This window comes from Actinacidiphila polyblastidii (assembly GCF_036353415.1).
Taxonomy (GTDB): Bacteria; Actinomycetota; Actinomycetes; order Streptomycetales; family Streptomycetaceae; genus Actinacidiphila; species Actinacidiphila polyblastidii.
Genome location: NZ_JAZEWV010000050.1, coordinates 1 through 49098 on the forward strand (window position 1 = coordinate 1; position 49098 = coordinate 49098).

The 49098-nt window shown below is 73.9% G+C and carries 46 protein-coding genes and 1 pseudogene; 26 read left to right on the forward strand and 21 right to left on the reverse strand.

The window, feature by feature from the left end:
* Window positions 1-328 precede the first annotated feature (328 nt).
* Window positions 329-1249, forward strand: coding sequence for a lysozyme (locus V2S66_RS32310; RefSeq protein WP_330800359.1), 921 nt, complete (start codon window positions 329-331; stop codon window positions 1247-1249).
* A gap of 159 nt (window positions 1250-1408) precedes the next feature.
* A complete protein-coding gene (locus V2S66_RS32315) occupies window positions 1409-1741 on the forward strand; it encodes a hypothetical protein (RefSeq protein ID WP_330800360.1) in 333 nt (110 codons plus the stop codon).
* A gap of 42 nt (window positions 1742-1783) precedes the next feature.
* Here V2S66_RS32315 and V2S66_RS32320 read toward each other — a convergent pair whose 3' ends face one another.
* Complete coding sequence (locus V2S66_RS32320) at window positions 1784-3262, reverse strand: hypothetical protein (protein ID WP_413966529.1); 1479 nt, start codon at window positions 3260-3262, stop codon at window positions 1784-1786.
* A 166-nt stretch (window positions 3263-3428) separates the two neighbouring features.
* Here V2S66_RS32320 and V2S66_RS32325 point away from each other — a divergent pair, with 166 nt between their 5' ends.
* The 6 genes from V2S66_RS32325 to V2S66_RS32350 all read left to right on the forward strand — a co-directional run bounded on the left by V2S66_RS32325 (window position 3429) and on the right by V2S66_RS32350 (window position 8571).
* The gene (locus tag V2S66_RS32325) at window positions 3429-4733 is read left to right on the forward strand and encodes a molybdopterin-dependent oxidoreductase (RefSeq protein WP_330800361.1); all 1305 of its coding nucleotides are present in this window, start codon (window positions 3429-3431) and stop codon (window positions 4731-4733) included.
* Window positions 4730-5332, forward strand: a complete 603-nt coding sequence (locus tag V2S66_RS32330) for a hypothetical protein (RefSeq protein ID WP_330800362.1) — start codon at window positions 4730-4732, stop codon at window positions 5330-5332. The genes V2S66_RS32325 and V2S66_RS32330 overlap by 4 nt, the downstream gene beginning before the upstream one ends.
* A gap of 71 nt (window positions 5333-5403) precedes the next feature.
* Entirely contained in the window at window positions 5404-6522 is a 1119-nt protein-coding gene (locus V2S66_RS32335) for an NAD-dependent epimerase/dehydratase family protein (protein WP_330800363.1), read from the forward strand.
* A gap of 77 nt (window positions 6523-6599) precedes the next feature.
* Window positions 6600-7268, forward strand: coding sequence for a glycosyltransferase family 2 protein (locus tag V2S66_RS32340; protein ID WP_330800402.1), 669 nt, complete (start codon window positions 6600-6602; stop codon window positions 7266-7268).
* Between the two features lie 5 nt (window positions 7269-7273).
* Window positions 7274-7897: a TIGR04282 family arsenosugar biosynthesis glycosyltransferase gene (locus V2S66_RS32345; RefSeq protein WP_330800403.1), complete on the forward strand. Its 624-nt coding sequence runs from the start codon at window positions 7274-7276 to the stop codon at window positions 7895-7897.
* Window positions 7894-8571: a methyltransferase domain-containing protein gene (locus tag V2S66_RS32350; RefSeq protein WP_330800364.1), complete on the forward strand. Its 678-nt coding sequence runs from the start codon at window positions 7894-7896 to the stop codon at window positions 8569-8571. Before V2S66_RS32345 ends, V2S66_RS32350 begins: the two co-directional genes overlap by 4 nt.
* Window positions 8572-9667: 1096 nt before the next feature.
* Here V2S66_RS32350 and V2S66_RS32355 read toward each other — a convergent pair.
* Window positions 9668-10783 (reverse strand): annotated as a pseudogene (locus V2S66_RS32355) (permease); the annotation flags it as partial.
* A 427-nt stretch (window positions 10784-11210) separates the two neighbouring features.
* Between V2S66_RS32355 and V2S66_RS32360 the strand changes: the two are divergent.
* The 3 genes from V2S66_RS32360 (at window position 11211) to V2S66_RS32370 (ending at window position 15099) form a co-directional block, all read left to right on the forward strand.
* Window positions 11211-13229 (forward strand): S53 family peptidase, encoded by a 2019-nt coding sequence (locus V2S66_RS32360; protein ID WP_330800365.1) that lies wholly within the window; start codon window positions 11211-11213, stop codon window positions 13227-13229.
* A gap of 259 nt (window positions 13230-13488) precedes the next feature.
* Window positions 13489-14211 carry a WXG100-like domain-containing protein gene (locus V2S66_RS32365; protein WP_330800366.1) on the forward strand — a complete coding sequence of 241 codons (723 nt, stop codon included), beginning with the start codon at window positions 13489-13491 and terminating at the stop codon, window positions 14209-14211.
* A gap of 144 nt (window positions 14212-14355) precedes the next feature.
* Entirely contained in the window at window positions 14356-15099 is a 744-nt protein-coding gene (locus tag V2S66_RS32370; RefSeq protein ID WP_330800367.1) for a hypothetical protein, read from the forward strand.
* A 27-nt stretch (window positions 15100-15126) separates the two neighbouring features.
* On the opposite strand, the gene V2S66_RS32375 is transcribed toward V2S66_RS32370, so the two are convergent.
* The 5 genes from V2S66_RS32375 to V2S66_RS32395 form a co-directional block, all read right to left on the reverse strand.
* Window positions 15127-15582: a type II toxin-antitoxin system PemK/MazF family toxin gene (locus tag V2S66_RS32375; RefSeq protein WP_330800368.1), complete on the reverse strand. Its 456-nt coding sequence runs from the start codon at window positions 15580-15582 to the stop codon at window positions 15127-15129.
* A 102-nt stretch (window positions 15583-15684) separates the two neighbouring features.
* Window positions 15685-16668 (reverse strand): aldo/keto reductase, encoded by a 984-nt coding sequence (locus V2S66_RS32380; protein ID WP_330800369.1) that lies wholly within the window; start codon window positions 16666-16668, stop codon window positions 15685-15687.
* Between the two features lie 9 nt (window positions 16669-16677).
* A complete protein-coding gene (locus tag V2S66_RS32385) occupies window positions 16678-17697 on the reverse strand; it encodes an acetamidase/formamidase family protein (protein ID WP_330800370.1) in 1020 nt (339 codons plus the stop codon).
* A 107-nt stretch (window positions 17698-17804) separates the two neighbouring features.
* Entirely contained in the window at window positions 17805-18272 is a 468-nt protein-coding gene (locus tag V2S66_RS32390; RefSeq protein WP_330800371.1) for a DUF3618 domain-containing protein, read from the reverse strand.
* Window positions 18269-18682, reverse strand: a complete 414-nt coding sequence (locus V2S66_RS32395) for a phage holin family protein (protein ID WP_330800372.1) — start codon at window positions 18680-18682, stop codon at window positions 18269-18271. Before V2S66_RS32395 ends, V2S66_RS32390 begins: the two co-directional genes overlap by 4 nt.
* A gap of 197 nt (window positions 18683-18879) precedes the next feature.
* Between V2S66_RS32395 and V2S66_RS32400 the strand changes: the two genes are divergently transcribed.
* From V2S66_RS32400 to V2S66_RS32410, 3 genes are all read left to right on the forward strand, one after another.
* The gene (locus tag V2S66_RS32400) at window positions 18880-19650 is read left to right on the forward strand and encodes a hypothetical protein (protein WP_330800373.1); all 771 of its coding nucleotides are present in this window, start codon (window positions 18880-18882) and stop codon (window positions 19648-19650) included.
* A gap of 98 nt (window positions 19651-19748) precedes the next feature.
* On the forward strand, window positions 19749-20192 hold the full coding sequence (locus tag V2S66_RS32405; protein ID WP_330800374.1) for a hypothetical protein: 444 nt from the start codon (window positions 19749-19751) through the stop codon (window positions 20190-20192).
* Between the two features lie 50 nt (window positions 20193-20242).
* Window positions 20243-21253, forward strand: coding sequence for an aldo/keto reductase (locus V2S66_RS32410; protein WP_330800375.1), 1011 nt, complete (start codon window positions 20243-20245; stop codon window positions 21251-21253).
* 42 nt (window positions 21254-21295) lie between these two features.
* On the opposite strand, the gene V2S66_RS32415 is transcribed toward V2S66_RS32410, so the two are convergent.
* Window positions 21296-21997, reverse strand: a complete 702-nt coding sequence (locus tag V2S66_RS32415; RefSeq protein ID WP_330800376.1) for a hypothetical protein — start codon at window positions 21995-21997, stop codon at window positions 21296-21298.
* A gap of 305 nt (window positions 21998-22302) precedes the next feature.
* Between V2S66_RS32415 and V2S66_RS32420 the strand changes: the two genes are divergently transcribed.
* From V2S66_RS32420 to V2S66_RS32450, 7 genes are all read left to right on the forward strand, one after another.
* Window positions 22303-23658: an efflux RND transporter periplasmic adaptor subunit gene (locus tag V2S66_RS32420; protein WP_330800377.1), complete on the forward strand. Its 1356-nt coding sequence runs from the start codon at window positions 22303-22305 to the stop codon at window positions 23656-23658.
* A complete protein-coding gene (locus V2S66_RS32425; RefSeq protein ID WP_330800378.1) occupies window positions 23655-24668 on the forward strand; it encodes an ABC transporter ATP-binding protein in 1014 nt (337 codons plus the stop codon). The genes V2S66_RS32420 and V2S66_RS32425 overlap by 4 nt, the downstream gene beginning before the upstream one ends.
* Entirely contained in the window at window positions 24665-25876 is a 1212-nt protein-coding gene (locus tag V2S66_RS32430) for an ABC transporter permease (protein ID WP_330800379.1), read from the forward strand. Before V2S66_RS32425 ends, V2S66_RS32430 begins: the two co-directional genes overlap by 4 nt.
* Before the next feature lie 71 nt (window positions 25877-25947).
* Window positions 25948-26799, forward strand: a complete 852-nt coding sequence (locus tag V2S66_RS32435) for a hypothetical protein (protein WP_330800380.1) — start codon at window positions 25948-25950, stop codon at window positions 26797-26799.
* A gap of 151 nt (window positions 26800-26950) precedes the next feature.
* Entirely contained in the window at window positions 26951-27697 is a 747-nt protein-coding gene (locus tag V2S66_RS32440; protein WP_330800381.1) for a response regulator transcription factor, read from the forward strand.
* 5 nt (window positions 27698-27702) lie between these two features.
* A complete protein-coding gene (locus V2S66_RS32445; RefSeq protein ID WP_330800382.1) occupies window positions 27703-29286 on the forward strand; it encodes a sensor histidine kinase in 1584 nt (527 codons plus the stop codon).
* 97 nt (window positions 29287-29383) lie between these two features.
* Complete coding sequence (locus tag V2S66_RS32450) at window positions 29384-30271, forward strand: helix-turn-helix domain-containing protein (RefSeq protein WP_330800383.1); 888 nt, start codon at window positions 29384-29386, stop codon at window positions 30269-30271.
* Between the two features lie 14 nt (window positions 30272-30285).
* Here the strand turns inward: V2S66_RS32450 and V2S66_RS32455 are convergent, their stop codons facing one another.
* The 3 genes from V2S66_RS32455 to V2S66_RS32465 form a co-directional block, all read right to left on the reverse strand.
* Entirely contained in the window at window positions 30286-31044 is a 759-nt protein-coding gene (locus V2S66_RS32455) for an SDR family NAD(P)-dependent oxidoreductase (RefSeq protein WP_330800384.1), read from the reverse strand.
* 101 nt (window positions 31045-31145) lie between these two features.
* Window positions 31146-31511: a hypothetical protein gene (locus V2S66_RS32460; RefSeq protein WP_330800385.1), complete on the reverse strand. Its 366-nt coding sequence runs from the start codon at window positions 31509-31511 to the stop codon at window positions 31146-31148.
* Window positions 31512-31617: 106 nt separating this feature from the next.
* Window positions 31618-32532 carry a chitosanase gene (locus V2S66_RS32465; protein ID WP_330800386.1) on the reverse strand — a complete coding sequence of 305 codons (915 nt, stop codon included), beginning with the start codon at window positions 32530-32532 and terminating at the stop codon, window positions 31618-31620.
* A gap of 155 nt (window positions 32533-32687) precedes the next feature.
* Between V2S66_RS32465 and V2S66_RS32470 the strand changes: the two genes are divergently transcribed.
* Complete coding sequence (locus V2S66_RS32470) at window positions 32688-32912, forward strand: DUF2277 domain-containing protein (protein WP_330800387.1); 225 nt, start codon at window positions 32688-32690, stop codon at window positions 32910-32912.
* Here V2S66_RS32470 and V2S66_RS32475 read toward each other — a convergent pair.
* The 3 genes from V2S66_RS32475 to V2S66_RS32485 all read right to left on the reverse strand — a co-directional run bounded on the left by V2S66_RS32475 (window position 32903) and on the right by V2S66_RS32485 (window position 36039).
* Complete coding sequence (locus V2S66_RS32475; protein WP_330800388.1) at window positions 32903-34357, reverse strand: LCP family protein; 1455 nt, start codon at window positions 34355-34357, stop codon at window positions 32903-32905. The two genes, V2S66_RS32470 and V2S66_RS32475, sit on opposite strands and share 10 nt — an antisense overlap.
* A 241-nt stretch (window positions 34358-34598) precedes the next feature.
* Window positions 34599-35054, reverse strand: a complete 456-nt coding sequence (locus V2S66_RS32480) for an anti-sigma factor antagonist (protein WP_330800389.1) — start codon at window positions 35052-35054, stop codon at window positions 34599-34601.
* Window positions 35055-35172: 118 nt separating this feature from the next.
* Window positions 35173-36039: a helix-turn-helix domain-containing protein gene (locus V2S66_RS32485; protein WP_330800390.1), complete on the reverse strand. Its 867-nt coding sequence runs from the start codon at window positions 36037-36039 to the stop codon at window positions 35173-35175.
* Between the two features lie 202 nt (window positions 36040-36241).
* Between V2S66_RS32485 and V2S66_RS32490 the strand changes: the two genes are divergently transcribed.
* Window positions 36242-36697, forward strand: coding sequence for an ATP-binding protein (locus V2S66_RS32490; protein ID WP_330800391.1), 456 nt, complete (start codon window positions 36242-36244; stop codon window positions 36695-36697).
* 43 nt (window positions 36698-36740) lie between these two features.
* On the opposite strand, the gene V2S66_RS32495 is transcribed toward V2S66_RS32490, so the two are convergent.
* Window positions 36741-36977 carry a DUF397 domain-containing protein gene (locus V2S66_RS32495; RefSeq protein ID WP_330800392.1) on the reverse strand — a complete coding sequence of 79 codons (237 nt, stop codon included), beginning with the start codon at window positions 36975-36977 and terminating at the stop codon, window positions 36741-36743.
* Window positions 36978-37213: 236 nt separating this feature from the next.
* On the opposite strand from V2S66_RS32495, the gene metG reads away from it, so the two are divergent.
* A complete protein-coding gene (metG, locus tag V2S66_RS32500; protein WP_330800393.1) occupies window positions 37214-38947 on the forward strand; it encodes a methionine--tRNA ligase in 1734 nt (577 codons plus the stop codon).
* Window positions 38948-38984: 37 nt separating this feature from the next.
* Here the strand turns inward: metG and V2S66_RS32505 are convergent, their stop codons facing one another.
* The 4 genes from V2S66_RS32505 to aspS all read right to left on the reverse strand — a co-directional run bounded on the left by V2S66_RS32505 (window position 38985) and on the right by aspS (window position 43167).
* Window positions 38985-39785, reverse strand: a complete 801-nt coding sequence (locus V2S66_RS32505; protein ID WP_330800394.1) for a L,D-transpeptidase family protein — start codon at window positions 39783-39785, stop codon at window positions 38985-38987.
* A 128-nt stretch (window positions 39786-39913) separates the two neighbouring features.
* Window positions 39914-40735: a hypothetical protein gene (locus V2S66_RS32510; RefSeq protein WP_330800395.1), complete on the reverse strand. Its 822-nt coding sequence runs from the start codon at window positions 40733-40735 to the stop codon at window positions 39914-39916.
* Window positions 40728-41237 carry a SigE family RNA polymerase sigma factor gene (locus tag V2S66_RS32515; RefSeq protein WP_330800396.1) on the reverse strand — a complete coding sequence of 170 codons (510 nt, stop codon included), beginning with the start codon at window positions 41235-41237 and terminating at the stop codon, window positions 40728-40730. The genes V2S66_RS32510 and V2S66_RS32515 overlap by 8 nt, the downstream gene beginning before the upstream one ends.
* 154 nt (window positions 41238-41391) lie before the next feature.
* Complete coding sequence (aspS, locus tag V2S66_RS32520) at window positions 41392-43167, reverse strand: aspartate--tRNA ligase (RefSeq protein ID WP_330800405.1); 1776 nt, start codon at window positions 43165-43167, stop codon at window positions 41392-41394.
* A 123-nt stretch (window positions 43168-43290) separates the two neighbouring features.
* On the opposite strand from aspS, the gene V2S66_RS32525 reads away from it, so the two are divergent.
* Entirely contained in the window at window positions 43291-45348 is a 2058-nt protein-coding gene (locus V2S66_RS32525) for an ATP-binding SpoIIE family protein phosphatase (RefSeq protein ID WP_330800397.1), read from the forward strand.
* Between the two features lie 34 nt (window positions 45349-45382).
* Here V2S66_RS32525 and V2S66_RS32530 read toward each other — a convergent pair whose 3' ends face one another.
* Window positions 45383-46384, reverse strand: coding sequence for a pirin family protein (locus V2S66_RS32530; RefSeq protein WP_330800398.1), 1002 nt, complete (start codon window positions 46382-46384; stop codon window positions 45383-45385).
* A gap of 181 nt (window positions 46385-46565) precedes the next feature.
* Window positions 46566-47042, reverse strand: a complete 477-nt coding sequence (locus V2S66_RS32535; RefSeq protein WP_330800399.1) for an SseB family protein — start codon at window positions 47040-47042, stop codon at window positions 46566-46568.
* Window positions 47043-47191: 149 nt separating this feature from the next.
* On the opposite strand from V2S66_RS32535, the gene V2S66_RS32540 reads away from it, so the two are divergent.
* Complete coding sequence (locus V2S66_RS32540) at window positions 47192-49018, forward strand: acyl-CoA dehydrogenase (protein ID WP_330800400.1); 1827 nt, start codon at window positions 47192-47194, stop codon at window positions 49016-49018.
* Window positions 49019-49098 lie beyond the last annotated feature (80 nt).

Sequence of the window (49098 nt, forward strand, 5' to 3'; positions counted from 1 at the left end):
CACCGGCCGCCGGCCGGTGATCCGGTCTGCGACCGCAACAGCCCGTCCGGGCCGGTGACGACGCACACCCCTCGCGGTGGCTGGCCGCGCCGTTCCTCGCGCCCCCGAAAGGCCCCCGGGCCGCGCCCGGACCGCAGGGGCTCGTGCCCCCGCAGAAGCGGCCGCGCGCCGAGCGCTGGGCGGGACTCCGCGTGTCCCGCGAGGGATACGCGGCCCGCACTGATCAAATAGGACAAACTGGGCCAACCGCCCCGCGAAAAACTCCGCGCACGATGACAGCTATGACATGCGCACGCCAAAGCTTCACCCCGTCCCCTGGGAGGCACCCATGCACCTGCACCACACCCGTTCCGGCCCCCGCACCCGGCTCGGTCTGCGCCGACCACTGGTCGGCCTCAGCGCCGTCGTGGCCGCGGTGACCGCGCTGCTGGCCGCCTCGACCCAGGCCCCGGCGGCCACGCCGGCCGGCCCCGCGGCCGCGGCCGCGCCCGCCTCGCAGCACGCGCCGCACCTCACCCCGGCCGCCCCCGCGCACCCCGAGCGCGACTGGCTGGGCTCGACCGTGGCCGCCCACGAAGGCCGCAAGACCGGGAGCGGCGCGACGATCTCCACGTCGAGCATCCCGCGCACGCCCGGGTTCGACGTCAGCAACTGGCAGGGCACCGTCGACTGGAAGACCGCCTACAAGAACGGCGCCCGGTTCGCGTACATCAAGGCCACCGAGGGCACCACGTACAAGGACCCGAAGTTCAACTCGAACTACACCGACGCCTACTACGCCGGCTTCATCCGCGGCGCCTACCACTTCGCCCGCCCGGACAACTCCGGCGGCAAGGCGCAGGCCGACTACTTCGTCAGCCACGGCGGCGGCTGGTCCAAGGACAACCAGACGCTGCCGCCGCTGCTGGACATCGAGTACCCGGAGGGCGCGGCCTGCTACGGCCTGAGCCAGAGCGCGATGCGCAGCTGGATCAGCGCGTTCGTCAACGAGGTGCACGCCAAGACCACCCGCTGGGCGACGATCTACACCACCACCGCCTGGTGGACCATGTGCACCGGCAACACCTCGCTCTACGCCTCCAAGCACCCGCTGTTCGTCGCCCGCTACGCCTCCACCGTCGGCACGCTGCCGGCCGGCTGGCCCTTCTACACCTTCTGGCAGCACGCCGACTCCGGCACCTTCCCGGGCGACCAGGACTACTTCAACGGTCCGCTGTCCGGCCTCAAGAACCTCGCCAACAACACCTGACCCGCGCCGGGGCCGCGGACTGCCGATCCGCGGCCCCGGCCGGAATGTCCCGGAAGCTCAGAACCTCATCAAGTGGCGTGACACCCGCCCGGCCGTGCCGAAGACTCGGCCTCGGGGCCCGGTCCGACGGGTCGTCACGAACGGGACACGGGGGGCGCTGTGCAGACGGATTCTGGCGCGACGGACATCGTGCGGCTGCTGGCCGTCGGGGTCTTCCTGATGGCGCTGCTGCTGGTGCTGGCCGCGATACGCGGCCGCCGGCGGCGCGGCGGTCCCGGCTCGGGCGGCCTCGGCCGAGGGCCCCGTCGCGGGCCGGACCTGGACGGCTTCCCCGGGGCCGGCGATGCCGGCGCCCCGTCCTCCGGCTCGCACCATCACCACCATGGGCACGCCCCCGACCACGGTCACAGCCACGGTCACGGCGGCCACGACGCCGGCGGCCACGGCATGGGCCACGGTGGTTTCGACGGCGGCGGCGGCCACCACGGCTGACCCCGGCCCCGTCCCCCGCGGCGGGGACGGGTCCTCAGCCGGTCACCAGCCGGTCAGCAGCAGGTGGTTGACGAGCAGCGCGGTGACCGCCTGCGCGGCCAGCCAGCCCCGGTGGTCGCGGCGCGGCAGCAGCGCGGCGGTCGCCGGCAGCCAGAGCGTGAACGGCAGCCAGATGCGCTCGGTCTCCGCCTTGCTCATGCCGGACAGGTCGGCGGCGAGCATCGCGAGCAGCAGCGCGCAGGGCAGCAGCACCGCGGCCGTCGCGCGCCCGCTCGCCGGGTCCGCGCCGCTCCCCCGGCGCCAGGCGTGCCGCAGACCCCGCAGCGCGACCGGCGCCCCGGCGAGCGTGCGGCGCAGCCCGGCCACGGACGCGAGCCCGGCCGCCGCCACCACCGTCCCGAGGTCGCCCCAGAACCAGTACGCGTACGGGCGGATGCCCCCGTACCCCTCGAAGTACCGGGTGCGCAGCAGGCCGTACGCCTGCCACCAGTCGAAGCCCGCCGCGCTGAACGCGGCGACCACCACGGCCGCGCCGAGCACCACGTACGGCAGCGGCCGCATCGTCCGCGCGCACACCAGCAGCACCAGCACCGGGATCACGAGCAGCACCAGGCCGTACGAGAGGTAGGCCGCGGCGCCGAGCAGCAGGCCGCAGCCGAACGCGGCGGCCGCGGCGGACGTCCGTGGCGCCGTCGCGGAGGGGCGGCGGGTCACGGCGATCGCGAGCAGCGCCAGCGACCACGCGGCGACACCGGCGAAGTAGCCGTCCGCGGAGACGCCCGTCCAGACCGCGCCGGGGGCGAGCGCGAGGAAGGGCGCGGCGCGGCGGGCCGTCTCCGCGCCGGCGAGCAGCCGCAGCGTCACCACCGCCGCCGCGGCGGCCGAACCGCCCGTCGTGATGCAGAAGACGGCGCCCCACACGCCGCCGCCCAGCCCGATCCGGTCGAGACCGACGAAGGTGAGCACCGCGCCCGCCGGGTGGCCGGCGATGTGGGTGCCCCAGTGGTCCGGCGAGTGGAGCAGGATGTGCCGGGTGAAGTCGCGCAGCGTCGCGCCGACGCCGTCGTCCTCGAACCGGCCGACGCCGCGCAGGTACTCGCCCGAGTCGGTGAGCCGTCCCGCCACGCCGCGCTGCCACCCGTCGACCAGCGCGAGCGACCACGTCCACGCCATCGCGGCCCCCCACACCGCCCAGGGCAGCGCCCTCGACGGCAGCCGTGCGGCGAAACCCGGGCCGTAGCCGACGACGGCCGCGGCCACCACGAGCGCGGCGGGCGTGCCGGGACCGGCGTGCGGACCCCACCACGCCTCAAGCGGCGGCCATGGCGAGCGCAGCACCGGGCTGTCGCGCTGGAGGTACGCGCCGATCGCGGCGACGGCCGCGAAGAGCAGCAGGCCGCAGCCGGCGGCCGCCAGGTCGCGACGCCGGCCCCGGTCCTTGGCGGCGCCCGTCGGCGAGGACGTCGGCGAGGACGCGGCCGCGGGCGGTACGGGCTCCGGCGGGCGGGCGGCGGACGGCACGTCCGGCAGTTTCGGCACGGGGTTCGGCGGCGGCGGGGGCGTGGGGGTCACCCGCCCACCGTAGGGAGCGGCGGCCGCGCCGCGCGCGGACGCGGCCCCGACGTCAGACTTTCGTCATGAGTCGGTGCGACGGAATCGCCCGCGCCCCGGCTTAGGGTCGCCAGCCATGAACGCTCCTCGCCGGACCGCCCGGCCCCGCCTCCCCGCAGGGCCGTGGCGCAGCCCGCTGCGCGGCCCCTGGCTGACGTCGGTCTTCGGGGCGGTGCTGCTGGCCGGCCTGCCGGTGCTGTTCCTCACCGGCCTGCTCTCCTACGCCGCCTACAACCCCGACCTGTCGCCGCTCAACGACAAGACCCCGGCCAAGGGCCTGCTCGGCTTCTACCTGTTCTCCTGGCCGACCCACCCGGCCTGGCTGTACCGGCTCAACCAGGGCGTGCACGTCACCCTCGGCGTGGTGCTGGTGCCGGTGCTGCTCGCCAAGCTCTGGTCGGTGGTGCCGAAGCTCTTCACGATGCCGCCGGTGCGGTCCCTCGCGCACGCGCTGGACCGGCTCTCGCTGCTGCTGCTGGTCGGCGGCGCGCTCTTCGAGTTCGTCACCGGGCTGCTCAACGCGCAGCTCGACTACCTCTTCCCCGGCTCGTTCTACCCGCTGCACTTCTACGGCGCGTGGGTGTTCACCGGGGCGCTCGCCGCCCATGTGGCGCTGCGCCTGCCGCGGACCGTGCGGGCGCTGCGCAGCCGCGACTTCCGCGCCGAACTGCGCACCCCGACCGCGCGCACCCGGCCCGAGCCGCAGGACGACAGCGGCCTGGTGTCCTCGCACCCGGCCGAGCCGACGATGTCGCGGCGCGGCGCGCTCGGCATGGTGGGGCTCGGCTCGCTGGCGCTGTTCGCGGTCACCGCGGGGCAGAGCCTGGGCGGGCCGCTGCGCGAGACGGCGCTGCTGGCCCCGCACGGACGCGATCCCGGGAGCGGGCCGAACGGCTTCCCGGTCAACAAGACCGCGGCCATCGCGCACATCAGGCCGCAGGACCTCGGCGAGCGGTGGCGGCTGGTGGTGCGCGGCCCCGGCGGCCGCGCCGCCACCCTGACCCTGGCCGACCTGCACGCGCTCGCCCAGTACCGCGCGGCGCTGCCGATCGCCTGCGTGGAGGGGTGGTCCACGGAGAACCAGCACTGGGAGGGCGTACGGCTGCGCGACCTGGCCCGGCTGGTGGGCTACCCGAGCGACCCGCCGGGGGTGTTCGTGGAGTCCGTCCAGCCGGCCGGCTCCTTCCGGGCGGTCGCGCTGCGCGCCAACCAGGTCCGCGACGGGCGCTCGCTGCTGGCGCTGCGCGTCAACGGCGCGGTGCTCTCGTACGACCACGGCTATCCCGCGCGGATCATCGTGCCGGCCGCGCCCGGCGTGATGAACACCAAGTGGGTGCGGCAACTCACCTTCGGCGCGAGCGATTTCGGGGAGCCGGCATGAGCGACGTCAGGAAGCGGCCGCAGCGGCGCGGTCCCGCCCGGCTGTTCAGAACCGTCTACGGGCAGCCGCCGCTGCACCTGCTGATCCTGCTCGCGTCGTTCGCGCTGTGCGGATACGCGGCCGCCAAGCTCCTCGACGGCGACTGGCGCGGGATCGCCGAGTGGTTCGTCGGCGCGGCGCTCATCCACGACCTGGTGCTGGTGCCGCTGTACGGCGGGACGGACTGGCTGCTGCACCGGGTGCTGCGGGTGCGCGGCGGCAGCACGGACGCCGCGGCCGCCGCAGCGGCCGAGCCGGACGTGCGCACGGCATGGCTGCGGCTCGCGGTGCTGAACCACGTCCGCGTCCCGGCGTTCGTGTCGCTGCTCCTGCTGCTCGTCTACTGGCCGCTGATCTCGCAGGACGCCGGCCCGCACTACCAGGCGGCGACGCTCCTGACGCCCGGTGTGTTCCTCGGCCGCTGGCTGCTGATCACCGCGGCGCTCTTCGCGGCCTCCGCCGCGCTGCTGGGCGTCCGCTGGTGGCGCGTCCGCGGTCACCGGCGGCCACCGCGCCCACCGGTCGTACGGTCACACCGGCCCCAGCCGCCGCAGCCGTGAATTCCTTACGAACCTGTGGTGTCCGGGCCGTCGACAGCTCACACAGGGTCATCGGACCCTAGGGTCGCGGCATGCGCGTACTCGTCACCGGCGGCGCCGGGTTCATCGGCTCCCACATCGTCGCGGCGCTCACCGCGGGCGGCCACGAGCCGGTCGTCCTCGACGCCCTGCTGCCCTCCGCCCACCCCGTGCCGCCGCCCCGCCCGGCGCCGGGCGCGCGGTGGTTCCACGCCGACGTCCGCGACGCGGCCGCTCTCGCGCCGGCGCTGCGCGGCGTCGACGCGGTGTGCCACCAGGCCGCGATGGTCGGCCTCGGCAAGGACGTCGCCGACACCCCGGCGTACGTCTCCTGCAACGACCTCGGCACCGCGACGCTGCTGGCCGCGATGGCCGAGGCGGGCGTACCGGACCTGCTGCTCGCCGGGTCGATGGTCGTCTACGGGGAGGGGCGCTACGACTGCGGCGCGCACGGGCGGGTCGTCCCGGGGCCGCGCGACCCCGCGGACCTCGCGGCCGGGCGCTTCGAGCCGCGCTGCCCGCGGTGCGGCGACGCGTTGGCGCCCGGCCTGGTCGGCGAGGACGCGCCGGCCGACCCGCGCAACGTCTACGCGGCGACGAAGCTCGCGCAGGAGCACCTCGCCGCAGCCTGGGCGCGCGCCACCGGCGGCCGGGCGGTGTCGCTGCGCTACCACAACGTCTACGGGCCCGGCATGCCGCGGGACACCCCGTACGCCGGGGTGGCGTCCTTCTTCCGCTCCTCGCTGGCCCGCGGCGAGGCCCCCCGGGTCTTCGAGGACGGCCGCCAGCGGCGCGACTTCGTCCACGTACGGGACGTGGCCGCGGCCAACGTGCTGGCCCTCGCCGCGCTCCCGGGCCGGCCGCCCGGCTCCTTCCGCGCCTACAACACCGGCAGCGGCACCCCGCACACCATCGCCGAGGCGGCGACCGCGCTCGCCACCGCGCACGGCGGCCCCGACCCCGTCGTCACCGGCGACTACCGGCTCGGCGACGTCCGCCACATCACCGCCTCCAGCGCGCGCCTGCGGGCCGAACTCGGCTGGCGCCCCGAAGTCGACTTCGCCGCCGGCATGGCGGACTTCGCCCACGCCCCGCAACGGGCCACCGCCGCCGACGTGTCCGCCGATGTGTCCGGCGACGCCGCCCTGGCCGCGGGGGGTGGCCGCCGGTGACCGCCTCCGCCGAGCCGGCGGCCGCGCCCGGCGCGCGTCCCGCCGGGGCCGGCGCCGCGCGGACGCCCGTCGCCGACGTGGTGCTGCCGTGCCTGGACGAGGCGGCGGCGCTGCCCTGGGTGCTGGGCCGGATTCCGCGGGGGTGGCGGGCGATCGTCGTGGACAACGGGTCGAGCGACGGGTCGGCGCGGATCGCCGAGGCCGCGGGGGCGCTGGTGGTGCGCGAGCCGCGGCGCGGGTTCGGGGCGGCGTGCCACGCCGGGCTGCTCGCGGCGCAGGCGGAGTTCGTGTGCTTCTGCGACTGCGACGCCTCGATGGACCCGGGGCTGCTGCCCGCCTTCGTCCAGGAGATCGCGGACGGCGGCGCCGACCTCGTGCTGGGGCGGCGGCGGCCGGTCGGGCGGGGCGCCTGGCCGCCGCACGCACGCGTCGGCAACCTCGCCGTCGCGCGGCTGCTGCGGCGCAGGACCGGCCTGCGGCTGCACGACATCGGCCCGCTGCGGGCCGCCCGCCGCGAGGCGCTGCTCGCGCTCGCGCCGACCGACCGCCGCAGCGGCTACCCCCTGGAGACCGTGGTCCGCGCCGCCGAGGCGGGCTGGCGGGTCACCGAGCACCCGGTGCCGTACCACCCGCGCACCGGCGCGTCCAAGGTCACCGGGACTTGGCGCGGCACCTGGCAGGCGGTCCACGACATGGCGAAGGTCCTCGCGGACCTGCCGGGCGGAGAAGGAGGGCGGTCGCGGTGATCATCATGGTGGTGGCGAAGGCGCCGGTGCCGGGGCGCGTCAAGACCCGGCTCACCACGGTGTACTCGGCGCGGCAGGCCGCCCTGCTGGCGGAGGCGTCGCTGCGCGACACGCTGGAGGCGGTGGCCGCGATGCCGGCCCGGCGGCGCGTCGTGGTGCTCGACGGGGCGGCAGGGCCGTGGCTGCCCGCCGGCTTCGAGGTGGTGCCGCAGGTCGCGGGCGGCCTCGACGAGCGGCTGGCGGCCGCCTTCGGGCAGTGCGCGGGCCCCGCCCTCCTGATCGGCATGGACACGCCGCAGGTGAGCGCGCAGGCGCTGCGGCAGGTCCTCGCGCCGGACGCGTGGGCGCACGCCGACGCGTGGTTCGGGCCGGCGGACGACGGCGGATTCTGGGCGCTGGGCCTCGCCCGGCCGGAGCCCGCCCTGCTGCGCGGCGTCCCGATGTCGCGGCCCGACACCGGGCGGCTCCAGCGCGAACGGCTCACCGCCGCCGGGCTGACCGTGCGGGACCTGCCGCTGCTGCGGGACGTCGACACCCCGTACGACGCGGATGTGGTCGCCGCGGCCGCCCCGCACACCCGGTTCGCGGCCGAACTCGCCCGCGTCAAGCACCCGGTGGCGGCCGGATGAGCGTCCTCGCACACTCCGCGCCCGGCGCCTCGGCGCCCCACGTCTGGGGCAGCGCCGACCCGTGGACGCACGCGCTGCGGACCGGCCGCGGTCCGCTGTTCCTGCACCGCCGCGACGGCTGGCTGCTGCCGCTGGACGTCGAGCGCTGGTGCGCGGAGCCGGACGAGGCCGACCGCACCGTGCTGGGCCGATGTCGCGGCAGCGTTCTCGACATCGGGTGCGGACCCGGGCGGCTGGTCGGCTCGCTGGCCGCGCGCGGCGTCCCGGTGCTCGGCATCGACGTCAGCGCGGAGGCCGTACGGCGTACGGAGCGGGCCGGCGGGCCCGCGCTGGTCCGTTCGGTCTTCGAGACGCTGCCGGGGGAGGGGCGCTGGGACACGGTCCTGCTCATGGACGGCAACATCGGCATCGGCGGCGACCCGGCCGCCCTGCTCGGCCGGGTCGCCGAGATCGCCGGGCCGCGCGGCACGGTCATCGTCGAGGCGGCGCAGGACGAGGAGTTGGACGAGCTCGTGGAGGTGCGGCTCCATGACGGGCGGCGCGCGCACGGCGGCGCGTTCCCCTGGGCCCGCGTCGGGCTCGCGGCGCTCCTCCGCCATGCCCGCGCGGCGGGCTGGGCTCCCCGCCTCACGTGGGCGGCTGACGCTCGCCATTTCGCCGCCCTCCACCGGTGAACGTGCCGGTGCCCCGGCAACGTCCCCCCGAACCCGGCCCGCGCCCGGCCTGCGCCCGGCCTGCGCCCGGCCTGCGCTGGGCGCCGGGCCCCTCCAGGGGCGCGAGGAACGGCGCGAGCAACCACCCACCGGCCGATGGCCCGATCCGCGACCGCAACAGCCCCACCGGGACGGTGACGACGTACAGCCGTCCCGGTGGCTGGCCGCGCAGTTCCCCGCGCCCCTCAAAGACCCCGGCCCGCGCCCGGAATGCGCCGCGCCCCTCCAGGGGCGCGGGGAACGGCGCGAGCAACCACCCACCGGCCGGTGGCCCGGCCACGACCGCAACAGCCCCACCGGGCCGGTGACGACGTACAGCCCTCGCGGCGGCCGGCCGCGCAGTTCCCCGCGCCCCTCAAAGACCCCGGCCCGCGCCCGGACCGCGCCGCGCCCCTCCAGGGGCGCGGGGAACGGCGCGAGCAACCACCCACCGGCCGGTGGCCCGGCCACGACCGCAACAGCCCCACCGGGCCGGTGACGACAAAAGCCCCGGGCTGCGCCCGGACCGCGGCGCGCCCCTCCAGGGGCGCGAGGAACTGCGCGAGCAACCACCCACCGGCCGATGGCCCGATCCGCGACCGCAACAGCCCCACCGGGCCGGTGACGACGTACAGCCGTCGCGGTGACTGGCCGCGCAGTTCCCCGCGCCCCTCAAAGACCCCGGCCCGCGCCCGGAAGGCTCGCCCCTCCAGGGGCGCGGGGAACGGCGCGGGCGACCACCCACCGGCCGGTGGCCCGGTGGCGACGGCAATTGCCCCTCCGGGCCGGTGACGACGTACAGCCGTCGCGGTGGCTGGCCGCGCAGTTCCCCGCGCCCCTCAAAGCCCCCGGACCGCGGCGCGCCCCTCCAGGGGCGCGGGGAACGGCGCGGGCGACCACCCACCGGCCGGTGGCCCGGTCCGCGGCCGCAACAGCCCCTCCGGGCCGGTGACGACAAAAGCCCCGGGCTGCGCCCGGACCGCGCCGCGCCCCTCCAGGGGCGCGGCGGGCAACCGGCCACCGGCCGGTGGTCCACCGGGCCGGTGGCGACCCGCGGGCGACGCCCGGGAGGGCGTCACATCATGCGGAGCATGGCCGCGCCGCCGGTGCGGAGGAAGCGGAGGAGGAGCGCCCCTCCGGCGAGGAGAAAGGCGATGTTGAGCCACGTGGTGTAGTCCCAGCGAACGCCCTCCGCGGGGAGCCCCGCCGCCGCCTGGTCGGGGACCCAGCCGAGCCCGCCGAAGAGGAGCTCGACGGCGTAGCCGGCGACGACGGCGGCGGCGTAGAGGGTGAGGAGCAGCAGCACCGCGGTCCTCGCACCGTAGTAGCGGCGGTAGATGTTGAGGATCGGCAGGATCACCAGGTCGGCGAAGATGAAGGCGATGACGCCGCCGAAGCTGATGCCGCCCTTCCAGAGGACCACCGCGAGCGGCACGTTGCCGATCGAGCAGACGAAGGAGGCGAGGGCGACGAGCGGCCCGACCAGCGGGCCCCAGACCTTGGCCGCGGTGGGGTGGCCGGTGATGAAGAACGCCTGCCAGAAGGAGTCCGGCACCCACGCCGCGATCGCCCCGGCGATGAGCAGGCCGATCACGAGGTCGCGCAGGATCGCCGCCCACTCCATGACGAAGACGTGGGCCACGGAGGTGAACCCCTCGGGGGAGCCGAGCCGCCGGGCGAAGGACCCCTCGCGCCGTACCGACATGTCCATCGCGGCGTGGCCCTCCATCGACCCGGCCAGGCCCCGCTCGGCCTGGGCGCGGGCGGCGTGCAGCAGGTCCGGCTTGAGGAGCACCCGGAAGAGCAGTGCGACGGCGACGATCATGACGGGTCCGCCGGTGAACTCCGCGGCGGTGAACTGCCAGCCCATCAGCAGCGCCAGGATGACGCCGAGTTCGATGACGAGGTTGGTCGAGGCGATCTCGAAGGCCATCGCGGCGGTGAAGTCCGCGCCCTTGCGGAAGAGGGAACGCGCCAGCGCCACCGCGGCGTAGGAGCAGGAGGAGGACGCCGCGCCGAGGCCCGCGGCGACGGCGAGCGTGCGCGGCCGGTGGTCGCCGAGCAGCGAGACCACGGTCGACTTGCGCACCACCGCCTGCACCACCGCCGACAGCCCGAAGCCCAGGATCAGCGCCCAGGTGATCTCCCAGGTCATCGAACCGGTGATCGACAGCGCGTGCAGGATGGCGTGGATCATGCGGTCACCATACCCCCCTGGGGTATCACCGGCCGTCGTGCGAGCGGGCCGCGAGCACGCCCCCGAACGCCGCCTCGGACCCGGCGGCGGTGGCCGGTTCGGGGCCCCGCCGACCGGAGAGCGGACACCTGCGTCCCCCATTCGTACCCACGCGGCCCCACTTGTGCCCGCCGCGGGGCGAACTCGTACGGGTCGCCCACATCTGAGGTGATGTAAGGGCACCGGGTATCGCGCCGGTGGTTAAAGGGCCAGCCAAGGAGCGGTGATCAGCATTCCCAGCATCAATGAGTGGCGTGCACACTACAGCCGAGCGCTGACCTTCCGGCGCAGCGCAGTTGGCCTGAAACGTCCATCGAACCTTCACGTTGGAGTCGTCATTACCGACATACTCAAGAACCCCCGCGCTCTGCGGGCCCGTGCAGGCGTGGTCGCGGCGGCCTCGCTGGCCGTGGTGGCCGGGTCGCTGGTGCTCGCCGGCCCCTCGCAGGCCTCGGACCCCGCCGCCACGGCGAAGACCATCACGGGCAGCCACCCGTCCTGGGCCACCGCCTCCTCCGACGCGGGCGCGGTGCCCGCCGCCGCCGAGATCACCGGAACGGTCTATCTCGCCGGGCAGGATGCGGCCGGTCTGACCCGCTACGCCACCGAGGTCTCCGACCCGGCGAGCGCGAGCTACGGAAAGTTCCTCAGCCCGGCGGCGTACAGGGCCCGCTTCGGCGCCACCGCCGCGCAGGTCTCCGCCGTCCAGAAGTGGGCGAAGGACTCCGGGCTGACCGTGGTCGGCACCACCGACCACGCCGTCCAGGTGCGCGGCACCAACGCCGCGATCACCAAGGCGTTCGGCACCGGCGTGCGCAACTACCGCGTCCGGGGCAAGCTCCTGCACGCGCCGTCGCACGACGTGGTCGTGCCGGCCTCGGTGTCCCGCGCGATCCTCGGCGTCACCGGCCTGACCTCGGCCGGCACGAACCTCGCGAAGCCGGACTCGGTCAAGGTCAGCAGCTCCGCCGACCCGTCGGGCGCGACCGCCAAGGGCGCCAGGGCGGCGACCGCCGCGCCGGCCGACGGCCTGCCCACCGTGGCGACCTGCTCGGACTACTGGGGCCAGAAGCTGGCCAAGGGCGCGCCGGCCGGCTACACGGACAAGGCCGTGCCGTTCGACCAGTGCTCCTTCTACCCGTCGCAGCTGCGCAAGGCGTACGGCATCACCGCCTCCGGCCTGACCGGCAAGGGCGCGACCGTCGCCATCGTGGACGCGTACGGCAGCTCCACCATGGAGGCGGACGCGAACCAGTACGCCACCAACCACGGCGACAAGGCGTTCAAGCCGGGCCAGTACCGCGAGGTCGTCGACCCGACGCAGTGGACGAACCAGGACCTGTGCGGCGGGCCCGAGGGCTGGGCGCCCGAGGAGGCGCTGGACGTCGAGATGGCGCACGGGCTGGCCCCGGACGCCGGTGTCGTCTACGTCGGCGCGAACTCCTGCGACGACACCGACCTGCTCGCCGCGATCACCACGATCGTGGACAACCACCTGGCGGACGTCGTGTCCAACTCGTGGGGCGAGATCATGCACACCACGGACGGCGCCGACGTCACCGCGTCGGAGATCGCCGCCTACGAGCAGGTCTTCAAGCAGGCCGCGGTCGAGGGCATCGGCATCGGCTTCTCCGCCGGCGACTGCGGCGACAGCAGCCCGCTCGCGGCGGCCACCGGCGTGAACTGCCAGGCCGACACCTCGCGCGCGCAGGCCAACTGGCCCGACTCCGACCCGTGGGCGACCTCGGTCGGCGGCACCGCGCTCGGCGTCGACAGCAAGAGCGGCTCGTACGGCTTCGAGACCGACATGGGCACCCTGCGCTCCAACCTGTCGGCCGACGGCAAGAGCTGGACGCCGGCGCCCCCGGCCCCGTTCTACTTCGGCGGCGGCGGCGGTCAGAGCGAGGACTTCGGGCAGCCGTGGTACCAGCGCGGCGTCGTCCCGCAGTCGGTCTCGCACACGCTGATGACCGGCGCGCACAGCCGCACCGCGCAGCGCGTGACGCCCGACATCTCGATGAACGGCGACCTCTACACCTCGGTGCTGGTCGGCATCTCCGACGGCGCCGACTACAGCGAGGGCGGCTACGGCGGCACCAGCGTCTCCTCCCCGGAGTTCGCCGCGGTGCAGGCCGACGTGAAGCAGGCGCTGCACCACGCGGTCGGCTTCGCCAACCCGTCGATCTACGCCCGCTCGCGGGTGGTCACCGACGTCGTCGACCGGCAGGCCCAGCACAGCAGCACCCCGCTGAGCAGCATCGCCGACTTCGGCCTGGTCAACGGCACGCTGGCGGCGCGCCTCGTCGCCTTCGGCGAGGACACCTCGCTGAACGCGGTGAGCGGCTACGACGTCGCCACCGGCGTCGGCTCGCCGAACCTGTCCTACTTCCGGTCCTTCCGGTGAGCGGACGCCTGAGGCGCGGCTGAGCGGCACGACGGCACGCCGAACGGCCGCGGGGCCCGGCGGGGAGCGATCCCCCCGGGCCCCGCGGCCGTTGCCGCGCCGCCCGCGGTGGACGGCCGGGGGGACGGCCGCGGGCACGGCCGGGGGGCGGACCGCGCCGGGAACCGCCGCCTTCTGGCGGCACGTCCCGCCTCATAGGATGAAGTGCTGAGAGTCCGCGCGCACCCGGGGGGTGCGCCCGCACGGGGGAGGCCGGTTCATGTCCATCAACCTGCCGCACTGGCTCGCCGAGGTCGTCAACATCCTCGGCTTCAACTGGCCCGAGATCGACGAGGACCAGCTGCGCGACGCCGCCAAGGGCCTGCGCCGGTACGCCGACTCCTGCCAGGCGTCGCACGACGTGACCCACGGCGTGGTCACCGGCGGCCTGCAGGAGTCCTACGCCGCCCAGTCGTACACCGCGCTCGCCGAGGTGTGGGGCTCGCAGACGCAGGGCCACATGAAGACCCTGATCACCGGCTGCCATGTGCTGGCCGACGCGCTGGACGTCGCCGCGATCGGAGTCGAGGCGATGAAGGACGAGTGCATCGTCCAGCTCGGCATCGCCGCCGCCGAGCTGATCGGCGACCAGGCCGCCGCGGTGTTCACGCTCGGGCTCTCCGAGGCGGCCGCCGTCGCCGAGATCGAGCTCCAGAACAAGCTGATGGACGGCATCCTCAAGCGGTTCGAGCAGGAGGTCATCGGCATCCTGGTGAACAAGACGATCGGCCCGCTCAAGGAGCAGATCGAGCACGCCGTCTCCCAGCTGCTGCTGGAGGAGGTCGCCCACGTCGCGGTCGGCGCCCCGCCGCCCGGCCTGAAGCTCGACACCGCGATGATGCGCACGCACGCCGGCACCATCTCCTCGGAGGCCGAGGCGAACCTCACCCACGGCCACTCCTTCTACTCCGAGGTCGGCGGGCTCACCTTCACCACCGGCTGACGCCCGGCGGGCGCGGCCCCGATACCCCGGCCGGGTACACGGACCGGGCCGGGGCGGGCGGGAAACATCGCAAGTCGGCCACGAACCGGCCGTTGGCCCGGGCCGGGCCTTGCCGGCACAGGATCGTCCGCCATACTGCTGGCCGTGGAGCAGCCCATAGGTCCGAAGGTCCCGCCGACGCACGCTGCCGGAGTCGATCCGGCCTACGTTCCCGGCCTCCTGCCACCGCGCCCGCCCGCCGATGCGGCGCCGGCGCGGGAGGCGGTCGCCGATGAGGTCAAGGACGCCCCGGAGGCGGCGCCCGCCGCCGACGCCGGGACGGCCCCCGACGAGCCGGCCGACGCGCGGCCCGCCGCCGACGCCGAACCGGCCGACGGCGACGCCGCGCCCGCGGCTGACGCCGTGGACGGCGCCCTGGCCGGGCAGCCGGCGGAAGAGGCCGAGGAGGAGCCGGAGGACGACGGCAAGCCGGTCTTCGAGGTCTCCGACCGCCGGGGGGCGATCGTCGCGGACCGCGACGGCGTCACCTTCCGCCTCGACGGCGAGGTCGCCGAGTTCGGCTGGGACGAGATCCAGGCCGTCGAGATCGACACGCCGCGCTTCGGCCGCCGCTTCGGCGTCACCGTCTACACGTCCACCCGCCGCTGGTTCCAGTCCGACGTGGAGGCGCCCTCGCGCGCCGAACTCAAGGCGTGGACCGCGCGGTTGGACGAGGTCCTGGACGCCCGCTTCGAGGAGGGCGGCGAGCCGGAGCAGGCCGAGGACACGGATCAGGTCGAGGACGCCGAGGCCGGCCCGGAGAGCGCCGCCACGGACGACGCCACGGACGCCGCGACGGATGACGCCACCGAAGCCGCCGCGTCGAAGGGCGCCCAGGCCAAGGCCTGAGCGCCCCGCGGCGGGCCCTTCGCGGCGTCACTTCCAGCCGTACAGCTCCCTGAGCCGGTTCACCACCAGGTTGAACCGGCCGCGGTCCAGCGCGCACGCCTCGCGGCGCATGCCCCGCTCGTGCAGCCGCATCACGCGGTCGAGGGCGATCCAGGAGTCGCGGCCCTCACGGTCCCAGGGGCCGGCGCCGATGGCGACCCACTCGCGGTCCTCGTCGTGGCGCTTGCTGGAGAGCTGGACGGCGAGCAGGGTGCCGCCGCTCTCACGGGCGACGACCAGCACCGGGCGGTCCTTGCCGCGGCCGTCGTTCTCCTCGAAGGGCACCCAGGTCCACACGATCTCGCCCGGGTCGGGGTCGCCGTCGTGGTCCGGCGCGTACGCGGTGCGGATCAGGCCGACCGCGGCCGGATCGGCCTCCGTGGTGGCGTAGGGGCCGCTCGCGCCCGGGAGTTCGGCGTGGCCGTCATCAGTGAAGGTCGTCACGCCGACGACGGTAGCCCCCCGCCCCCGGCGCGAGGACGCGGGGCCGGTGGGCGCGGGGCCGGTACGCGCGACAGGCCTGCGTACCGGCGGCCGAGCAGGCGGTCACCAGCGGTCGTGGACCTGCGCCCGGATGCGGCGGTCGTACAGCTCACGCACCGCGTCGAGCGTCGCGTCGGGCAGCGGCGGCAGCGCGGCCGCGGCGGCGTTCGCGCGGGCCTGCCCGACGTTGCGCGCTCCGGGGATCACCGCGCTCACGCCCGGCTGCTGGATGATCCAGCGCAGCGCCGTCTGCGCGGCCGTGGCCCCTTCGGGGGCGAGCGCGGCGAACTCGACGGCGGCCTCCACACCGGTGGCGTAGTCGACGCCGGAGAAGGTCTCGCCCTGGTCGAACGCCTCGCCGTGCCGGTTGTAGGTGCGGTGGTCGTCCGCGGCGAAGACGGTGTCGCGGGTGTACTTGCCGCTGAGCAGACCGGACGCGAGCGGCACCCGCGCGATGATGCCGACGCCCGCCGCGGCGGCGGCGGGCAGCACCCGCTCCAGCGGCTTCAGCCGGAACGGGTTGAGGATGATCTGCACGCTCGCGACGCCCGGCCTGGCGATCGCGGCCAGCGCCTCCTCGCAGGTCTCCACGCTCACCGCGTAGTGCGCGATGCGCTTCTCCGCGACCAGCGTGTCGAGCGCGTCGAAGAGCTCGTCGGAGGAGTAGACGGCGGTGGGCGGGCAGTGCAGCTGCACCAGGTCGAGGGTGTCCACGCCGAGATTCGCCCGCGAACGGTCGTTCCAGGCGCGGAAGTTGTCCAGGACGTAGTTCTCCGGGAGCTGCTCGGCGCGACGGCCCATCTTCGTCGCGACGAACACCGCGGCGTCCGGACGGTCCTTGAGGTAGCGCCCGATCAACTGCTCGCTGCGGCCGTCGCCGTAGACGTCCGCGGTGTCGAAGAACGTCACCCCGGACTCCACCGCGGCGTCCAGCACGGCGATCGCGTCCTGCTCGCGGACGTCGCCCCAGTCCGCGCCCAGCTGCCACGTCCCCAGGCCCACGACGGACACGTCACGGCCGGTACGGCCCAACACTCGCTGTTCCATGCGGCGATCCTATGCAACGCGCAGCGCGCGGGCGGCGTCGCGCAGCGTGCGGTGGAGGTCGCGGTGCGCGGTGCCGGGCGGCAGCCACGCCTTGCGGATCTTGGCCACCGCCGTGTAGTTCGTGTCGCAGACGTTCGCCAGCGGTGACTCGCCCGCCTGGCTGAGGAACTGGTAGGCGTCCAACTCCGCCAGCCCGTAGTCGCGTTGCAGCCAGCGGACCATGTCGAGCTGGGCGATGCGGAAGGCGTCCTCCAGCGGACGGGCCGAGCCGGTGGAGATGATGTGGGTGTCGGACTCCAGCCGCGGCCACGGGGTGGCGACGCCCTTCAGCAGCTCGACGATCACCACGGTGTTCATCGCGCACTCCACCGCGACGCCGCACGTCTCGCCCTCGCCCTGCCGCGCGTGGCCGTCGCCGAGGCTGAGCAGCGCGCCCTCGACGTTCACCCCGAGGTAGCAGGTGGTGCCCGCGCGCATCTCCGGGGTGTCCATGTTGCCGCCGTGCGCGTCCGGCACGAGCGCGGAGCGCACCTCCAGGTTGGCCGGCGCCACCCCGACGGTGCCGTGCATCGGGTCCATCGGCAGCTCGATCCTGACGCCGCCCTCGCGCGTGGTGAACGCGCAGGTCCGCCGGTCCCGGTCCAGCTCCCACATCCACACCACCTCGGGCAGCGGCGGCTGCAGCGTCGCTGTCGTGTGCGTCGAGGTCAGCGCGCCGAACAGCGGCACGGTGGTGGACGCCGCCCAGTCCCTGGCCGGCTCCACCGACACGAAGTGCACCGCGACGGTGTCCCCCGGCTCGGCGCCCTCGATGTGGAAGGGCCCGGTCTGCGGGTTCAGGTACGGGAAGTCGCACACCTGCGAGACGAGGTCGCTCGCGGAGCGGACCCGGCCGCCGAAGCAGTCCTCGGTGAACAGGTCGAGTACGGTCCCCGGTGCGATCCTCGCGATCGGCGGCGCCCCGCCGAACGTCCACGCGTACGCGCCCGGCTCCGGGCGCACCGTCACGATGCTGCGTCCCACGCTCATGCCGGCCCACCCTACGGGTGCCGCTCCCCCGCCGCGCCCGCGCGTCGGCCCTTTTCCGCGTCAGGGGAGCGCCCCGCGGGGCCGGTCGCGGGGGTCGGTCGTGAGGGTCACTCGTGGCGGGCGGCCCAGACGGCGGCGCCGGCGGTCGCGGCGGTCAGCCCGATCGCCGCGGCCCCGTACGCCCGGCGGGCGGAGTCCTCCGAGGGATGGGCGAGCCGCTCGCCGACGCCGTGCACCGCACCGGCCAGGTGCGCCCCGGACCGGGCGGGATCGACGCCGGAGCCGCGGCCCGCGTCACGGCCGGGGTCGAGGCCGGCGTCACGGCCGGGGTCGAGGCCGGCATCCGCGGCGCCGCCGGTCCCGGAGTGGCGCCCACGCCACTCCACCCGGTGCGCGGACCCGCGGACCCGCGCGGCCGCCTCGGCCGCCTTCGCCTTGGCGCGCGCCGGTACGTCCGCCTTGGCCGCCAGCTCCTCGACGGTCCGTCCCAGCTGCTCGCGGGTCTCCGCGATCTGCTCCTCGAGCTGCGCCAGAGCGGGGTCCGCGCGGCGCGGGGTGGGGTCGCTGCCAGTCATCGCTTCGCCCTTTCCTTGATCGTCTCCAGGTCGTGCCGCATGCTGCCGACCGCCTCGTCCGGAACCGGCGGCACCGCCTTCTTCACCTCGTGCCGTCCGGCCAGGGCGAGCAGGCCGGCCAGCGCCAGCAGGCCGCCGCCGATGATGAGGGCCGCCGCCCACAGCGGCAGTTTCAGGTCGACCGCGACGATCGCCGCGGTGATCAGGGCGGCCAGCCCGAAGAAGCCGAGCAGCGCGGCCGCGCCGAACAGCCCGCCGCCGATGCCCGCCCGCTTGCCCTTCTGCGTCAGCTCGGCCTGCGCCAGCTTGAACTCCTGCCGCATGAGCTGGGAGAGCTGTTCCGTCCCCTGCTTGACCAGCGTGCCGACCGAGCGGCCCGCACCGTTGCCGTTGCCGTTGACGTGCGCCACGGTCACTCACCTCCGTCTCTCGCACGGACGACCGCGGGTGCCCGACACCGTGCGGCGGGCGGCCGCGACGTACTGCGCGAATGCGTCATAACGCACGAATAACCCGTGAGGCCGATCGGAAACGCGCCACTCCGGCGCGGCGCGCGGTGACCTTATGACCGGATTGTTATATCTACGGAATGAGGCGAATCAGGCGATTGGGTGGAATTCTGGCGGGTGCGCTCGCGGTGTCGGGCCCGGGACTGGGCGTCCCGGCCGCGAACGCCGCCACGACCGGCAGCACGGCGGAAACCGCGACCGGAGCCCCGAGCGGCGCCACGTCCGGCGCCGTGTCCGGAGCACCGACCGGCACCGCGGCGTCCACCACCGGCGACGTACAGGTCCACGACGAGTCCACGCCCGTGGACGTCCGCGGCGACGCGGCGCAGACGTGCGACTTCTACCTCGACGCCGTCGGCTTCGCCCCCGCGGACCAGGTGGCCTGGACCATCGCCGCCCAGCGCCAGGGCGGCGACGCGACGGCCGCCCAGCGGTCCGACACGATCACCGTGGGCGCGACCGGGCAGGGCATCACGGAGAACATGACGCTGCCCGACGGCCGCTACCGGCTCGGCTGGACCGTCGGGGCGCACGCGGCCGCCCTCGGCAGCAAGTCCTTCTCCGTGAGCTGCGCCCCCGCGACCCCCGCCGCGGGCGACGCCCCGGCCCAGGCCCGGACCCCGGCGGACGTACAGGCCCAGGCGCAGGCCCAGGCGCAGGCCCAGGCGCGCGCCCTCGCGGCCGGCGCGGCGGCCTCCGTGGCGGGCGCCGCGCAGCGCGGTCCCGCACCGACGTCCGAGCCGCCGGCGCGAGCCGGGCTCAGCGGCCGGCTCGCCGACGCCGGGAGCGGCATGCGCGGCCTCGCCGCCCTGGCCGCCATCCTGATCCTCGCCGGCTGCGGCCTCGTCCTGCGCCGCCGCACGCCGTAGGCCGCCAGGGGGCGTTTGCGCGGCGCATCTCCGGGCGTACGCTCGATCCTGGAGCATGAAACACCGCAAAAGCGACACGAGGGATCGAGGTGTCCGCGATGGCGATTTCCGGCCGGATGCGGCACGAGCACGACGGCAGAGGTGTGGCGACGACGGCCGGTACGGCGGCGTCGCGCGAGCAGGCGGCGCAGACGCGGCACCGCAGGGCGCTGGTGCTCAGCGAGGTCGCCGCGGAGGGCCCGCCCGGGCTCTGCCGGGTGCTGCGACGGGCGGCGGCGGGCGACGGCGACGCGGCGGCGATCCCGGTCACCGCGCTGGTGCACGCCACCCCGGGCATGACGGCGCTCGACGGCCACCAGCTGCTGCGCAGGGCGCACATCCGCGAGAGCGAGCTGGCCGGCGAGATCTCCCCGGGCCAGCGGGTGGCGCTGGTCGAACTCGTCGACCGCACCGACCGGTTGCGCCGCGCCGTCGCCGCGCGGCCGGACCTCGAACGGCCGCACCTCGAACGGCCGGATGTCGAGCGGCCGGAGTCCGGCTGACCCGGGCAGCCCTTGCCATCGAGTGCACTTCAAGGTGTTGGCTGGCCCGCATGGAGTACACGCAGCTCGGAAGGACCGGACTCAAGGTCGGCCGGATCGTCCTCGGCACCATGAACTTCGGCTCCCACACCGGCGAGGCAGACAGCCACGCGATCATGGACGCGGCGCTCGCCGCGGGCGTCAACTTCTTCGACACCGCCAACATCTACGGGCGCGACGAGCACAAGGGCCTCACCGAGGAGATCCTCGGCAGCTGGTTCGCCGCGGACGGCGGCCGGCGCGACAAGGTCGTGCTGGCCACCAAGCTCCACGGCAACGTCACCAACGACGGCAGGCCGTGGCACGAGCAGTCCTGGCCCAACCACGACAAGCTCAGCGCGCTGAACATCCGCCGCGAGGTCGAGGCGAGCCTGCGGCGGCTGCGGACCGACCGCATCGACGTCTACCAGTTCCACCACATCGACCGGGCGACGCCCTGGGAGGAGATCTGGCAGGCGGTCGACGTCCTGATCCGCCAGGGCAAGATCCTCTACGCCGCCTCCAGCAACTTCGCCGGCTGGCACCTCGCCCGCACGAACGAGGCCGCCGCCCGCGCCGGGATGCTCGGCCTGGTCAGCGAGCAGTGCCTCTACAACCTCGCGGAGCGCCGCGCCGAGATGGACGTGCTCCCCGCCGCGCAGGCGTACGGGCTCGGCGTGATCCCCTGGTCGCCGCTGCACCAGGGGCTGCTGGGCGGCGCGCTGCGCAAGGAACGCGAGGGCGGCGGCGCGCGCACCTCGGCCGGGCGTGCCGCCTCGGGACTCGCGGACCCGGCGGTCCGTGCGCGGGTCGAGGCGTACGAGGAGGCCGTGGCGAAGTACGGGTTCGAGCCGGGTGAGGTGGCGCTGGCCTGGCTGCTCGCGCGGCCCGGCGTGACCGGGCCGATCGTCGGCCCCCGCACCGCCGCCCACCTCGACTCGGCCCTGCGCGCCGTGGAGCTGACGCTCCCGGACGAGCTGCTGGCCGAGCTCGACACGATCTTCCCCGGCCCCGGCCCGTCCCCCGAGGCCTTCGCCTGGTAGTCCCGTGCCCCGGACGGCGCGGGCGGCGCCCAGGGCTCTCGGTCAGGTGGCGGACGGGGACGCCGCACCCGAGGGGCGCTGCGGCAGCAGCACCTTGCAGGTGTCGTACGCCTTCGCCGTCTTGGGGTCCGTGGTGTCGAGCGCGCGGAGCCCGCCGAAACCGCGTCCGCCGGCGGTCCCGTTCGTCCCGTTCGTTCCGTTCGACCCCGGCGACGCGGTCGGCAGCGTGACGCCATGGTCCTTGAGGCAGCTGCTGAACGCCTGGAACGCGCTGCTGTCCGCGCCCCCTGCGCCGCCCGCCCCGCCCCGCCCGCTGAACTGCGGCCGCAGCGACTTGCACGCGTCGAGCGCCTTCTGGGTGGCCGCGTCCGGTGAGGCGCCGCCCATGCCGGGGAAGCCGCCTCCGCCGAAGCCGCGGCCGTAACCGCCCCCGCCGCTCGGCCGGCCGCTGGGCCGCCCGCCGGGCCGGGCCGAACCGGAGGGACGGTTGAAGGTGGGGAGGTTCAGCCCGTGCTGCGACAGGCACGTGCGGTACGCCTCCATCGCCTGCCCGTTGGCTCCGCCCCGCGCGGACGAGGAGGCCGCGGGCGACACCGAACCCGAGGGCTTGCCGTCCGCCGCGGACCCGGAGCCGCCGGAGGACGACGAGCACGCGCTGAGCATCAGCGCCCCGGAGGCGGCGAGCGCGGCGACGGCCGCTCCGGCGCGCAGGGCGGCGGACGGCCGGGTGGGGGTCCAGGTCATGTCCGTGGGTCTCCTCGGCTAGGCGGACGGCCGCCGCCGCGCCCGCACTCGCACGCGCGCGCAGCAGCAGTGAGGGCTGCGAACCGGACTGAACCGCACCCAGGTGGGGACTGTCCGGGACCGACCTGTGAGTTCCCGGGGAAACCCGGGACCCGCCGGGCCGCGGACGCCGGGATTCCGGCACCTTTCGTCCGTATCGGCCGGTGATGTCCGCCCCGCGGCGACCACCGCACCGGTCGCCGTTCCCAGCGAACTCCCAGGGTTCTCCCAGGGGTTCAAAGGCGTCGGCGACCAGGATGCGCGCCATGAAGGTGCTCCCACGGCGGCGCAGGGCCGTCCTGATCAACTCGGTGCTCGGCGTGGTGGTCCTCGCGGGCGCCGGCGGCGCGTACGCGGCGGTGCACGACGACGGCAGCACGTCCTCGGGCAGCGGCACCGCGCGGGTGGCGACCGTCACCAGGGCCACCGTGCTGGCCACCGTGTCCGGCTCCGGCACGCTCGCCTCGCCGAGCGACGCGGGGCTGGACTTCACCACCGGCGGCACCCTCACCGAGGTCGACGTCAAGCCGGGCGACACGGTGAAGAAGGGCCAGGTGCTGGCGAGGGTCGACCCGACCTCGGCGAACGAGACGCTCCAGGAGGACCAGGCGTCGCTGACCGCGGCGCAGGCGAACCTGACGAAGGTCCAGGAGGGCGAACTGCCGGCCTCCACCGGCAGCCAGGGCTCCTCCGGTTCCTCGGGCCGCTCCGCCGACGCGACGCCGACCCCCACCCCCACCCCGACCGTCGACCCGGCGCAGCTCGCGCAGGCCGAGGCGCAGCTCACCCAGGCGCAGGACAAGGTCGACGCCGACCAGCGCGCGATCGACGGCTGCGTGCTGAAGGCCCCGGTGGCCGGCACGGTCGCCTCGGTCGGCGGCGCCAAGGGCGACACGGTCTCCGGCAGCGGCAGCGGCTCCGGCACGGGCTCCGGCAGCGGCTCCGGCGCGTCCGGCTCCGCGGGCTCCTCCTCGTCGTCCTCCTCTTCTTCGTCGAGCACACCGACCGGTTTCGTCGTGCTGACCAACCCCCGCGGCATGCAGGTCACCGCGGACTTCTCGGAGTCCGACGCGCTGAAGATCAAGGCCGGCCAGGCGGCCACCGTCACGCTCAACGCGGAGGCCGGCACGGTCCTCAACGCCAAGGTCCTGTCGATCAGTTCGCTCCCGGCGAGCAGCGGCTCCTCCGGCGGCGGCTCGTCGAGCGGCAGCGCGGTGCAGTACCCGGCGACGCTCCAGATCACCAGCGACACCGCGAACCTGCGGACCGGCCTGAGCGCGAGCATCCAGGTCGTGACCGGCTCCGCCGCCGGCGCGCTCAGCGTGCCGACCGCCGCGGTCTCCGGCACCGGCGCCAACCGCACCGTGCTGGTCGTCGGCAAGGACGGCTCCACCACCCGCACCGAGGTCACCGTGGGCGTCGAGGGCGACTCGACCGACCAGATCACCAGCGGGCTGACCGAGGGCCAGCAGGTGCAGATCCCGACCGTCGCCTCGTCCGGCAACGGCGGCTTCCCGAGCGGCGCCTTCCCCGGCGGCGCGGGCGGCGGCGGCCGGTTCGGCACCGCGGGCGGCGGCGGCTTCCGCACCGGGGGCTTCAGCGGCGGAGGTGGCCGGCAGTGAGGCAGCCGCTGCACAGGCGGCTCGGCCTGCACCGTGCGGCCGGCGGGTGGTCCGGCGGGTGGTCCGGCCGCTGGTCCGGCGGCGCCGCACCGGGCGACGCGCGCTCCGACGACCAGGGCGAGGAGTCCCCGTGGGGCCCGGCCCCGGTGATCGAGGTCCGCTCGCTGGTGAAGTCGTACGGGCACGGCGACGCCGCCGTCCGCGCGCTCGGCGGTGCGCCGCAGCCCGCCACGGGGGAACCGGCCGGCGTCGACCTGCTGGTCGAACAGGGCGACATGGTCGCCGTGATGGGCTCCTCCGGCTCCGGCAAGTCGACGCTGATGAACATCCTCGGCTGCCTCGACGTCCCCACCGCGGGCCGCTACCTGCTGGACGGCATCGACGTCGGCGGCCTCGACGAGCACCAGCTCTCGCTGGTCCGCAACCGCAAGATCGGCTTCGTCTTCCAGTCGTTCAACCTGGTGCCGCGCACCCCCGCGCTCGCCCAGGTCGAACTGCCCCTGGCCTACGCCGGGGTGAAGGCCGCCGAGCGGCGCCGCAGGGCGCTGGCCGCGCTCACCCTGGTCGGCCTCGCCGACCGGGTCGAGCACCGGCCGAACGAGCTGTCCGGCGGCCAGCAGCAGCGCGTCGCGGTGGCCCGCGCGCTGGTCACCGCGCCCGCCATGCTGCTGGCCGACGAGCCGACCGGCAACCTGGACAGCCAGAGCACCGAGGACGTCCTCGGCGTCATCGACCGGCTCAACGCCTCCGGCCGCACGGTCGTGCTGATCACCCACGAGGACGAGGTGGCCCGGCACGCCAAACGGGTGCTGCGGCTGGTCGACGGGCAGATCGTGTCCGACGTCCGGCAGGCGCCCGTCGACGGACCGCCGCCCGCGCTGCGCGACCCCGCGGCCTTCGCCGCGGCCCACCCGCACGCCGACCCGGCCGGCGCGGCCGGCGGCCCGCACACCGGCCCCCGGCTCCCGCAGCCCCCGTCCCCGCACGCCCTGACAGGGGGAACCCGGTGAATCCTGCCCAGACGCTGCGGTTCGCCCTCGGCGGGCTGGCGGCCAACAAGGTCCGCTCCGGGCTGACCATGCTCGGCGTGCTGATCGGCGTCGCCGCGGTCATCATCCTGCTCGCGGTCGGCAACGGCTCCTCGCAGGCCGTCAAGGACTCGATCGAGAAGCTCGGCACCAACGCGCTGACCGTCTCCTCCGGCGGCGGCTTCGGCGGCACCTCGGCGGCGACCAGCACCAAGCCGCTCACCGTGGCCGACGCGCGGGCGCTGGCGGACCCCTCGGCGGCCCCCGACGTGGAGTCGGTCGCCCCCGAGGCGACCACCTCGCAGACCGCGGTGTACGAGGGCACCTCGCACACCGTCGGCCAGATCGTCGGCACCTACCCGGCGTACTTCAAGGCGTCCAACAGCAAGGTCGCCAAGGGCGACTACTTCAGTGCCGACGACGTGCTCAACTCCCGCAAGGTGGCGGTGATCGGCTCGACGACGGCGACCGACCTGTTCGGCACCGCGAGCCCGATCGGCCGGAAGTTCGTCGTCGGCGGCACCCCGTTCACCGTGGTGGGCGTGCTGGAGACCAAGGGCGGCACCGGCTTCCAGGACCCGGACGACACGGTGATCGCACCGCTGCCGACCGTGCAGAACGCCTTCACCGGCTTCGGTCCGATCAGCCAGATCCTGGTCGAGGCGAAGTCCGCCGGCGCCACCACCCCGGCGCAGAACGAGATCACCAGCGTGCTGATGGCCCAGCACGGCATCAAGGACTCCAGCGCGCTGGACTTCCGGGTGAGCAGCCAGGAGTCGCTGCTGACCACGCAGTCGGACACCAACAAGACGTTCACCGTGCTGCTCGGCGCGGTCGCCGCGATCTCGCTGCTCGTCGGCGGGATCGGGATCACCAACATCATGCTGGTCACCGTCACCGAGCGGACCCGCGAGATCGGCATCCGCAAGGCGATCGGCGCGCCCAAGGGCGTCATCCTCGGGCAGTTCCTCGCCGAGTCCACGCTGCTGTCCCTGGTGGGCGGCGGGCTCGGGGTGCTGGCCGGGCTGATCGGCTCGCGCTTCACCATCGTCGGCATCAAACCGGTGGTCATCCCGGAGTCGGTCTGGGGCGCGTTCGCCATCGCGGTGGCGATCGGGCTGTTCTTCGGCAGCTACCCGGCCAACCGGGCGGCGGGCCTGCGGCCCATCGAGGCCCTGCGGCACGAGTGACACCCCGCGGCGACGACCCGCGCAGCGACACACGCGACAGCGACACGAGAAGAGACAAGGGAGAAGCGGAGATGGCGCGACGCCGTACCGAGCTGGTCAAGGCAGACGCCGACGCGGATCTGCTGGTGCCGCACGCCGGTGGGATCGAGCCCGGGGGCATCCGGGCCGGCGAGGTCGAGCCCGTCGGGGAGGGGGCGGACGCCACCGCGCCGACCCGGCAGATCGAGATCTTCGAGGGCGCCGAGATCGTCGAGGGCCCCGGCGGCGCGCCCGCAGAGCGCCCCGAGGACGTGCTGGCCCAGCCGCCGGACGCCCGGGACATCTCGGCCGAGCTGGCCGCGCCGCCGCGGCGCAGGCTGCCGTGGCTGACGTTGGCGCTGTCCGCGTGCATCGTCGCGGCGGCCGCCTTCGCGGGCGGCGCGCTGGTCGAGAAGAGCCACCTGCGGAGCACGCCGGGCGGCACCGGGCGTGCGGGCACCTTCGCCGGAGGCGCCGGGGGCGCCGGGGGCCGGACCTTCGGCGGCTTCGGCGCCGGCGGCACCCGGACCGGGGCGGGTGCCGGGACCGGTACGGGCGCGGGCACGGGGGCCGCCGCGGGCGGGGCCGCGGGCTCCGGCGGCGCCGGCGGCTCGGGGGTGACGATCGGCACGGTCAAGCTGGTCGACGGCGACACCCTCTACGTCACCGACGCCTCCGGCGCCATCGTCAAGGTCACCACCGGCTCCTCGACCAAGGTCACGGAGGCCAAGGCCGGCAAGGTCGCCGACCTCCAGCCGGGCCAGTCCGTGACGATCCGCGGCAGCCAGAGCGCCTCCGGCGACATCGCCGCGACGACCGTCACCGAGGGCGCGGCGGCCGGCGGCTTCGCGGGCTTCGGCGGTTTCGGCGGCGGCGCGGCGGGCGGCGCCGGCGGAGGCAACTGAGCGGGCCGCCCGTTCACAGGCACAGGGCGTACGGTGCAGCGGCCGACATGTCGCCGCGGCGCCGTACGCCGCACACCCGCACACCCGCCGTACACCCGTACACCCGCACCGGCACCCGCACGACCGCGTCGCCACGGGCCAGGAGGACGCCATGGACACGCCGGAGGCCAGCCTGCTGGTCGTCGACGACGAACCGAACATCCGCGAGCTGCTCTCCGCCTCGCTGCGGTTCGTCGGGTTCCGCGTGGCCTCGGCGGCGACCGGCGCCGACGCGCTGGCCGCCGTCGCCAGGGACCGGCCCGACCTCGTCGTGCTCGACGTGATGCTCCCGGACATGACCGGCTTCGCGGTGGTCAAGCGGCTGCGCGAGGAGGCCGGGCCGTACGCCAGGCCCGGCGCGGGCGGGGCGGACGACCGGCTGCCGGTGCTCTTCCTGACCGCCAAGGACGGCGTCGAGGACAAGATCAGCGGCCTGACCGCGGGCGGCGACGACTACGTCACCAAGCCGTTCAGCCTGGAGGAGCTGATCGCCAGGATCCGGGCGATCCTGCGCCGCACCGGCGGCCCCACCGACGACGGGCGGCTGGTCGCGGGCGACCTCGAACTCGACCCCGTCGGCCACCAGGTGACCCGCGGCGGCCACCCCGTCTCGCTCTCCCCGACCGAGTTCAAGCTGCTCGCCTACCTGATGGCCAACACCGACCGGGTGGTCTCCAAGCTGCAGATCCTCGACCACGTGTGGGCCTACGACTTCGGCGGCGACCTGAGCATCGTCGAGTCGTACATCTCGTACGTGCGGCGCAAGGTCGACGCGGGCGCGCACGGCGCGCCCAAGCTGATCCACACCGTGCGGGGCGTCGGGTACGTGCTGCGCCGGCCGGCCCCGGGACAGGGCTGAGCGCCGTGCGCGCGGGGCACGGCGCGCGCCTGCGCCGGGTGCGCGGGTTCCGGCTGTCCGCGGTCTCGCTGCGGTCCCGGCTGGTGCTGCTGTGCCTGGCGCTGGTGCTGCTCGGGCTGACGGTGAGCGACACCCTCGTCCTCGGCTCGGTGCGCGGGCAGCTCGTCCAGCGCGTGGACCAGCAGCTGGAGCGGTACGGGCAGCCGCTGGCCCGGCGGCTCGGCACCGACGGCATCCCGGCGCCGCGCTATGTGCGGCCCGCGGGCGGCGGCGGGCCGGGCGGCGGCGCGAGGCCCTGGCTGCCCAGCCAGTTCGTGGTGGCGTTCGCGGCGTCCGACGGGCGCGTCGCGGAGCAGTTCCGGCTGCCGGTCGCCGCCAGCGACCCGCAGCCGCTGTGGCCCACGATGGACGCGGCGGGGCTGCGGGCGCGCCTCGACAAGCCGTTCGACGTGGCCAGCGACCACGGCGGCGGCCGCTGGCGGGTGCTGATCGTGCCGGTCGACTCCGCGCGGTCCGGCACCGGCGGTGTCTCCACCGCCGCGACCCCCGGCACACCGCTGCCCGCGGGCGTCGTGGTCGCCGCGTCCCTGGACGACGTGTCGTCCACCACCGACCGGCTGAGCACCGGCTTCCTGCTGATCGGCGCGCTGGTCGCGGCGGTGCTCGGGGTGGCCGGCTGGTTCGCGGTGCGCGCCGGGCTGCGCCCGCTGCGCCGCATCGAGGCGACCGCCGCGGAGATCGCCTCCGGCCGGCCGCTCTCCCACCGCATGCCGGCCGGCTCCCCCGGCACCGAGGCCGGGCGGCTCTCGCTCGCGCTCAACGGCATGCTCGCGCAGATCGAGTCCGCGTTCGCAGCGCGCGCCGAGTCCGAGGAGCAGATGCGGCGGTTCGTCGCCGACGCGGGCCACGAGCTGCGCACCCCGCTGGCCGGCATCCGCGGCTTCGCCGAGCTGTACCGGATGGGCGCGCTCGCCGACGAGAGCGACGTCAAGCGCACCATGACCCGGATCGAGAGCGAGGCGGTACGGCTCGGCGGCATCGTCGAGGACCTGCTGACCCTGGTCAGGATGGACGAGCAGCGGCCCGTCCAGCTCGCCCCGATGGACCTGCGCACCCTCGCGGTGGACGCGCTGCACGACACCACCGCCCTCGACCCGACCCGCACGGTGACGCTGACCGGCCCCGGCGGCCCCGGCACCCCTCCCGGCCCGGCCCCCGTGCTCGGCGACGAGGCGCGGCTGCGGCAGGTCGTCGCCAACCTCGTCGGCAACGCCGTCGCCCACACCCCGCCGGGCAGCCCGGTCAGGATCGGCGTCGGCACCGTCGGCGGCCAGGGCGTCCTGGAGGTCGCCGACGCCGGCCCCGGCATGACCGCCGCCGACGCCGCCCGCGTCTTCGAGCGCTTCTACCGCGTCGACACCTCCCGCTCCCGCCACCAGGGCGGCGGCGCCGGCCTCGGCCTGTCCATCGCCTCCGCCCTGGTCGCCGCCCACCACGGCCACGTCGAACTCGACACCGCCCCCCAGCACGGCGCGACCTTCCGCATCCGCCTCCCCTCCGCCCGCCCCGAACCCCGCCTCGACGCCTGAGGCCGCCACGGCCGGCGCGCCGCCGCGGGCATCCAGGGACGGAATCGGCCCACCCACGCGGGGCCGGTCCGCGGCCGCTCGGAGGGAGACTGGAGGCATGAACGCAGCGAACGGCAGTGGGTCCGGGGAGCTCGGGGCCTTCTTGAAGGCGCGGCGCGGCGAGCTGACTCCGCGCGAGGTCGGCCTGCCCGACGACGACAGGGACCGGCGGGTCAGCGGGCTGCGGCGGGAGGAGGTGGCGCGGCTGGCGGCGGTCAGCGTCGACTACTACACGCGCCTGGAGCAGGGCCGCAAGCCGGCGTCGGCGACCGTGCTGGCCACCCTGGTGCGGGCGCTGCGGCTGGACGAGGACCAGCAGCGGTACCTCTACACGCTGGCCGGCAAGCCCGCCGCGCGGCCGCGGCGGCGCGCGGCGCAGCGGGTGCGGCCGGCCATGTCCCGGCTGCTCGACCAGCTCACCGAGACGCCGGCGATCGTGCTCGGCCGCCGGATGGACGTGCTGGCCTGGAACCCGATGGCCAAGGCGCTCTACACCGACTTCGAGGCGCTGCGGCCCGCGCAGCGGAACTACGTCCGGCTGCTGTTCGCCGACCCCGCGATGCGGGCCCTGCACGCCGACTGGGAGGAGGCCGCGCGGACGGCCGTGGCCGCGCTGCGGATGGAGGCCGCCACCGACCCGGACGACCCGGACCTCGCCGCGCTGGTCGGCGAACTCTCCGTCCGGGACGGCGACTTCCGGTCCTGGTGGGCCGCCCACCACGCCACCGGCGCCGGCTTCGGCACCAAGAGGTACCGCCATCCCGTCGTCGGCGACCTCACCCTCGACTGCGACATGTGGGCCGGCCCCGAGGGCACCGACCAGCGCCTGATGGTCCTCACCGCCGCCCCCGGCACGCCCTCGCACGAGGGCCTGCGCATCCTGTCCTCGTGGGCCGCCGCCCCGCAGCCGGCCGACGGGAGCCGCCCGCACCCCCGCACCCGCTGAGCCGCGGGGCGCCGCTACGGGAAGAGGCGGCCCGAACTCGGGTGGTCCTGCGCGGCGTCGACGCGGATGTTGGCGCCGCTGACGCCGCTCGCGCGCGACGACAGGACGAAGAGGGCGGTGTCGGCGACCTCGTCGAGCGTGACGAGGCGGCCGCGGGGAAAGTCCTCGCGGGCGAACCGGGCGAAGTCCTCGGGCCGGTTGTCGCGGACCCACGCCCAGCCGCCGCCCTCGAACTCGACCGAGCCGGGGCTGAGCGCGTTGACGCGGATGCCCCGTGGGCCCAACTCCTGGGCCAGCGCCGCCGCGAGGTGGATCTCGGCGGCCTTCGCCGCGGCGTAGGAGGATCGCGGCCCCGGCTTCCAGCCGGTGATCGACGAGATGATCAGCGCGCTGCCGCCGCCGCGCCGCTCGAAGTGCGGCACCGCGGTGCGGATGGCGTGCGCGGCGTGCAGCGCGTTGATCGCGAAGGTGTCCGCCCACTCCTGCGGCGTCGAGTCCAGCAGCCCGCCGCCGAACGATCCCCCCGCGTTCGCCACCACCAGGTCGAGCCCGCCGAGCCGCCGCGCGGCCTCGTCGACCGCCCGGCCCAGCTGCTCCGGGTCGGTGACGTCGGCCTGCACGCCGGGCACCCCGCACTGCGCGAGCCGCCCCTCGTCCCGCCCGCACACCACGACCGACGCCCCCTCGGCGACGAGCGCCCGTGCGATCGCCAGCCCGATCCCCTGACTCCCGCCGGTGACGAACGCGGCCTTCCCGCCCAGTCCAAGATCCATCGGGCCACCGTCTCACCGCCCGCTGGCCGCGGACAAGATCCCCGGGGGTCGCGCGCCGGCCACCGTCCCGCGGGGCTCCAGGCCCCGCGGGGCCGTCGGCCTCAGACGTCGGCGATCTCGTCCGCGTAGACGCTGCTGAGCGGCTGCGGACCCACGTACTGCTGGCAGTTGCAGGTGCCCGCGGTGAACTCGGTGGGCTTGCGGTCGGCGTCCCAGGCGGTCGGGACCTCGACGAGCTCGTGGCACCTGCCCTGCTTGTCGTGCTTGGCGAGGTGGTGGGTGCAGCCGCAGATCGGCTCGGGCGGCCGACCGGCCGCCTCCAGCGCGCGGCGCTCGCGGCCGCGCGCCTCGATCTTCTCGATCCTGCGCTCGTGCCGGGTGCGCAGCGCGCCGCGCGTGGTGTCGGCGACGGCGCCGATCCCGCCCATCCCGAACAGCGCCACCAGCCACCACATCCAGCCGCTCATCGGCCGACCCCCGTATCGCTCAACGCGCCGTGTCGCGACCAGAGTAGACGCGCGAGGCCCGCCGCCGCGCCCCCAGGTCGCGACGGCGGGCCCCCTGTCCCGCGGACTACGGCAGCGTCAGGATCTGGTACGAGTCGCCGTAGGTCTTCCACTTCAGCGGCGGGTCCAGGTTGAGGTTGCCTGCCTTGAGGAAGACGCGCTGCTCGGTGTCGACGCGGCTGGTGTCGTCGTGGGCCGCCTCGGTGAGCATGGCGGCCTTGCGGGCGTCGAGGAAGGCGTTGAGGTAGGTGGTCTCGTTGCCGCCCTGGGCGGGGGTCTTGGCCTTCTTCATGGCGGTCTTGCGGATGCCGCCGAAGCTGACCGGGTCGTCGCCGGGGCCGTGCATGACGATGGCGTCGTAGTAGATGAACTGGCCGAGGGTGCCGAGGCCGTCCGTCTTCGCCTGGTTCACCGACGGGTCGAAGTACACCGCGTCGCGCTCGTCGTTCTGCGCGGTCTGGAAGACGGTGTCCTTGGCGGCGGTCTTCCAGTCGGCGACGAAGGCGCTGCCGAGGCCGGAGTGGGAGTCCGAGCCGTTGTCCCGCTCCAGGGCGGGGAGATACTTGGCGAGGACGTTGCCCGGCTTGAGGTCCTGGTAGTGCTGGACCAGTTCGAGCATGTCGCCGGTGCCGGAGCAGAAGCCGATGATGCCGGCGGTGTAGCCGCGGCCGTCGCCGATGTCCTCGATGTACTTGTACTGGGCCTTCCAGTTCAGCGAGGAGTTCTCCGCGGAGGAGACCAGCTCCATCGCGATCTCCTTCTTGTGCGGGTCGGCGAGACCGGTCCCGGTCGCCCGGGGGGCGGCGGCCGCGTGCGCGACGGGGTGCGCGACGGCGGCGTCCGAGGTGCCCGCCAGCGCGAGGGACCCGGCGCCCGCGGCGAGCACGCCCGCCGCGGCGACCATGGCGATCCGGCGGCCGGCCCGGCGCGACCGGTGCGCGCCGGCGGTTGCGGAGGAGGAGGAGTGGGGGGATGGCTGCATGGTGCGTCTCCGTTTCGAGGGTGGAGGCTCGCTCGACTGCCAAGTTAGGAAAGGTTCCTAACCAATGTGGGACAGTCAAGCACCAACGGGCCTGCCCGCCAAGGGGGCGCCCGCCCCAGGAGCGGGTTGTCGGCGCCCCGCGCCACACTGGAGGCATGTGCCGAAGCATCAAGACCCTCCGCCCCCCGATGACCCCCGAGGTGCACGACGAGGACGTGCACGCCGCCGCGCTGCAGTACGTCCGCAAGATCTCCGGCTTCCGCGCGCCCGCCGCGCACAACCGCGAGGTCTTCGACGCCGCGGTCGAGGCGGTCGCCGCCGCGACCGCCGCCCTGCTGGACGGCCTGGAGGTACGGGGCGCGACGCCCGCTCAGCCGTAGGAGAGCTTGGAGCAGGGGTTGGCGTCCGCGCTGCGCGCCTGCTGGGTGAGCGCCTTGGGCAGCGCCTTCGGCGTCGCCGTCGCGACCTTCGCGTAGTCCTGGCCGACGACCAGGTTGATGCCGGTGATGTGCAGCGGCACCAGCTGCGCGCCCGGGAACAGCTCGGCCAGCGACCGCGCGTGCGCGGCGTCCGCCGAGCCGTACTCGATACGGGTCGTGACGTGGTCCTGGGTGTGCGCGGTCGTGGTGCCGGTCACGGTGAAGTGGTCGGCCGCGATCCGGTCCGCGGCCTTGCCGCCCAGACCGTCGGTGGTGGTGCCGTTGAAGACGTTGACCGCGATGCCGGTGCCGTCCACCGCCGGCGCCGGGGTGGGCTTCGGCGCGACCTTGCCGGAGGCGTTGACGCCCTGGAGGGTGCGGTCGGCGCGCAGCTCGGCGAAGAGGTCGTCCACGTCGGGGTGGACCAGGTCGATGCGCGCGCCGTCGTACTTCCACGGCGCGGTGATGAACTGGATGTTCTTCAGGTCGATGCCCTTGAGCGACAGGCCGAAGGACATCAGCTTGGTGGCGGTGCCGAGACCGGAGTCCACGGTCAGCGACTTGGTCGCTGCGTTCGCCAGCGGCAGCAGCGTGGTGGGGTTCATGCCCTCGCCCTTGACCTTGCTGATCAGGGCGGAGAGGAACGCCTGCTGGCGGAGCATCCGGCCGACGTCCGAGTTGTCGCCGACGCCGTGCCGCACCCGGACGTAGTCCAGCGCCTTCTGGCCGGACAGGTTCCGCATCCCGGCCTGCAGGACGACCTTGCCCTTGTAGCCGAGGTTGGGGTTCATGTCCCCCTGGTAGATGGTGTTCGGCACGCAGACGTCGACGCCGTGCACGGCGGAGGTCATGGCCGCGAAGCCGGCGAAGTCCACCACCATGGTGTGGTCGACCCGCAGGCCGGTCAGCTTCTCTATCGTGTTCTGCGTGCAGGCCGGGTTGCCCTGCGCGGTGTCGCCCATCGAGAAGGCCGAGTTGAACTGGGCCTTGGGCTGGTCCGGCGACCAGGACCCGTTCGGCAGCAGGCACTTGGGTATGTCGACCAGCGAGTCGCGGGGTATGGATATGCCCACCGCGTGTTTGTGGTCGGGGTAGACGTGCAGCAGGATCGTGGTGTCCGAGCGGCCGATCGGCCCGGCCGCCGAGCCGCCCAGCTTGCCGTTCTCGCCGGAGCGGGTGTCGGAGCCGATCAGCAGGACGTTCACCGGCTTGTCGCCGTTGGCGTCGGCCTTCGCGGCCGCCGGGCGGTCCTTGCTCAGGCCGGCCGAGTCGAAGGTGCTGATGTTGGCGTTCAGCTTGAGATAGAGCGCACCACCGGCGCCGACCACCAGCACCGCCAGGGACACGGCGATCCCGATGACCCAGCGTTTGCGGCTCCGCTTGGGCTTCCGCCCACGAACGCCCATTCCCACACCTTCGGTCCAGTGACTTCAGCGCCCACCGACGCGGCAAGCCCCAACGATTACCACGCGGCCCCGCCGGAATATATGACTCCGGTCACACGTGCGCAGAGGCGGGGCGGCTGTCCGGCGAACCACTGTACGGGGTGGGAATGCGGGCACTCTGGAATGTGAGAAGAGTGACGCCGAAAGCAGCCTTTCCGGCATTTGCGGAAATGGCCCGGCGAGGGCGTTTCGGCCGCGCGGATCAGTCCGGCGGTGCAGCGTCCGGCCTCCCGCCGATTTCGTCACGCAAAGCATCCTCGACATGACGGTACGGATGGAAGACGCCGTCGAGTCCGGTGAGGGCGAGCAGTTTCCGCGTCGCCCGGTCGTCGCAGACCATGACCACCCGGCCGCCCCGGTCGGCGATCCGGCGGCGGGCCCGCACCAGCAGGGAGAGCCCGAAGCAGTCGATGAACTCCACCAGGCCGAGATCCAGCAGCACCAGGAGCGGCGGCAGGCCCTGCGCGGCCGCGGCGAGATGCGGCTCGACCGTCTCGGCGGTCGCCAGGTCGATCTCGCCGTGCAGCTCCACCACGGTCAGCGTGCCGAGCCGGTAGCTGCGGGCGTGCGCGGTCGGCGGCGGAATCGCGTCGCCGAGCCGGCGCGCGCGCTCCGGCCGCTGCTCCCCCTGCTGCTGCACCGTACGTCCCCTCGTCACGTCGGCCCCCCGTGCGACCTGCGGACTCGCGGCACAAACCTAGTGCCACCGCCGCGTCGCGCGGGAGGTCGTCGGGGACAAAGAGGGACGATATTCACCCAGAGGGGTGAAGATCACGTCACAGCTCGCGCTGGAAGGCGTGCAGCCAGTCGAGGGAGTCGGTCGCGTCCAGCGCGATCCGGTCCAGCGTGTCCATGGCCTTGGTGTACTCGGCGACCTCGTCCGGCTTGTCGATGTAGAGCGCGCCGGTCAGCTGCTCCAGGTACACCAGGTCCGGCAGATCGGACTCGGGGAAGCTCAGCAGCGTGAAGGCGCCGCCGCCCGCGGCGTGGCCGCCGGTCGCGAACGGCAGGATGCGGACGTCCACATTCGGCACGTCGGCGGTCTCCAGCAGATGCCGGACCTGCTCGCGCATCATCGCGGCGGTCCCGAACGGGCGGCGCAGCGCGCCCTCGTCCATCACCGCGACGAAGCGCGGCGCCTGCTCGGAGACGAGGAGCTTCTGCCGCTCCAGGCGTAGACCGACTCGTCTCTCCACCCAGGGTTCGGCTCCCTCGGGATGACCGAGCCGGATCACCGACCTTATGTACTCCTCGGTCTGCAGCAGACCGTGCACGAACTGCACCTCGAAGGTGCGGATGAGCGCGGCGGACTCCTCCAGCCCCACGTACGTCTGGAACCAGGTCGGCATCACCTCGCCGTATCCGTGCCACCAGCCGGCCGCGTTGGCCTCGCGGACGAGTCCGAGCATGGCGAGCCGCTCCCCCTCCTCGGTGACGCCGTACAGCGTCAGCAGGTCCGCGACGTCGCGCTCCTTGAAGCTGACTCTGCCCAGCTCCATGCGGCTGATCTTCGACTCCGACGCCCGGATGGAGTACCCCGCGTCCTCCCTGGTGATGCCCCGGGTCTCCCGCAGTCGACGCAGCTGCGCCCCGAGCAGCATGCGCCGCACGATGGACCCGCCTCCCGGCTGCCCTGCACTCATAGGTCACGCTCCGCCCTTAGCCCATCAGCAGTCTGCCACTGATGGACTGCGCGCAGTACCCATTCCGTCACTCTCCAACGCTCCGTGCATCACTTCCTTGCAGATGCACGTGCAGACGCTCTTGCATCGGAGGGTGCTGATCCTTGACCATGGTGGTCGTGCAGATACCTCGGGGGCTCGCATGAGGGCAGAGGCCACAGCTGTGCTGGAACCGTTATGGCAAGGCGTGCTCGCGCCCGAGCGACTCGCCGCCGGCCACGGGGCCACCTGTGAGCTGCCCGCGGCCCTCGCCTCCGTCCGCGAGGCGCGCCACTTCACCCGGCTGACCCTTCAGCACTGGGACCTGTACGCGCTGCGCGACTCCATCGAACTGGTCGCCTCCGAGCTGGTCACCAACGCGCTGCGGTACGCGGTCCCGGTGGGCGCCGCGGGCGCGCCGGTGCGGCTGAGCCTGATCCGCTGGACCACACGGGTGGTCTGTGCCGTGCGCGACCCCAGCGGGGTCGCGCCGATCGCCAAGGAACCCGACTTCGTCGCCGAGACCGGCCGCGGCCTGCACCTGGTCGAGTCGTTCAGTGAGAACTGGGGCTGGCACCCGCTGAGCGGGGCCGGAAAGGTGGTCTGGGCGCTTTTCCTCGCGCCCGGAATGCCCGAGTAGCCCGGCCGGCCGAAAGCGCCGGTGCGCCGACCGGAGATCCGGACTACGGCATCAGGTGGTCGAACTCGCCCGCCTTCACACCGATGATCATCGATTCGATCTCGGCCCGGGTGTAAATCAACGCCGGCCCGTCCGGAAAGCGCGAATTGCGCACCGCCACCTCACCGTCGGGCAGTGCCGCGAACTCCATGCACGTGCCATTGGCGTTGCTGTGACGGCTCTTCTGCCAGACGGCGCCCGTCAGGTCCTCCGCCGCCATTCCATTCTGCGTCCGGCGCATGGCTGCTCCCCATAAGTGCCTTGTCTGGTACCGGAGATGATAACGCGTGACTAGAGCACGTGCATGTGCACGTGCAAGTGCACGTGCAGTCACAGGGGGTGACTCCTGCCGCCAAAGGTCGTCTGCCCGTTCGGCGCCGGAAAATACCGGCGGGTCAGGTTGGCGGGGTCGGATATGATATTGACGGTCCGTAGTCGAATGACTCACTCCACGCAACGAATTGGGAGCAGCCTGCAATGGCTCGTCACCTCATCACCTCCGCCCTGCCCTATATCAATGGGATCAAGCACCTGGGCAACATGGTGGGGTCCATGCTCCCGGCCGACGTCTACAGCCGGTATCTGCGTCAGCGTGGCCACGACGTGCTCTACATCTGCGCCACCGACGAACACGGCACCCCCGCCGAACTGGCCGCCAAGGAGGCCGGTCTGCCGGTCGACGTGTTCTGCGCCCAGGCGCACGACGCGCAGAAGGCCATCTACGACGGGTTCGAGCTGTCCTTCGACTACTTCGGCCGCAGCTCCTCCGCGCAGAACCGCGACATCACCCAGGAGTTCGCCCGCAGCCTGGCCGCCAACGGCTTCATCGAGGAGCGGGCCATCCGGCAGGTCTACTCGCTGGACGACGAGCGCTTCCTGCCCGACCGCTACATCGTCGGCACCTGCCCGCACTGCGGCTACGACAAGGCCCGCGGCGACCAGTGCGAGAACTGCACCCGGGTGCTCGACCCGACCGACCTCATCGAGCCGCGCTCCGCGATCAGCGGCAGCGACCGGCTGGAAGTCCGCGAGACCAAGCACCTCTTCCTCCTGCAGTCGAAGCTGGCCGGCGAGGTCGAGGCGTGGATCGACGCCACCAGCGCGGACTGGCCGAACCTGGCCTCCTCGATCGCCCGCAAATGGCTCACCGAGGGCCTCCAGGACCGCGCGATCACCCGCGACCTCGAATGGGGCGTCCCCGTCCCCGCCGACACCTGGCCGGAGCTGGCCGCCGAGGGCAAGGTCTTCTACGTCTGGTTCGACGCGCCGATCGAGTACATCGGTTCCACCAAGGAGTGGTCGGACGCCGACCCGGAGCGGCGGAACTGGAAGTCCTGGTGGTACGAGGCGGACGCCGGCGAGAACCCGGTGCGCTACACCCAGTTCATGGCGAAGGACAACGTGCCCTTCCACACCGTGATGTTCCCGGCCACCCAGCTGGGCACCCGCGAGCCGTGGAAGCGCGTCGACTTCGTCAAGGCGTTCAACTGGCTCAACTACTACGGCGGGAAGTTCTCCACCTCCCAGCGCCGCGGCGTCTTCACCGACGCCGCGCTGGACCTGCTGCCCGCCGACTACTGGCGCTACTTCCTGATCGCCAACGCGCCCGAGTCCGACGACACGTCCTTCACCTGGGAGCTCTTCACCTCCTCGGTGAACAAGGACCTCGCCGACACCCTCGGCAACTTCGTCAACCGGGTGCTGTCCTTCTCCCGCAAGCGGTTCGGCGACGAGGTCCCCGCGGGCGCGCCGGCCGGCGAGGCCGAGACCCGGCTCGGCGAGCTGGTCGCCGCGCTGCTCGGGGAGTACGAGGGCCACCTGGACACCCTCCAGTTCCGCAAGGCCGCGCAGGCGCTGCGGGCGCTGTGGAGCGCGGGCAACTCCTACCTCGAGGAGAAGGCCCCCTGGCTGGAGATCAAGACCGACCCCGAGGGCGCCGCGCTGACGCTGCGCACCGCGATGAACCTGATCCACCTCTACGCGGTGATCTCCGAGCCGTTCATCCCGGCCTCCGCGAGGGCGATGCGCGCGGCTTTCACGCTGCCCGCGGACGACGCGGCGTGGGTCACCGCGGACCAGGCCAGGGCGCTCGACGCGGTGCCGGCCGGAGTCCCGTTCACGGTCCCGCCGGTGCTCTTCGCGAAGATCACCGACGAGGACCTGGAGTCGTACGTGGCGCGCTTCGGCGGCGACCCGGACGCGGCGGCGTAACACCGCACGTCCGGGCCGGGGGTGCCGGGCGGCCGGCTCAGCGCGCGAGCGCGGCCGCGTCGCCCATCACCACCACCGGGTGCAGCGCCGGGTCCAGGGTGCGCAGCAGGGTGCGCAGCACCGCCGCGGGCAGGCTCACGCAGCCCTCGGTCGGGCCGCCGTGGTCGACGTGCAGCCAGATGCCGCCGCCGCGGGACTCGCCCATCGGGCGCGTCCAGTCCCGCGGTGACGTGCCCGCCTTGCGGTTGTAGTTGATGGCGATCACGTAGTCGAACGCGCCCTTGAGGGACTCGCCGTCCACGCCGGTGCCGTGCGGGGTGAAGCCGATCGGCGCGTGCTCGTAGGTCAGCTTGGTGCCGGGGTCGGGCAGCCGGCCGCCGGCGTCGGTCAGCGTGAACACGCCGACGGGGGACCGCAGATCGCCGGAGTGGTGCTCGTCGGTCCAGCCGCGGGCGGCGTTGTGCGCCGGCCACGCAGGACCGGCCGCGACCCAACCGGACACGTCGTCGCGCCGGTAGAGGGTGACCCTCCCGGTGGTCGCGTCACGGCCCGCCCCGGTGACCAGCACCACCTGGCGGGCGTCCGCGGGGACTTCGGCGAGGGTGCGGGGGCCGACGCCGGGCAGCACGGCGGGCTGCTGGACCGGCGGCGCGGGCGCCTGCCTGCCCGCCCTGCCGACCTGCGGCTGCCCCGTGCCCAGCGGCGCGACCTCGGAGATCCGGGACGGCTGGGCGCCGGAGGCGTCGCCGGCGCAGCCGGTCAGCAGGGTGGACGCGGCCAGTGCGGCGAGGACGGCGGCGGCCGTGGGCGGGGCGACGCGGCGGCGTGCGGTGCGCATGATCGGGAAACGGCCTTTCACGAGGAAGGTCACGAGAAGTCGGGAGTACGGGTGACGTCCGGCGCGCCGTGCGGCGCCGTGCGGGCGTCGGGGGCCCGGCTGCGGGCCGCCGGGGGAGTCGGGTGGGGTCAGGAGAAGAAGGTGGTGGACAGCAGCGTCCTGACGCGGGCTTCCTGCCGGCCGCGCGGATGCGACAGGCAGGCGGTCGCGACGACCACCACGCCGGAGCCGGAGCCGTCGACGATCGTCGTGCCGAGCTGCTCGGTGCCGCCGACCGCGTGGCAGGCGTCGACCACCGGCTCGGCCGCGACGGCCATGCCGGAACCGCGCACCCGCAGCTTGTCCGCGGTGGCCTTGTTGAAGGAGAGCGTGAACTGCACCAAAACGCCGTCCTTCGCGAGCGTGCGGTCCAGCGGGGTGCAGAAGTCGTCGAGCTGGTGGGCGCAGCCGCCCTCCGGCAGGCCGAGGGTCTGCGTGGAGACGTAGCCCCTGGCGTCGTCGGAGGCGGTCAGCGCGTTCCACTCCTGCGGCATCACCACCTGCAGGCCGGCCACGTCGGGGAAGGGCACCGTGGTGGAGCCGGGCGGCGCGGTCGCGCCCTCGGCGGGCGCGCCGCCGGAGGCGGTCGGCGCGCTGCCCGAGGCCGGCGGCGCCAGGCTGGTCGCGTCGAGCCGCCCGCCGCCGTCGCGGTCGCCGAGCCCCGGCAGCAGCAGTCCCGCCGCCGCGATCGCGAGCACCGCGGTCAGGGACGTGCCGGCGGCCCGGCGCCTCCTGCGGCGCCGCACCCGTTCCCGTACGCTCTCCAGCCGCTGGGCGGGCGCGGGCAGTTGGGGCACCGCGCGCTCCAGCAGCGCCCGCAGCTCGCGCTCGGCGGACTCGGGTGCGGACTCGGGTGCGGCCCCGTCGTCGTGCGCGCGGTACGCGTCCTGGTGCGCGTCGTGGTCAGTCACCCGGATCACCGCCGTCCACGGCGACGGCCGCGGGCAGCCTGCCGCGCAGCGAGTTCAGCGCCTTGGACGCCTGGCTCTTGACGGTGCCCTCCGAGCAGCGCAGCACCTCGGCGGTCTCCGCGACGCTCAGGTCCTCGAAGTAGCGCAGCACCACGACCGCGCGCTGCCGCACCGGCAGCGCGCGGATCGCCTCGGCCAGCGCCTGTTCCAGGTCGACGTCGGCGAACGGGTCCGCCGTCGAGACCCGGTCGGGCAGCTCGCCGTGCGGCAGCTCGCCCCGCCAGCGGCGGCGCCACCACGAGGCGTGCGTGTGCACCAGGGCCTTGCGGGCGTACGCCTCCGGGTTCTCCCCCGCGATCCGAGGCCACTTGGGCCAGATCCTGGCCAGCACGGTCTGCAGCAGGTCCTCCGCGAGGTGCGCGTCGCCCGTGAGGAGCCACGCGACGCGCAGGAGCCTGGGGCCCCTCGCCGCGACCCACTCCTCGAACCCGGGTTCGCTCACCGTATGTCCTCTCCACACCCCTCCAACACGGTGTGGCTCCTGCCGGGTTGCCTCCGCGTCCGGACGGGACCGGTCCGCCGCCGGCCGGACCCCGGTCAGGCTCCGGCGACGGCTCCGGCCCCCGCTGCGGCCAGGGCTCCGGCCCCCGCCCCGGTCATGACTTCGGTGCGGGCCTGCGCAGGTTGATGTGGAGCTCGCGCAGTCGCGCCTCGGAGACCTCGGTGGGCGCGCCCATGAGGAGGTCCTGCGCGTTCTGGTTGAGCGGGAACGCGATGGTCTCGCGGATGTTGGGCTCGTCGGCGAGGAGCATGACCATGCGGTCGACGCCGGGGGCGATGCCGCCGTGCGGCGGGGCGCCGTAGTGGAACGCGCGGAGCATGCCGCCGAACTCCGCCTCGACGGTGTCCCGGTCGTACCCGGCGATCTCGAAGGCGCGGTACATCACCGCGGGCTCGTGGTTCCTGATCGCGCCGGAGGACAGCTCGATGCCGTTGCAGACGATGTCGTACTGCCAGGCGAGGATGTCCAGCGGGTCCTTGCCGTTCAGCGCCTCCAGACCGCCCTGCGGCATCGAGAACGGGTTGTGCGAGAACTCGATCTGCCCGGTGTCCTCGTTGCGCTCGAACATCGGGAAGTCCACGATCCAGCAGAACCGGAAGTCGCCCTCCTCGAACTGCCCGGCCCGCTTGGCCGCCTCGACCCGGACCGGGCCCATGATCCGGGAGACCTCGTCGAACTCCCCGGCGCCGAAGAAGATCGCGGTGCCCGGCTTCGCGCCGACCGCGGCGAGCAGCGCGGTCACGTCGTCCTCGGTGAGGAACTTCGCGATCGGCCCGGTGAGGGCGCTCTTGCCGGCGCCCTCGCCGACCCGGACCCAGGCCAGGCCCTTGGCGCCGAGCGAGACCGCGTAGTCCCCGAGCGAGTCGAAGAACTTCCGCGGCTGGTCGGCGGTGTCCGGCACGGCCAGCGCCCGCACGTGCCGGCCGGCGAACGCCTTGAAGTCGGAGTCGGCGAAGATCGGGGAGACGTCGACGAGTTCGAGCGAGGTGCGCAGGTCCGGCTTGTCGTTGCCGTACTTGACCATCGACTCGCGGAACGGGATGCGCGGGAACGGCGAGGTCACCGTGCGGCCGCCGCCGAACTCGGTGAACAGGTCGGTCATCACCTTCTCGATGACCCCGAAGACGTCCTCCTGCTCCACGAAGCTCATCTCGACGTCGAGCTGGTAGAACTCGCCGGGCGAGCGGTCGGCGCGGGAGTCCTCGTCGCGGAAGCACGGCGCGATCTGGAAGTAGCGGTCGAAGCCGGAGATCATCAGCAGCTGCTTGAACTGCTGCGGGGCCTGCGGCAGCGCGTAGAACCGGCCGGCGTGCACCCGGGAGGGCACCAGGAAGTCGCGGGCGCCCTCGGGCGAGGTCGCCGAGAGGATCGGGGTGGCCATCTCGTTGAAGCCGAGCGCGGTCATCTCGCGGCGCAGGAAGGCGATCACCTGGGTGCGCAGCATGATGTTGCGGTGCATGCGCTGGCGGCGCAGGTCCAGGAAGCGGTTGGTGAGCCGCATCTCCTCGTTGGCGTTGTCCTCGGGGAAGACCGGGAAGGGCAGCGCGTCGGCGGCGCCCAGCACCTCCAGGGAGGTCACCTCGACCTCGACCGCGCCGGTGGGCAGCTCGGGGTTGACGTTCTCCGCCGAGCGGGCGACGACCCGGCCGTCGACGCGGACCACGGACTCCTTGGACTGGCCGCTCAGCTGGTCGTAGGCCGGCGAGCCGGGGCGCACCACGAGCTGCGTGAAGCCGTAGTGGTCCCGCAGGTCGACGAAGAGGATGCCGCCCAGATCGCGGCGGTTGTGCAGCCAGCCGGACAGGCGCACGTCGCCGTCGACGTCGGTGGCGCGCAGCTCTCCGCAGGTGTGGGACCGGTACCGGTGCATCATTCGTCCAAGTCGTCAGGTCGGCGCGATGGTGGGGAACCCGCACAGCCTACCGGCGGCGCCCGCCGTCTCCCCATTCGGATACATGCGGCCATATCACCTCCCACCGCCTAAACTGGCCCAATGCGTACCGAGGACGTCCTCGCGGCCGTGGGGTACGGGCTGTGGCAGTGGGACGAATCCACCGGAACCGTCACGGTCGACGGTCGCGCCGCCCGGCTGCTGGGGCTCACCGGCGGCCCGGCCACGCACCGCTCCTCCGCCGTCCGTGCCTGTCTGCACGCGGCCGACTACGTGGCGCTGTCCGGCGCGGTCTCGCTGGCCATCGCGGAGGGCACGGTCGCCGACTCGATGCTGCGCGTGGTGGGCGTGGACGGCGCCGTGCAGCGCACCGTACGGGCCAGGCTGCGCCCGCAGGGCCCGCTGCTCAGCGGCACCGTGCACGAGGTCCGCAACCGCTCGGGCGGCGGCCCCGCGCCCGCCGACCGGCGGCGTTCCCGCGAGGCGTTCCTGCTGGACGCCGGCCGGGCGCTGGCCGAGGCCGACTCCACCGCGGAGGTGCTGCGGGTCGCCGCCACCCTGTCGATGCCCGGCTTCTCGCCCGACGGGCTGGCCGTCTTCGGCGTCGAAGGCGACCGGCTGTCCGTCATCGGCCACCACGGGCAGAACTCCGCCGCGGACGCCGCCTTCGACGACCTGTCGCTGACCGCGGACTACCCGGCCGCCCTGGTCGCCCGCACCGGCCGCGCGGTCTACGTGCCGAGCCCGGAGGTGTACGAGGAGCGCTTCCCGCTGAGCTGGCCCGCGGTCGCGCCGTACGGCCGCACCTCCTGGGCGTACCTGCCGCTGACGGTGGCGGGCACCACCATCGGCGCCTGGATGGCGGCCTTCCGCGAGCCGGTGGAGTTCACGCCCGACGAGCGGTCGGTGCTCACCACGGTCGCCAGGATGCTCGCCCAGGCGCTGTCCCGCGCGCACGTCCACGAGTCGGAGCGGGCCCTGTCCGACGGCCTGCAGCGCACCATGCTGCCGGCCCGCGAGCCGGGCATCGACGGCATGGCGGTCGCCGCCCGCTACGTGCCGACCGGCGGCGGCCTCCAGGTCGGCGGCGACTGGTACGACGTGATCGAGCTGCCCACCGGCCGCACCGCCATCGTCATCGGCGACGTCCAGGGCCACGACGTGCGCGCCGCGGGCCTGATGGGCCAGCTGCGGATCGCCCTGCGGGCCTACGCGGCGGAGGGCCACGGCCCGGACGCGGTGCTCTCCCGCACCTCCCGCTTCCTGGCCGGCCTCGCCGACGAGGGCCACGCCGACGACGTGCGCTTCGCGACCTGCCTGTACGTGGAGGTCGACCCGGCCGCCGGCACCCTGGACCTGGCCAGGGCCGGCCACCCGGAGCCCGCGATCCGGCTGGGCGACGGCACCACGATCATCCGGCGCACCGAAGGCGGCCTGCCGCTGGGCGTCGAGCCGGACACCGACTACCCCACGACGCGGCTGGCGCTGGAACCGGGCGAGGTGCTGCTGGTGTGCACCGACGGCCTCATCGAGACCGGCGGCCACGACCTGGACACCGGCTGGCAGCGGCTGTGCGACGTCCTCGAGAGCGGCCCTGCCGACGACCTGGAGGAGCTGGCCGACTCCCTGGTCAGGGCGGTGCACGGGCCGGCCTCCCACCACACCACCGGGCCGCTGGCCGACCGCCGCGAGGACGACATCGCGCTGGTGCTGCTGCGCCGCGACCCGGACGGACCGACCTGCGCGGTGCCGCTGCGCCGCACGGTGCTGCGGGTCGCGCAGAACGACCCGGCCGGCATCCGCGCGGCCCGCGGCGACATCCACGCGCTGCTGCACGACTGGACCTCGCCCGACCAGCTGGACTCCGCGGTGCTGCTGGTCTCCGAGCTGATCACCAACGTCCTGGTGCACACCGACGCGGACGCCGCGCTGACCGCGGAGGTCAGCGGCATGCCCGGCACCCGCCGCCTGCACATCCAGGTCGGCGACAGCTCGGACGAGATGCCGCACCGCCGCTCCCCCGGCGAGATGGCCTCCTCGGGGCGCGGCCTGCTGCTGATGCAGGAGCTCGCCGACGCGTGGGGCGTCGACCCCGACGGCGTCGGCAAGTCCATCTGGTTCGAGATCCACGAGACCAGGCCGCCCGCCGCCACCGGCTGACCCGCGCGGCCCCGCTGCCCAGCCGCCTTACGGCTCAGCGGCCGTGCGGTGAGTCCGCCGGGATCGTGCCGAGCCGGCCGGCCTGGAAGTCGTCGAAGGCCTGGGCGAGTTCGGCGTGGGTGTTCATCACGAACGGGCCGTACTGCATCATCGGCTCGCGGATCGGCAGCCCGCCGAGCAGGACGACCTCGAAGTGGGGCGAGCGGTCCTGCGTCTCGTCGGCGCGCAGGGTGATCGTGTCCGTGGCGGCGCCGCCGCGGGAGGCGTTCCCCTTGCCGAAGACCACCGCCTGGCCCATCCGGAACGGGCGGTCCTGCGGTCCCGCGACGCCGCGGCCGGCCAGGCCGTAGGCGAGCGCGTTGAAGTCCGCGCGCCACGGCAGCGTCAGCTCGGCGCCGGGGTTGAGCGAGACGTGGATCATGGTGATCGGCGTGTGGGTGGCGCCGGGGCCGCGGTGCACGGTGCCGTCGCCGGAGGTGATCTCGCCGGCGATCAGCCGGATCAGCCCGGCGCCGTCGCCGGAGGCGAGCAGCTTCAGTCCGCCGGCCCTGATGTCCTGGTACTTCGGCGGCATCATCTTGTCGGCCTTCGGCAGGTTCACCCACAGCTGCAGGCCGTGGAAGAGGCCGCCGCTCATCACCAGCGACTCCGGCGGCGTCTCGATGTGCAGCAGCCCGGAGCCGGCGGTCATCCACTGCGTGTCGCCGTTGGTGATGGTGCCGCCGCCACCGTGGCTGTCCTGGTGGATGAAGGTGCCGTCCATGATGTAGGTGACGGTCTCGAAGCCGCGGTGCGGGTGCCACGGGGTGCCCTTCGGCTCGCCCGGCGCGTACTCCACCTCACCCATCTGGTCCATCATGATGAACGGGTCGAGGTGCTTGTAGTCGATGCCGGCGAAGGCGCGGCGGACCGGGAAGCCCTCGCCCTCCAGGCCGCTGGGCGCGGTGCTGACCGACAGCACGGGGCGCGGCGCGGCCCCGGCGGGCGCGGTCACCCGCGGCAGGGTCAGCGGGTTCTCTACGGTGACGGCGGGCATGTGGGGTGCCTCCTTGTGCGATGTCCCCAACCAACTTAGTTGAACTCTGAACATCTAGCAAGGCGTGACTATTCCGTCACGGACACGAGGGGGCGCGAGGGACCCGGATCGAGGGGCACGAGGGGGACGCCGGAGGACGCCAGGGGACGCGGCGCCGAGCGGCGGGAACGCCGGGGACGGCTCAGCCGTACATCCGGCGCATGGTGAAGTCGACCATCTGCTCGACCGCCTTGGCGTCGAAGACCATCCGGTGCCGGCCGTCGATGTCCAGCACGAAGCCGTAGCCGGTGGGCAGCAGGTCGAGCACCTCGGCGCCGGTGATCACGAAGAACTTGGACTCCTTGCCCGCGTAGCGCCGCAGCTCCTTGAGGGAGGAGAACATCGGGATGACCGGCTGCTGGGTGTCGTGCAGCGCCAGGAAGCCCGGGTTCTCGCCCCGCGGGCAGTACACCTTGGAGGTGGCGAAGACCGCCTGGAAGTCCTCCGCGGCCATCGAGCCGGTGGTGAAGGCGCGCACCGCGTCGGCCAGCGACGGCGGGGACGGCTCCGGGTAGGCGGGCGCCGGCTCCTGGTAGCCGCCATGGCCGCCGGGCATGGATGCGGGACCCGGGACCGGCCCCCCGGGACCGGGGTTCGCACTCTGCTCGTAGCCGTACACGCGCCCTAGCGTAACGAAAGGAAAGGGTCACATCGGCCCGGTAGGGGTTGCTTCTTGTTACCGCCGGGTAGCATCATCGAGGTCACACCACTTGTCCTACCTTCACCTCACGACCAGATGTGAACGCAGCAGCGATACGGAGCCTCGTCATGGGCCACTACAAGTCGAACCTCCGCGACATCGAGTTCAACCTCTTCGAGGTGCTCGGCCGCGACCAGCTCTACGGCACGGGTCCGTTCGCGGAGATGGACGTGGAGACCGCGAAGGACATCCTCGGTGAGCTGGCCCGCCTCGCGGAGAACGAGCTGGCCGAGTCCTTCACCGACGCCGACCGCAACCCGCCCGTCTTCGACCCCGAGACCAGCACCGCCCCGGTCCCGGCCACCTTCAAGAAGAGCTACGACGCCTTCATGCAGTCCGAGTACTGGCGGCTGGGCCTGCCCGAGGAGATCGGCGGCACCACCGCGCCGCGCTCCCTCATCTGGTCCTACGCGGAGCTGGTGCTCGGCTCCAACCCGGCGGTGTGGATGTACACCTCGGGACCGGCCTTCGCCGGCATCCTCTACGAGGAGGGCACCGAGGAGCAGAAGAAGATCGCCGCCCTCGCGGTCGAGAAGCAGTGGGGCTCCACCATGGTGCTCACCGAGCCGGACGCCGGCTCGGACGTCGGCGCCGGCCGCACCAAGGCGGTCCGGCAGGACGACGGCAGCTGGCACATCGAGGGCGTCAAGCGCTTCATCACCTCGGGCGAGCACGACATGTCCGAGAACATCATCCACTACGTGCTGGCCCGCCCCGAGGGCGCAGGACCCGGCACCAAGGGCCTGTCGCTCTTCATGGTCCCGAAGTACGAGTTCGACTTCGAGACCGGCGAGCTGGGGGCGCGCAACGGCGTGTACGCCACCAACGTCGAGCACAAGATGGGCCTGAAGGCGTCCAACACCTGCGAGATGACCTTCGGCGACCGGCACCCCGCCAGGGGCTGGCTGATCGGCGAGAAGCACGACGGCATCCGGCAGATGTTCCGGATCATCGAGTTCGCCCGGATGATGGTCGGCACCAAGGCCATCGCCACGCTGTCCACCGGCTACCTCAACGCGCTGGAGTACGCCAAGGAGCGCGTGCAGGGCCCGGACCTGGCGCAGTTCATGGACAAGGCCGCGCCGAAGGTCACCATCACCCACCACCCCGACGTGCGCCGCTCGCTGATGACGCAGAAGGCGTACGCCGAGGGGATGCGCGCGCTGGTGCTCTACACCGCCTCGGTGCAGGACGCCATCCAGGTCGCCGAGGCGTCCGGCGAGGACGCCACCCAGCTGCACGGGCTCAACGACCTGCTGCTGCCGATCGTCAAGGGCTACGGCTCGGAGAAGTCCTACGAGCAGCTCGCCCAGTCCCTGCAGACCTACGGCGGCTCCGGCTACCTGCAGGAGTACCCGATCGAGCAGTACATCCGGGACGCCAAGATCGACACCCTCTACGAGGGCACCACCGCGATCCAGGGCCAGGACTACTTCTTCCGGAAGATCGTCCGCGACCAGGGCCAGGCGCTGACCGCTCTGAGCGAGGAGATCAAGAAGTTCCTCGCCGAGGCGTCCGGCGGCGAGGAGCTGGCCGCCGCCCGCGACCAGCTGGCCAAGGCCGCGGTCGACCTGGAGGCGATCGTCGGCGCCATGCTGACCGACCTCGCCGCCACCGAGCAGGACGTCCGCTCGATCTACAAGGTCGGCCTGAACACCACCCGGCTGCTGCTCGCCTCCGGCGACGTGGTGGTGGCCTACCTGCTGCTGCGCGGCGCGACCGTGGCCGCGGAGAAGCTGCCGTCCGCGACCGGCAGGGACGCCGCCTTCTACGCGGGCAAGATCGCGGCCGCGAAGTTCTTCGCGACCGGCATCCTGCCGGGCGTGGGCGTGCAGCGCGCGCTGGCCGAGGCCGTCACGCTCGACGTGATGGACCTGCCGGAGGAGTCCTTCTGATCCGCCCGGCCGGGCGGGGGGGGGGGGGGGGGGGGGCCCCCCCCCCCCCCCCCCCCCCCCCCCCCCCCCCCCCCCCCCCC

Bases quoted from the DNA above. Each gene is read 5' to 3' on its own strand.
- V2S66_RS32310 (WP_330800359.1), top strand. From the start codon at position 329: ATGCACCTGCACCACACCCGTTCCGGCCCCCGCACCCGGCTCGGTCTG.
- V2S66_RS32325 (WP_330800361.1), top strand. From the start codon at position 3,429: ATGAACGCTCCTCGCCGGACCGCCCGGCCCCGCCTCCCCGCAGGGCCG.
- V2S66_RS32330 (WP_330800362.1), top strand. From the start codon at position 4,730: ATGAGCGACGTCAGGAAGCGGCCGCAGCGGCGCGGTCCCGCCCGGCTG.
- V2S66_RS32335 (WP_330800363.1), top strand. From the start codon at position 5,404: ATGCGCGTACTCGTCACCGGCGGCGCCGGGTTCATCGGCTCCCACATC.
- V2S66_RS32345 (WP_330800403.1), top strand. From the start codon at position 7,274: ATGGTGGTGGCGAAGGCGCCGGTGCCGGGGCGCGTCAAGACCCGGCTC.
- V2S66_RS32350 (WP_330800364.1), top strand. From the start codon at position 7,894: ATGAGCGTCCTCGCACACTCCGCGCCCGGCGCCTCGGCGCCCCACGTC.
- V2S66_RS32365 (WP_330800366.1), top strand. From the start codon at position 13,489: ATGTCCATCAACCTGCCGCACTGGCTCGCCGAGGTCGTCAACATCCTC.
- V2S66_RS32380 (WP_330800369.1), bottom strand. From the start codon at position 16,668: ATGGAACAGCGAGTGTTGGGCCGTACCGGCCGTGACGTGTCCGTCGTG.
- V2S66_RS32385 (WP_330800370.1), bottom strand. From the start codon at position 17,697: ATGAGCGTGGGACGCAGCATCGTGACGGTGCGCCCGGAGCCGGGCGCG.
- V2S66_RS32390 (WP_330800371.1), bottom strand. From the start codon at position 18,272: ATGACTGGCAGCGACCCCACCCCGCGCCGCGCGGACCCCGCTCTGGCG.
- V2S66_RS32405 (WP_330800374.1), top strand. From the start codon at position 19,749: ATGGCGATTTCCGGCCGGATGCGGCACGAGCACGACGGCAGAGGTGTG.
- V2S66_RS32410 (WP_330800375.1), top strand. From the start codon at position 20,243: ATGGAGTACACGCAGCTCGGAAGGACCGGACTCAAGGTCGGCCGGATC.
- V2S66_RS32415 (WP_330800376.1), bottom strand. From the start codon at position 21,997: ATGACCTGGACCCCCACCCGGCCGTCCGCCGCCCTGCGCGCCGGAGCG.
- V2S66_RS32420 (WP_330800377.1), top strand. From the start codon at position 22,303: ATGAAGGTGCTCCCACGGCGGCGCAGGGCCGTCCTGATCAACTCGGTG.
- V2S66_RS32435 (WP_330800380.1), top strand. From the start codon at position 25,948: ATGGCGCGACGCCGTACCGAGCTGGTCAAGGCAGACGCCGACGCGGAT.
- V2S66_RS32440 (WP_330800381.1), top strand. From the start codon at position 26,951: ATGGACACGCCGGAGGCCAGCCTGCTGGTCGTCGACGACGAACCGAAC.
- V2S66_RS32450 (WP_330800383.1), top strand. From the start codon at position 29,384: ATGAACGCAGCGAACGGCAGTGGGTCCGGGGAGCTCGGGGCCTTCTTG.
- V2S66_RS32455 (WP_330800384.1), bottom strand. From the start codon at position 31,044: ATGGATCTTGGACTGGGCGGGAAGGCCGCGTTCGTCACCGGCGGGAGT.
- V2S66_RS32460 (WP_330800385.1), bottom strand. From the start codon at position 31,511: ATGAGCGGCTGGATGTGGTGGCTGGTGGCGCTGTTCGGGATGGGCGGG.
- V2S66_RS32465 (WP_330800386.1), bottom strand. From the start codon at position 32,532: ATGCAGCCATCCCCCCACTCCTCCTCCTCCGCAACCGCCGGCGCGCAC.
- V2S66_RS32470 (WP_330800387.1), top strand. From the start codon at position 32,688: ATGTGCCGAAGCATCAAGACCCTCCGCCCCCCGATGACCCCCGAGGTG.
- V2S66_RS32475 (WP_330800388.1), bottom strand. From the start codon at position 34,357: ATGGGCGTTCGTGGGCGGAAGCCCAAGCGGAGCCGCAAACGCTGGGTC.
- V2S66_RS32485 (WP_330800390.1), bottom strand. From the start codon at position 36,039: ATGAGTGCAGGGCAGCCGGGAGGCGGGTCCATCGTGCGGCGCATGCTG.
- V2S66_RS32495 (WP_330800392.1), bottom strand. From the start codon at position 36,977: ATGCGCCGGACGCAGAATGGAATGGCGGCGGAGGACCTGACGGGCGCC.
- metG (WP_330800393.1), top strand. From the start codon at position 37,214: ATGGCTCGTCACCTCATCACCTCCGCCCTGCCCTATATCAATGGGATC.
- V2S66_RS32505 (WP_330800394.1), bottom strand. From the start codon at position 39,785: ATGCGCACCGCACGCCGCCGCGTCGCCCCGCCCACGGCCGCCGCCGTC.
- aspS (WP_330800405.1), bottom strand. From the start codon at position 43,167: ATGCACCGGTACCGGTCCCACACCTGCGGAGAGCTGCGCGCCACCGAC.
- V2S66_RS32525 (WP_330800397.1), top strand. From the start codon at position 43,291: ATGCGTACCGAGGACGTCCTCGCGGCCGTGGGGTACGGGCTGTGGCAG.
- V2S66_RS32530 (WP_330800398.1), bottom strand. From the start codon at position 46,384: ATGCCCGCCGTCACCGTAGAGAACCCGCTGACCCTGCCGCGGGTGACC.
- V2S66_RS32540 (WP_330800400.1), top strand. From the start codon at position 47,192: ATGGGCCACTACAAGTCGAACCTCCGCGACATCGAGTTCAACCTCTTC.